The sequence below is a fragment of the Streptomyces sp. NPDC051963 genome (assembly GCF_044593495.1).
Taxonomy (GTDB): domain Bacteria; phylum Actinomycetota; class Actinomycetes; order Streptomycetales; family Streptomycetaceae; genus Streptomyces.
The window spans coordinates 871,055-923,960 of record NZ_JBIUCC010000004.1 but is presented as its reverse complement, the minus strand read 5'-3'; the positions used below and the strand labels follow the sequence as shown (position 1 = coordinate 923,960).

Genomic DNA, 52,906 nt, shown 5'->3' with positions numbered 1-52,906 from the left:
TTCTGCCAAGGGCATGGCTGGTTGGCTACGTTCGGGAGGGATAACCGCTGAAAGCATCTAAGCGGGAAGCCTGCTTCGAGATGAGTGTTCCCACCTCTATAAGAGGGTAAGGCTCCCAGTAGACGACTGGGTTGATAGGCCAGATGTGGAAGCCGGGTAACCGGTGGAGCTGACTGGTACTAATAAGCCGAGGGCTTGTCCTCAGTTGCTCGCGTCCACTGTGTTAGTTCTGAGGCAACGACCGTGTTTTTTCCGGTCGAACTTCATAGTGTTTCGGTGGTCATAGCGTGAGGGAAACGCCCGGTTACATTTCGAACCCGGAAGCTAAGCCTTACAGCGCCGATGGTACTGCAGGGGGGACCCTGTGGGAGAGTAGGACACCGCCGAACAATCATTGAAAGGGTTGGACCCAGAACTTCGGTTCTGGGTCCAACCCTTTTTTGTTTCGCTTTACTTGAAGTTCACGTTGCGCAACAAACATCCGCAGCATGGGTACTGCTGCAATGCTCCGGGCGGCCGGCGTCGGCGTCGGTGACGAGGTCGTCGTCCCGGCGTTCGGGAACGCGGAGGTCGCCGAGGCCGTGGCGTTGGCCGGTGCGCTTCCGGTGTTCGCCGACATAGACCCGGTGACGTACTGCGTTGACGCGTCCGCTGCCGCGGCGGCCATAACTCCGCGGACGGCGGCCCTGGTTGTCGTACACCGCTTCGGTCGGCCCGCGGACATCCCGCGGCTGCACGAGCTCGGTCAGCGGCATGGGCTGCTGGTGCTGGAGCAGAGGGAGTCCGAGGTGCCGTACGACGAGATTGCTCAGCGCAGGCAGCGTGCCTCCTATCTCGATGCGAAGTTGACGGGTGTGCTGACGCCCGATGGCGGTGACGGGCACACCTATCAGCAGTACGTCGTGCGGGTGCCGGGGAACGGGCGGCCGGACCGGGACGCGTTCGCTCGGGCGTTGCGGGCCAGGGGAGTCGAGTGCCGGGTGCCGGTGAAGACCCCCGTGCATCGGCTGCCGGAGTTCCGTCGGTGTGTGTCCCTGCCGGAGACCGAGCGGGCCGCTGACGAAACGCTGGCGCTGCCCGTGGATGCGTTGTTGACGAAGCGGGACATGCAGCGAATAGTGTCCGCTTGCAACGCCCTCGGGGGACTGCTTCAGCCCGCCTTCTAAAGGGAAGAGCGGGGTTGGGAGCACAGGTCTGTTCGGGGTATGATCTATTCCGTCGCTGCGAGGGAAACCTCGAAATTGCGACAGGCCCCTATAGCTCAGTCGGTAGAGCGTCTCCATGGTAAGGAGAAGGTCAACGGTTCGATTCCGTTTGGGGGCTCCATCGAAAAGGCCCCCCGCCCAACGGCGGGGGGCCTTTCTCGTTTTCTAGTCCTTGTGGAGTCCCGGGACTCGCATGGCAAGGATCGCCATGTCGTCGGACGGGGCGTCGGATGCGAAGCGTTCCACTGCGCGCATGATGCGGGCCGCCACGGCGCCGGCCGTGAGGCCTGTGCAGGTCGTGAGGACGTCGGTGAGGCCGTCGTCGCCCAGCATGCGGGTTCCTTCGCGGCGTTCGGTGACGCCGTCCGTGACGCACAGGAGGACGTCGCCGGGGTCCAGGGTGACCGTCTGCTCGTAGAGCTCGAGATCCTCCATGACACCGAGGAGCGGCTGGGGTTCGGCGGCCGGTTCGACCGTGCCGTCCTGGCGCAGGCGGAGGGGGAGCGGGTGGCCGGCGCAGACCACCTTCAACTCCGCGCTGCCGTCGTCCTGCGGGCGCATCTCGCCGTACAGGAGCGTCAGGAAGCGGCTGCGGGCGCCCTCGTCGAGGATGGCGGAGTTCAGGCGCTCCAGGACCGCCGGGCCGCTGAGGCCCTCGCGGGCGAGCAGGCGGAGGGCGTGCCGGGCCAGGCCTGTGACGGCCGCCGCGTTCGGGCCCGTACCGCAGACGTCGCCGATGGCGAAGCCGTAGGCGCCGTCGCTGATGGGGAAGACGTCGTAGAAGTCACCGCCGACCTCGTTGCCCTCGCCGGCGGCGCGGTAGATGACCTCGACCTCGACGCCCTCGATCTCGGGGAGCTCGGGCGGCAGGAGGCTGCGCTGGAGGGCCTGGCTGATGGCCGTGCGCTCGGAGTAGAGGCGGGCGTTGTCCAGGGCCAGGGCTGCTCGGCGGGACAAGTCCTCGGCCAGCTCCAGGATTTCCTGGCGGAAGTGTTCGTCCGTCGGCTTGCCGAGCGTCAGCATGCCGATGACGCGGTTGCGGGCCACGAGGGGCAGGACGACTGTCTCGCCGCCGACGGCGGACGCCGTGGCCAGCGTCGGGCCGATGCCCGAGCTGACGCGCGGGATGGGCTCGCCGAGGCCCAGGCTGCGCATGGACGTGCGCAGCGCCGCCTGGTGGGCGGCCTCCGCAGGGGCCGACCAGACGCGGGCACCGGGCGTGGGGACCGGGTCAGGCGGGGCGATCTTCGACAGCAACGACTTGATGCCGTCGATGAGTTCCTCGTCCTCGTGCAGGACGTACGACAGGTACGGCTCCGAGGCCTGGTCGGCGATCGTGTAGACCGCGCACCAGGTCGCCAGGGTCGGGACGGTCATCTGGGCCATGAGGGCGAGCGTCTGGTCGCGGTCGAGGGTGCCGGCGAGGAGATCGGAGGCCTCGACCAGGAAGCTCAGCGAGCCTCGGCGCAGGCGCTCCAGTTCACCCAGGCGGGCCGACTCGACGGCCAACGCGATGCGGTCCGCGGCGAACTGGAGGCGCAGCGCCTCCTCGTTCGAGTATCTTCCGGGGCCCTCGGCGGCGACGCCCAGGGAGCCGGTGAGGCGGCCCTCGACCTTCAGCGGGACCGTGACGACCGAGCGCATGCCCGTGCCGCTGAGCAGGGGTACGGCGCCCGGTACGGCCGTCAGGTCGTCGTGGACCGCAGGCATCCGGGCCGAGCCGTAGCGGCCGGGGCCCGCCTCGACGGGGACGCGGGCGAAGCGCTGGCGGGCGGAGGGCAGGCCCGTGGAGGCGCGGACCTCCAACTCCGTTTCGTCGTCGGTCGCCAGGAGCAGGAAGGCGCTGTCGGCGTCGAGCATGTCGCGGGCGCGCTCGACCGTGCGCTGGAGGAGGCCGTCGAGATCGTCCGGGGCCGGGGAGCCGATGAACACCTCGAAGGGGTCGGCGCTCCCGCCGTCGGCGGAGCTGCCGGAGTCGGACGAGGAGAGCCGCAACGGCGTCTGGAGGACGGCGCGTTCATGGTCTCGTACGAGAAGGCAGACCGTGGACGGCTCGCCGCCCGTGTCGCGGACCCTGAGGTGGGAGGCGTACACCGGGGTCACGCGGCCGTTGGCGCCGCGGATGCCGTAACTGCCTTCCCAGCGCGAGAGTTGGAGCGCCTCCGCGATGCCGGTGCTGGTGCCCGGGGTGTGCGGCCAGGCCGCGAGGTCGGTCAGGGGCTTGCCGGTGACCTGTTCGCCGGCGTACCCGAAGAGGTCCTCGGCGTCCTCGTTCCAGGAGGCGATACAGCCCGTGCGGTCGATCTGGACGACGGCGACGCGGACCCGGCCGTCGGCGAGCGGCAGGAGGTCGGCGGGGAGGGAGGGGCCTGCCGCGCGGGTGCCGACCGCGCGCTCGGGGAGGGCGAGTTGGAACCAGACCTGCTTGTGCGTGGGCGTGTACTCGACGCCCCAGCGGCCGGCCAGCGCCGCGCACAGCTGGAGGCCGCGGCCGCCCTCGCGGTCGGGGCTGCCCATGTTGACGGCCGAGCCCTGGAGCGGGATCTCGCGTTCGGGGTAGCGGTCGGCGACCTCGATCCGGACGCCGTCGTCACTGCGCAGGCACAGGACGTCCGCGGAGGTGCCCGCATGCACGACGGCGTTGGTCACCAGTTCGCTCGTGAGAACCACAGCATCGTCGACGATGTCGGCGAAGCCCCAGCCCTGGAGCGTGTCGCGGACGAAGGCGCGGGCGGTCGCGACGGATCGCCCGACGGGCTCGAAGCTGGCGGCCGCGCGCGCGGTGATCACAGAACTCCTCGACCGGTTGTCGACGTGCAGGGCTCCGTGGCCGACCGGCTCGTGCCGCGTTTGCGACGGCAGGCCGCCCGTCGGCCTTGGGTCCGGGGGATGTCCCCCGGGGATCAGTCCGGTGGTCATGCTGCGGCCGCCCCTCCGATGCCCGCTCGTTCTCGTGCCACCGCCCAGGCCGGACGGACCGGCGAGGCTGGACAGCCGCATGCAAGGTTACTTACCTTCGCCGTCCATGCGGATGCCGGTCTGCAGTGTTTCCGTCCCGAGGGTGTGCGGACGGTGTGCGAAGCTGCCGAACTGTTATGGCCGGGTTCAGCGAGGGTGAAACACTGGGCAAGCTTCTTGTGAAGGTCCGGGCAGGCAGAGTGAGATCCCCTTCGGGCGGGCAGCAGCCCGGGGTGTGGCCTGGCAGATCCGACGGAAATGCGCAGTAGTAACTGGTACGCCGAGCAGTCGTACCGGAACACAGCAGTAACGGTCGACCCCTGCGGGAGGGACAAGTGGAGTCTGGCGCAGCGACGCGGGGCACTAAGACGCGCGCGAAAGGCGGACAGTCCCTGACCAAACAGCGCAAACCGCGTGGTGGGACCACCGCGGTGGACACGGCCACGCTGGACAGACTGCTGGCGGCGCTCGTGTCGATGCGGGACGGGAACTTCCGCAAGCGGCTCACGGTGTCCGGCGATGGCGTGGTGTCGGAGATTGCTGCGGTTTTCAACGAGGTGGCCGACCGCAATCTCCATCTGACGGGTGAGTTGTCGCGGGTGCGGCGCATGGTGGGGCGTGAGGGAAAACTCACGGAACGGCTGGAATCAGGCGCCTGTCAGGGCTCCTGGGCGGCCGCCATCGATGCCTCGAACGCCCTGGTCGACGATCTCGTACGACCGGTCTCCGAGGTCGGCCGGGTGCTGTCCGCGGTGGCCGAGGGTGATCTGTCGCCGCGCATGGAGCTGCGGACGCAGGCGCCTGACGGCACCACCGGGCAACCCCTGCGCGGGGAGTTCCTCAAGGTCGGGCGGACCGTCAACAATCTGGTCGACCAGCTGTCGACCTTCACGGACGAGGTCACCCGGGTCGCCAGCGAGGTCGGGACCGAGGGCAAGCTGGGTGGACAGGCCCAGGTGCGCGGTATGTCGGGTTCGTGGAAGGATCTCACGGACTCCGTCAACACCATGGCGTACCGGCTGACGGCCCAGGTGCGGGACATCGCGCTGGTGACGACCGCGGTCGCGAAGGGCGACTTGTCCCGGAAGGTCACGGTTCATGTGGCCGGCGAGATGCTGGAGCTGAAGAACACCGTCAACACGATGGTGGACCAGCTGTCGTCCTTCTCCTCCGAGGTGACGCGAGTCGCCCGTGAGGTGGGTACCGAGGGCGAGCTCGGCGGGCAGGCGCAGGTGCCGGGTGTGGCCGGGGTGTGGAAGGACCTCACCGATTCGGTGAACCTCATGGCCGGCAACCTGACGGCACAGGTGCGCGGTATCGCACAGGTGACGACGGCGGTGGCCAATGGTGACCTGTCGCAGAAGGTGACGGTGTCGGCGCGCGGTGAGGTTGCGCAGCTGGCCGACACGATCAACCAGATGACCGAGACGCTGCGTGTCTTCGCGGACGAGGTCACCCGCGTGGCCAACGAGGTCGGTGGCGAGGGGCGCCTCGGCGGTCAGGCGAATGTGCCGGGGGCCGCAGGGACGTGGAAGGACCTGACGGACTCCGTCAACACGGTCTTCCGGAACCTCACGACTCAGGTGCGGGACATCGCCGCCGTGACGACGGCCGTGGCCAGCGGTGACCTGTCGCAGAAGGTCACCGTCGACGTGGCCGGCGAGATGCTGGAGCTGAAGAACACCGTCAACGGCATGGTGGACCAGCTGTCGTCCTTCGGTTCCGAGGTCACCCGCGTGGCCCGCGAGGTCGGTGTCGAGGGTGAGCTCGGCGGACAGGCGCAGGTGCCCGGGGCGGCGGGGACGTGGAAGGACCTGACGGACTCCGTCAACACCGCGTTCCAGAACCTCACCGGACAGGTGAGGAACATCGCCCAGGTGACCACGGCGGTGGCCAACGGCGACCTGTCGCAGAAGGTCACCGTGGACGTCTCCGGCGAGATGCTCCAGCTGAAGAACACCGTGAACACGATGGTGGACCAGCTGTCGTCCTTCGCCGAGCAGGTGACCCGGATGGCCCGGGACGTGGGCACGGAGGGCCGCCTCGGCGGGCAGGCCGTCGTACCGGGTGTGTCCGGTACGTGGAAGGAGCTCACCGACTCCGTCAACTTCATGGGTGGCAACCTGACGTCGCAGGTGCGGCAGATCGCCCAGGTCACGACGGCGGTGGCCCGCGGTGACCTCTCCCAGAAGATCGACGTCGACGCGCGCGGCGAGATCCTGGAGCTGAAGAACACCATCAACACGATGGTCGACCAGCTCTCCGCCTTCGCCGACCAGGTGACCCGGGTCGCCCGCGAGGTGGGCACGGAGGGCCGCCTCGGCGGTCAGGCGCAGGTGCCCGGCGTCGCCGGTGTGTGGCGCGACCTGACCGATTCCGTGAACGGCATGGCGGGCAACCTCACCGCGCAGGTGCGGAACATCGCACAGGTCGCGACCGCGGTGGCCCGTGGTGACCTCTCTCAGAAGATCACCGTGGACGCGCGCGGCGAGATCCTGGAGCTGAAGAACACCCTGAACACGATGGTGGACCAGCTGTCGTCGTTCGCCGAGGAGGTCACCCGCGTCGCCCGCGAGGTGGGCACGGAGGGCCAGCTCGGCGGTCAGGCCGAGGTGCAGGGGGTCTCCGGCACCTGGAAGGACCTCACCCAGTCCGTGAACTTCATGGCGAACAACCTGACCATTCAGGTGCGCCAGATCGCCGAGGTCACGACCGCGGTCGCCAAGGGCGACCTGTCCAAGAAGATCACCGTCGACGCGAAGGGCGAGATCCTCGAACTCGTCACCACCGTCAACACGATGGTCGACCAGCTGTCGGCCTTCGCCGAGCAGGTGACCCGGGTGGCCCGCGAGGTGGGCACCGAGGGCATCCTGGGCGGCCAGGCGCATGTACCGGGCGTCACCGGCATCTGGAAGGACCTCAGCGGCAACGTCAACCTGATGGCCAAGAACCTGACCATGCAGGTGCGGAACATCTCCCAGGTCGCGGCGGCCGTCGCCAACGGCGACCTGACCCGGACGGTGACGATCGAGGCGCGCGGCGAGGTCGCGCAGCTCGCGGACACCTTCAACACCATGGTGAAGACACTGAGTTCGTTCGCCGACCAGGTCACCAAGGTGGCCCGAGAGGTGGGCACGGACGGCATCCTGGGCGGGCAGGCGCACGTACCGGGCGTGGCGGGTACGTGGAAGGACCTCACCGAGTCCGTGAACCAGATGGCGTCCAACCTGACCGGTCAGGTGCGCAACATCGCCATGGTCACGACCGCCATCGCCAAGGGTGACCTGACGAAGAAGATCGACATCGACGCTCGCGGTGAGATTCTCGAGCTCAAGACGACGATCAACACCATGGTCGACCAGCTGTCGTCGTTCGCCGAGGAGGTCACCCGAGTCGCCCGCGAGGTGGGCACGGAAGGCCAGCTCGGCGGCCAGGCACGCGTGCGTGACGTCGACGGCACCTGGCGCGACCTGACCGAGTCCGTGAACGAGATGGCCGGGAACCTCACCCGGCAGGTGCGCGCCATCGCGCGCGTGGCGACCGCCGTGACCCGCGGCGACCTGAACCTGAAGATCGACGTGGACGCCTCCGGCGAGATCCAGGAACTCCAGGACTACATCAACAAGATGATCGCCAACCTGCGCGACACCACGATCGCCAACAAGGAGCAGGACTGGCTCAAGGGCAACCTCGCCCGTATCTCCGCCCTGATGCAGGGCCGTCGCGACCTGGACGACGTGGCCTCGCTGATCATGAGCGAGCTGACGCCGGTGGTCTCCGCGCAGCACGGCGCGTTCTTCCTCGCGCTGCCGCTCGTCGACGGCAAGGACACGAGCGGCGACCACGAGGACGCGTACGAACTGCGCATGCTCGGGTCGTACGGCTACTCCATGGGCTCCATGCCGACGTCGTTCCGGCCGGGCGAGGCGCTGATCGGGACGGCCGCCGAGGAGCGGCGCACGATCCTCGTGGAGAACGCGCCCAGCGGCTATCTGAAGATCTCCTCCGGGCTCGGAGAGGCGCCGCCCGCGCAAGTGATCGTCCTTCCGGTGCTGTTCGAGGGCCAGGTCCTCGGCGTCATCGAGTTGGCGTCCTTCACGCCCTTCACGCAGATCCAGAAGGACTTCCTCAACCAGATCGCCGAGATGATCGCGACCAGCGTCAACACCATCTCGGTCAACACCAAGACCGAGGTGCTGCTGAGGCAGTCGCAGGAGCTGACCGAGCAACTCCGGGAGCGGTCGGAGGAGTTGGAGAACCGGCAGAAGGCCCTCCAGGCGTCCAACGCCGAACTGGAGGAGAAGGCCGAACTGCTGGCCCAGCAGAACCGCGACATCGAGGTCAAGAACACCGAGATCGAGGAGGCTCGGCAGGTCCTGGAGGAGCGCGCCGAGCAGCTCGCCGTCTCCATGCGCTACAAGAGCGAGTTCCTCGCCAACATGTCGCACGAGCTGCGTACGCCGCTCAACTCGCTGCTGATTCTCGCCAAGTTGCTCGCCGACAACGCGGACGCCAACCTCACCCCGAAGCAGGTCGAGTTCGCCGAGACCATCCACGGAGCAGGCTCCGACCTGCTCCAGCTGATCAACGACATCCTCGACCTGTCGAAGGTCGAGGCGGGCAAGATGGACGTCTCGCCGACGCGCATCGCGCTCGTCCAGCTCGTCGACTACGTGGAGGCCACCTTCCGCCCGCTGACCGCGGAGAAGGGCCTCGACCTGTCCGTGCGAGTGTCTCCCGAACTGCCCGCCACGCTGCACACCGACGAGCAGCGGCTGCTCCAGGTGCTGCGCAACCTGCTGTCCAACGCGGTGAAGTTCACCGACTCCGGGTCCGTCGAGCTGGTCATCCGGCCGGCAGGCGCGGACGTCCCGCTGGCGATTCGGGAGCAGCTCCTGGAGACGGGCTCGCTGCGTGACGCGGACGCGGATCTGATCGCTTTCTCGGTGACCGACACAGGCATCGGTATCGCGGCCAGCAAGATGCGGGTGATCTTCGAGGCGTTCAAGCAGGCGGACGGCACGACCAGCCGCAAGTACGGCGGTACGGGCCTGGGCCTGTCGATCTCGCGGGAGATCGCTCAGCTGCTCGGCGGTGAGATCCACGCGCAGAGCGAGCCGGGGCGCGGCTCGACGTTCACGCTGTATCTGCCGCTGCACCCGAGCGAACTGCCGCCCCAGGGGTACCAGCAGGGGCTGCCCGCACTGGAGGCCGGCGACCTGGTGGCGTCCGCTGCCCGGGCCGCGGCCGAGTTGTCGGAGCTGTCCGAGGTGGAGATCGAGACGCCGGCCGAGGTGAAGTCGTACCGCGATGCGCAGAACGGCCCGGCCGCCCTCTTCCGGCGCCGGCGCAGGGCGACTCCCATCGCGGCCGAACAGCTGGGCAGGGCGACGCCTGAGCGCTGGCCCGCGACCGACCAGGAAGCGGCGCCGCGGTCGCAGCGGGGCATCCGGTTCGGCGGGCAGAAGGTGCTGATCGTCGACGACGACATCCGCAACGTCTTCGCGCTCACCAGCGTCCTGGAGCAGCACGGCCTGTCCGTGCTGTACGCCGAGAACGGCCGTGAGGGCATCGAGGTCCTGGAACAGCACGACGATGTGGCGGTCGTCCTGATGGACATCATGATGCCCGAGATGGACGGGTACGCGACGACGACGGCGATCCGCAGGATGCCGCAGTTCGCCGGGCTGCCGATCATCGCGCTCACCGCGAAGGCGATGAAGGGCGACCGGGAGAAGGCGATCGAGTCGGGCGCTTCCGACTATGTGACGAAGCCGGTCGACCCTGATCACCTGCTGGCGGTGATGGATCAGTGGATGAGGGAGGAGTGACGAGAACCGTCGGGGCGCGAGGCGAAGCGGCGGGGATGTGGTGGGAACCTTCGGTGTTCACCCGGAGTTGCTGACTCAGTGTGGCCGGAGCCGTGTAGAAGTACGGGATACGGGGAACCTTCTGGTCTCCTGCTGCGTTTCTGCTACGTGCACAGTGACATCGCGGTGACAGGGTGTGGCGACAGGCGGGGTGCGGCTACCATGACCGGCACAAGGACGGGCGGCGCAAGGGAGTCGTCCCCTGGGGCGACGTACATCGGCGTCACCCCAAGTCCTGAGGACAGGGGAGGCCCCAAGCCGGGGCGAGGAGGGCGGGCCATGGTGCAGAAGGCCAAGATCCTCCTGGTCGATGACCGGCCGGAGAATCTGCTGGCGTTGGAGGCCATCCTCTCCGCGCTCGATCAGACGCTGGTGCGGGCATCGTCCGGGGAAGAAGCGCTCAAAGCACTGCTGACGGACGACTTCGCGGTCATCCTGCTGGATGTCCAGATGCCGGGCATGGACGGCTTCGAAACCGCCGCGCACATCAAGCGGAGAGAGCGGACCCGGGACATCCCGATCATCTTCCTCACCGCCATCAACCACGGTCCGCACCACACCTTCCGCGGCTATGCGGCGGGCGCGGTGGACTACATCTCCAAGCCCTTCGACCCGTGGGTGCTGCGCGCGAAGGTCTCCGTTTTCGTCGAGCTGTACATGAAGAACTGCCAGCTCCGGGAGCAGGCGGCCCTGCTGCGGCTCCAGTTGGAGGGCGGCGGAGGCAAGACCGCGGTCGGCGAGGCGAAGGAACCCGCCGGGCTGCTCGCCGAACTGTCGGCGCGGCTCGCGGCCGTCGAGGAGCAGGCCGAGGCGCTGTCCAAGCAGCTCGACGATGAGTCAGCGGACGCGGCCGCGGTGGCCACGGCCGCCCATCTGGAGCGCAAACTCACCGGCCTGCGCCGCGCGCTGGACGCGCTGGAGCCGGGCACGGGGAGCACTCCTTCTGTGCCGTCGCAGAACTGAACCCCGCGACGTCCGCCGTTGTGCGGGCGTGCACGCGGGGTTTGAGCGCGCGTCAATTTCCCGCCCCCACAAGGGCGACACGAACGGGTGAAGCACTGGGCACACGTGTCCGTTGTCGTCTCCACCGGTAACCTCACACCCATGGCCCCACGTCCCTCTGCCGCCAAGAAGCCTGCGAAGAAGGCGGCCGTTCCCGCGAAGGGACCGGCCAAGAAGGCCGTTGCCAAAAAGGCTCCGGCCAAGAAGGCGCCCGCCAGGAAGGCCGCGGCGAAGAAGCCCGCGCCCAAGCCGGCGCCGAACCCCACCGGGGGCATCGTGTGGCTCGTGCGGGCGATCTGGCTCGGTACCGCACATGCCGTCGGAGCGGTCTTCCGCGGCATAGGTCAGGGAGCGAAGAACCTCGACCCGGCACACCGCAAGGACGGCATCGCGCTGCTGCTCCTCGGCCTCGCCCTGATCGTCGCCGCCGGCACGTGGTCGAATCTGCGCGGTCCCGTCGGCGATCTCGTCGAAATACTGGTCACCGGTGCCTTCGGCCGCCTCGACCTGCTCGTGCCGCTGCTGCTCGCGATCATCGCCGTGCGCTTCATCCGCCACCCCGAGCAGCCCGAGGCCAACGGCCGCATCGTGATCGGTCTGTCCGCGCTCCTCATCGGCGTGCTCGGCCAGGTCCACGTCGCCTGTGGCTCGCCCGCCCGCAGCGACGGCATGCAGGCCATAAGGGACGCGGGCGGCCTCATCGGCTGGGGCGCGGCGACCCCGCTGACGTACACCATGGGCGAGGTGCTCGCCGTACCGCTGCTCGTGCTGCTCACGATCTTCGGGTTGCTGGTCGTCACGGCGACTCCGGTCAACGCGATTCCGCAGCGACTGCGGCTGCTCGGCAGGAAGCTCGGCCTCGTCCACGACCCGGCCGACGACGACTTCACCGAGGACGACGAGCAGTACGAGGACCAGTGGCGGGACGCGCTGCCCGCGCGCTCGCGCCGGCGCACTCCGAAGCCCGAGGCGTACGACCCCGAGCACGCGGAGCAGGAGGCCCTCTCGCGGCGTCGCAGCCGTCCGAGGCGCTCCGCGGTGCCGCAGCCCGACATGGACCGGCAGATGGACGCCGTGGACGTCGCCGCGGCCGCCGCCGCCGCGCTCGACGGTGCCGTGATGCACGGGATGCCGCCGTCCCCGATCGTCGCCGACCTCACCCAGGGCGTGACTGTGGGGGACCGCGAGGAGGCCACCCCGACACCCACTCCGACGCCGGCGCCCGTCCCGGCCGCGCGTCCGAAGCAGGAGAAGCTCAAGGGGGACGTACTGGATCTCACGAAGCCCCCTGAGGAGATCCGAGACCTGCCGCCGCGCGCCGAGCAGCTCCAGCTGTCCGGCGACATCACCTACTCCCTGCCGTCGCTCGACCTGCTCACCCGCGGGGGCCCCGGCAAGGCTCGCAGCGCCGCCAACGACGCCGTCGTCGCCTCGCTCACCACCGTCTTCTCCGAGTTCAAGGTCGACGCCGCCGTCACCGGCTTCACGCGCGGGCCGACGGTCACGCGCTACGAGGTCGAGCTCGGCCCCGCCGTGAAGGTCGAGCGGATCACCGCGCTGACGAAGAACATCGCGTACGCCGTCGCCAGCCCGGACGTGCGGATCATCAGCCCGATCCCCGGCAAGTCGGCGGTCGGCATCGAGATCCCGAACACCGACCGCGAGATGGTCAATCTGGGCGATGTGCTGCGGCTCGCCGCGGCCGCCGAGGACGACCATCCGATGCTGGTGGCGCTCGGCAAGGACGTCGAGGGCGGCTATGTCATGGCCAACCTGGCGAAGATGCCGCACGTCCTCGTCGCCGGAGCCACCGGTTCCGGTAAGTCGTCGTGCATCAACTGCCTGATCACGTCGATCATGGTCCGTGCGACTCCCGAGGACGTGCGCATGGTCCTCGTCGACCCCAAGCGCGTCGAGCTGACCGCCTACGAGGGCATTCCGCACCTGATCACGCCGATCATCACCAACCCGAAGCGGGCCGCGGAGGCGCTCCAGTGGGTCGTACGGGAAATGGACCTTCGGTACGACGACCTGGCGGCGTACGGCTACCGGCACATCGACGACTTCAACGAGGCCATCAGGAACGGCAAGGTCAAGCTGCCCGAGGGCAGTGAGCGCGAGCTCCAGCCGTACCCCTATCTGCTGGTGATCGTCGACGAGCTCGCCGACCTGATGATGGTCGCGCCGCGGGACGTCGAGGACGCGATCGTGCGGATCACGCAGCTCGCGCGCGCGGCCGGCATCCACCTGGTGCTGGCGACGCAGCGGCCCTCGGTGGATGTCGTCACCGGTCTGATCAAGGCGAACGTGCCGTCGCGGCTCGCGTTCGCGACGTCGTCCCTGGCGGACTCCCGGGTCATCCTCGACCAGCCCGGCGCCGAGAAACTGATCGGCAAGGGCGACGGGCTGTTCCTGCCGATGGGGGCGAACAAGCCGACCCGTATGCAGGGCGCTTTCGTGACCGAGGAAGAGGTCGCGGTCGTCGTCCAGCACTGCAAGGACCAGATGGCGCCGGTCTTCCGGGACGACGTCACCGTGGGCACCAAGAAGAAGAAGGAGATCGACGAGGACATCGGCGACGACCTGGACCTGCTGTGCCAGGCCGCCGAGCTGGTCGTCTCGACGCAGTTCGGGTCCACCTCGATGCTTCAGCGCAAACTCCGCGTCGGCTTCGCCAAGGCGGGGCGGCTGATGGACCTCATGGAGTCCCGAGGCGTCGTCGGCCCCAGCGAGGGGTCGAAGGCTCGTGACGTTCTTGTGAAACCTGACGAGCTGGATGGCGTGCTTGCCGTGATCCGTGGGGAGTCTGACGGGTAGGAAAGGTGCACAGTGGTCGCCATGCGGGCGGATGTGCGGCCGTGGGTGTTCGATCGTGACCCACCCGTAAGGGATCATTGAGCAACCGTTTCCCGGCGGCATACGTCAAGTTGAGGGAAGCGAAAAGCTGCTGCCCCACCATCGGCATGTCGGGCCATACCGATGGCGTACAAATTCCCACCGCCCGGTTGCCCCACCCTTTCGCCCCCCTAGACTGAACCTGCAGCACAGGCGGCTAAAACGCTCGAAAGGCGCCCCCGTGTCCATCGGCAACTCCCCTGAAGACGAGCGTCCGTTCGAAGACGACCGTGAGGAAGCCCGCCCTTCTGTCGGTCGTGCCCTCCAACAGGCGCGTATCGCGGCCGGACTGACCGTCGACGACGTCACCAACGCCACCCGGGTCCGCCTGCCCATCGTGCACGCCATCGAGGCGGACGACTTCGGCCCGTGCGGCGGGGACGTCTACGCCCGTGGTCATATCCGGACCCTGGCCAAGGCCGTCGGCATCGATCCGGCTCCGCTGCTCGCTCAGTACGACGGTGATCACGGCGGGCGGCCCGCTCCGACCCCGGCGGCCCCGCTCTTCGAGGCGGAACGCATCCGCCCCGAGCGGCGCGGGCCCAACTGGACCGCGGCCATGGTCGCCGCGATCGTCGCCGTGGTCGGCTTCGTCGGGTTCACCGCGTTCAAGGGCGGTGACGAGGGCGGTGACAAGACCCAGGTCGCCGAAGGGTCCACGCCCTCGACCAGCAAGACCGCCTCGCCCACGCCGACCAAGCCGACCGACCCGCAGCCCGACCCGTCGGACAGTGCCATCGCGGCCGCGCCCCAGGACAAGGTGACCGTGCAGGTCAGCGCCGCCGACGGCCGCAGCTGGATCTCGGCCAAGGACCACAACGGCCGGCTCCTCTTCGACGGCCTCCTCAAGCAGGGTGAGTCGAAGACCTTCCAGGACAGCGAGAAGATCAACCTCGTCCTCGGTGACGCCGGCGCGATCCAGCTGTACGTCAACGGCAAGAAGATCGACGACGACTGGCAGCCGGGTGCGGTCGAGCGGCTGACGTACACGAAGGGCGATCCGCAGGTCGGATGAGCGGTACCTCTTTCAACGGTCCGTCTCTTTAAGGGCATGCGGGCACGGGGTTGGCCAAGATCGGCCAACCCCGTCGACGTGGGGTGTCAGTGGGACGAAGTAGTCTTGAGCCCATGCCTGAACGCCGTACCGTCGCACTCGTCACCCTTGGCTGCGCCCGTAACGAGGTGGACTCGGAGGAGCTCGCAGGCCGCTTGGAGGCGGACGGCTGGGATCTCGTCGAGGACGCTGAGGACGCGGACGTCGCCGTCGTCAACACGTGTGGCTTCGTCGAAGCCGCCAAGAAGGACTCCGTCGACGCCCTCCTCGAGGCCAACGACCTCAAGGGACATGGCAGAACCCAGGCCGTCGTGGCGGTGGGCTGCATGGCCGAGCGGTACGGCAAGGAACTGGCCGAAGCGCTGCCCGAGGCCGACGGCGTGCTCGGCTTCGACGACTACTCGGACATCTCCGACCGACTCCGGACCATCCTGAGCGGTGGCATCCACGCCGCCCACACCCCGCGCGACCGGCGCAAGCTGCTGCCCATCAGCCCGGCCGCGCGGCAGGAGTCGGCCACCGAGGTCGCGCTTCCCGGGCACGGATCACCTGAGGACCTCCCTGACGGTGTCGCCCCCGAGTCCGGTCCCCGGGCGCCGCTGCGCCGCCGACTCGACGGCTCGCCCGTCGCCTCCGTGAAGCTCGCCTCCGGCTGCGACCGGCGCTGCTCCTTCTGCGCCATCCCGTCCTTCCGCGGCTCCTTCATCTCCCGCCGGCCGAGCGACGTGCTGAACGAGACGCGGTGGCTGGCCGAGCAGGGCGTCAAGGAGATCATGCTGGTCTCCGAGAACAACACCTCGTACGGCAAGGACCTCGGCGACATCCGCCTGCTGGACTCCCTGCTGCCCGAGCTCGCCGAGGTCGACGGCATCGAGCGTGTGCGCGTCAGCTATCTCCAGCCCGCCGAGATGCGCCCCGGGCTCATCGATGTCCTGACCTCGACGCCGAAGATCGCGCCCTACTTCGACCTGTCCTTCCAGCACTCCGCCCCGGACGTGCTGCGCGCGATGCGCCGCTTCGGCGACACCGACCGCTTCCTGGAGCTGCTCGACACCATCAGGGGCAAGGCCCCGCAGGCCGGCGTGCGCTCCAACTTCATCGTGGGCTTCCCCGGTGAGACCGAGGCCGACCTGGCCGAGCTGGAGCGGTTCCTGAACGGCGCGCGGCTCGATGCCATCGGCGTCTTCGGCTACTCCGACGAGGAGGGCACCGAGGCGGCGACGTACGACCAGAAGCTGGACGAGGACGTCGTCGCCCAGCGACTGGCACATATCTCCCGGCTGGCCGAGGAACTCGTCTCGCAGCGTGCGGAGGAGCGCGTGGGCGAGAGCGTGCAGGTGCTCGTCGAATCGGTCGACGGCGAAGAGGGTGCGTACGGCCGTGGGGCGCACCAGGCTCCGGAGACGGACGGCCAGGTGCTGCTCACGAGCAGCGAAGGGCTAGTCGTCGGTCGTATGGTCGAGGCGAAGGTGGTCGGTACGGAAGGTGTCGACCTGGTGGCCGAGCCGTTGCAGGGCTCGCTCGGGTACGGAGAGGAGGCGACCAGATGACCGGAGTCCCGGCATCCGCCGCGGGCGGCTCCGCCAAGGCGAAAGGGCCGGCGGTCTCCGGTGCGTCCGGTTCCCCCTCCATGTCTGCCATGTCCGCCTCCGGTACATCGGGCGGCGGACCGGGCGGTGCGAAGTCGCAGCGTGGCGCAAAGCTGACCGCAGCGGCCGTCAACCAGGCCAGTGTGTGGAACATCGCCAACCTCCTGACGATGCTCCGGCTGGTCCTCGTCCCCGGCTTCGTCGCACTGATGCTGGCCGACGGCGGCTACGACCCGGCCTGGCGCTCGTTCGCCTGGGCGGCGTTCGCCATCGCCATGATCACCGACCTGTTCGACGGTCATCTGGCCCGCACGTACAACCTCGTCACCGACTTCGGCAAGATCGCCGACCCCATCGCCGACAAGGCGATCATGGGCGCGGCGCTGATCTGTCTGTCCTCCCTCGGCGATCTGCCCTGGTGGGTGACGATCGTCATCCTCGGCAGGGAACTCGGCATCACCCTGCTGCGTTTCATCGTCATCCGGTACGGCGTCATTCCGGCGAGCCGCGGCGGCAAGCTGAAGACCCTCACGCAGGGCGTGGCGGTCGGGATGTACGTCCTGGCGCTCACGGGGTGGCTCGCGACCCTGCGCTGGTGGGTGATGGCGGCGGCGGTCGTTCTGACCGTGGTGACCGGCCTTGACTATGTGAGACAAGCCATTGTGCTGCGCAGGCAGGGAATCGCCGAGCGCAAAGCCGCGTCGGAGGAGGCGGAGGCGTGAATTCCGCAGCCGCCGACCTGGTGCGACTACTCACGGTGAGAGGCGAGACGCTCGCCGTCGCCGAGTCCTTGACCGGTGGGCTGGTTGCGGCGGAAATCACAGCGGTGCCGGGAGCGTCCAAGATCTTCCGGGGTTCGGTGACCGCCTATGCCACCGAGTTGAAGCATGAACTGCTGGGTGTCGACGCCACCCTGCTGGCGCAGCGGGGAGCGGTGGATCCGCAGGTAGCAGCCCAGATGGCGACGGGTGTACGCAAGGCGCTGGGTGCCGACTGGGGCCTTGCGACCACGGGTGTCGCCGGTCCGGAACCCCAGGACGGGCAGCCCGTCGGCACGGTTTTCATCGCCGTCGACGGTCCGTTCGCGGCGGATTTTCCGACCGTCGATGGCGGGAAAGTGGCCTCGCTGCGGTTGAACGGCGACCGGGCGGACATTCGTATGGAGAGTGTACGGAGCGTACTCGCACTGCTCTTCCAGGAGCTTGCGAGCGAACAGACCGGGAATGAGCGGGCACAGGATACGGAACAGAACGGGGGGTTTTGATGTTTGCAGCCCTGAGTGAACACGACATCGCTCCCCGCACGGCCGCGGCGCAAGGCGGTACGGTGGGGCGTGAAGGATGCGGCTACGCGGTCCGAGGAGGGAGCCACCGATGATTCTGCTCCGTCGCCTGCTGGGTGACGTGCTGCGTCGGCAGCGCCAACGCCAGGGCCGTACTCTGCGCGAAGTCTCCTCGTCCGCCCGAGTCTCACTCGGCTATCTCTCCGAGGTGGAGCGGGGGCAGAAGGAGGCTTCCTCTGAGCTGCTCTCCGCCATCTGCGACGCGCTGGACGTACGGATGTCCGAACTCATGCGTGAAGTGAGCGACGAGCTCGCACTCGCCGAGCTGGCCCGGTCCGCTGCGGCCACGTCGAGCGAGCACGTACCCACGCCGGTGCGTCCGATGCTGGGTTCCGTATCGGTGGCCGGTGTGCCACCGGAACGGGTGACCATCAAGGCGCCCTCCGAGGCCGTGGACGTGGTCGCCGCGTGAGTCCCACGCGCGTGCGCGTTTGAGCTGACGAAGTGTGTGAGGCCCCGGTCGGGGCTTCTCCGGGAGATCCGGAGAAGCGCTGCCGGGGTTTTCTCGTTGCTTGCGCGTCCCTTTTGGTCCGTTTGCCGGTATGGGATGTGGCGGTCATGGTGGAGGGATGTGACGGGGCGAACCAGGGAGGTTCGGATGTACGTCGTCAAGAGCCCGCTGTCCGACGCGGATCTGAAGACCGTGTCCGAGGCGCTGCAGGGCGCCCTCGTCGACTTGGTGGACCTCGCCCTCGTGGCCAAGCAGATCCACTGGAACGTGGTCGGGCAGCGCTTCCGCTCCGTCCACCTTCAGCTCGACGAGGTCGTGGCCACCGCGCGGACGCACTCCGACACCGTCGCGGAGCGTGCCTCGGCGCTGGGTGTCTCACCTGACGGGCGCGCGGCGACCGTGGCGGTCGGCAGCGGTATCGGCCCGGTGCGGGAAGGCTGGGTCACGGACGGGGATGCGGTGGCCACGCTGGTCGATGCCCTGGGTGCGGTGATCACCCGCATGCGGGAGCGGATCGAGGCGACCGCCGAGCCGGACCCGGTCAGCCAGGACATCTGCATCGGGATCACCGCGGACCTGGAGAAGCACCACTGGATGTTCCAGGCCGCCAACGGGTGACCCGGCCGTGCCTGCGCGATGCCCCAGACCGCAAACCCGAGACGTGGCCGTGCCCACTGCGCGTGACGGTATTGGCCTGCGCTGCATCCGTGTGCCGTGGGTGCGCCCTTCCGGCGGGTGATGCGGCCTTCTAGCTTCGGGCCGGAGGTGGTGGTGCCATGACGGGGTCGATAGTGCGCTGGGGGGCGCCGCTCGGGCTCGGGGCGCTGTGGTGGTGGGCCGTACTGCGGCTCGCGCTGTCGCCCGATGCCGGGGTGCTGGAGGGTGCTGTCGCCGCCGGGGGATGGGGGCTGAGTCTGCTGCCGGTGCACTGTGTGCCGAAGGTGCGGGCGGCCGGCGCCCTGGAGGCCGGGCGGTGGCGTGAGGTCTGGCGGTCGGGCGTCGCTACCAGGGCATCGCGACCCCGCCGTTCGGGCGCAGGATCTGACCCGTTGTGAAGGCCGACGCGTCCGACGCCAGGTGCAGGACGGCGTGGGCGACGTCCTCCGGCTCGCCGACCCGGCCCAGCGGCGATCTCCGGGCCATCAGCGACTCGGTGTGCGTCTGAGCCTCGCTGTCATGGCGGTCCGTCATGGGGGTGCGGATCCAGCCCGGTGCGACGGCGTTGACGCGTATGCCGTGTCTGCCGATCTCGGCCGCCAGGGTCTTCGTCAGCTGGACCACGGCCGCCTTGGCCGCGCCGTAGCAGAGCAGGCCGGGGCCGCCGGTGTCGACGGCTCCTGACGCCATGGTGATGATGCTGCCCCTGATCTGCTGGGCGAGCATCAGTCGGGCGGCCTCCTGGCAGGCGTACAGCACGCCTTTGAAGTTGACGTCCAGTACGCGGTCGAGGTCCTCGTCCCTGGTGTCCAGGACGGGGCTGTTGTGCATGATTCCGGCGACCGCGGCCATGACGTGCAGCTGTGTGCAGGACTGGACGGCCTGCCTGAGCTGTGTGCGGTCGGTGACGTCGAGGGGGTGCGTGTGGGCCAGGCCGCCCGCGTCCTTGATCAGGGTCGCCGTCTCATGCAGGCCCTGTGCGTCGCGGTCCGCGCAGTGCACGGTGGCTCCCGCCTCCGCGAGCAGGACCGCCGAAGCCCGGCCGATGCCACTCGCGGCGCCGGTGACGAATGCGGTGCGGCCGGTGAGGTCGTACGCCTTGACGGGCATGAAAGGACGGTACGAGGGATTCTGACGGGTCGTCAATTAGTTGGACGGGAGTGGGTTCCGTCGCGTGGGGGGCGTCGGTATGGGGCCGGCTCAGTCGTACGGGGTCGGGTTCCGTTTCCTGCGAGAGGCGCCGGGGGTAGGGGCGGGGCCCGTCTGGCAGGTCGGGCACCAGTACGTGGGGCGGTCGCGGGAGCCGTCGCCCTGGTCGGCCAAGCGGATCGGCGTCTGACAGCGGAGGCAGGGGCGGGGTGCGCGGCCGTACACGAACAGGTCCTGGCCGCGGCGGCCCGTCGTCGTGCGGGCGGGGCGCTCGCGGTTGGCCTCCAGGAGCTTCTTGGCGAGGGCGGGGAGCTGAGCGGCGCGTTCGGCGGGGAGGGCGCCGATGGGGAGCCAGGGGGTGGCGCCGAGCAGGAAGCAGAGCTCGCTCTTGTAGACGTTTCCGACACCGGCCAGATTGCGCTGGTCGAGCAGGGCTTCGCCGAGGGGACGGGCGGGGTCGGCGAGGAGATTGACCAGGGCGCGGTCGGGGTCCCAGTCCGGGCCCAGGAGGTCGGGGCCGAGGTGGCCGACGGCGCGGTGCTCGTCGGTCGTGCGCAGGAGTTCCAGGACGGGGAGGCGGTAGCCGACGGCTGTGTGGTCGGCTGCGCCGAGGATGGCACGGATCTGGTGGGTGGGGCCGCCGGACCAGCGCCGGCCTGCGGCGAACACCTTCCAGGCGCCGTCCATCCGTAGGTGCGAGTGGAGCGTCAGGCCGCCCTCGATACGGGCGAGGAGGTGCTTGCCGCGAGGAGTGACGTCCAGGACGGTGCGGCCGGTGAGGTCGACGGTGGCGTACTTCGGCACGCGGAGGTCGCTCCGGGTCAGCACCTGGCCCGCGAGCGCGCCGTGCAGGCGCCTTGCGGCTTGCCAGACGGTGTCTCCTTCGGGCATGGGGGTTCGTTCTCCTTCGGGTGGTGGGTGCCGCCGTGTCTTCCGGTGCTGTGCCCTGTTGCCGTGCTCCGGTGGCATGCACCTGCGCGTGGGTCACGCCCGCAGTCTCAGGCCCCTGGGAGTTGCGATGAAACCGGATCCTTCCAGGAGGCCGCCGATGGGGGAGGTCAGGGCGGAGGTGCCGTTGACGCGCTCCACCGTGACCGTGCCGAGGGAACCCGCGCGGGCGGTTGTGGCGAGCGCTTCCGCTGCCTCGCGCAGGCGTGGGTCGTCCGCGGCCGTGCCGTCCGGGGTGGAGGGCCAGGCCAGGAGTGTCTTGCCGCCGCGCTCCATGTAGAGCGTCAGCTCGCCGTCGACGAGGACCACGAGGGAGCCCGCCTTGCGCCCGGGCTTGTGCCCGGCGCCGGTCGGGGGTTCGGGCCAGGGGAGCGCGGCGCCGTACGCGTTCGCGGGGTCGGCGGCGGCGAGGACGACGGCTCGGGAGTCGGGGGTGGGGCGGGTGCGGTGGGGGGCGAAGCCCGGGCCGGAGTAGTACGGGGGGCTGGTACGGGGCGGGGGGAAGTCGCGCGGGGAGGTGTACTCGTCGCGGGAGCGGGGGGAGTTGGGGCGGGTGGTGGGAGTGCTGGGGGCGGTGGGGGTGTGGGGCGTGCTGAAGCCGTCTTCGAAGCTGTCGTCTACACCTGGGGTGCCGAAGTCGCTGCCCGGTGTGGAGCCGGCGCTCGACTCGAAGCCGCCTGCTGTGGGGCCGTCGGTCCACTCGAAGGCACCCGGTGGGAACCCGTCGGAGGCGTCGAAGGGCTGGTGGGTGCCGTCGCTGTACGGCTGCGGTGGCAGGGCCTCGCCCCGCTCGCGGGCGGACGCCACCGCACGGAGGCGGTCGACCGCGCCGTCCATGGCGAACTGGGCGGCGCCGAGGCCCTCCACCACGTAGCCGCGCCTTGCCTGGCCGCTGTCCTCGAAGGCGGACAGGATGCGGTACGTCGCCGAGAAGCCGCCCTCGACGCCTTCTGCGGAGACGGCTCCCCGCGTCACCACGCCATGCCGGTCGAGGAGGGTGCGGGCGAGCGCGTGGGCGCGAACGGTGGTGTCGGGTTCGCGATCCGGTAGCAGGGACCAGCGGCCGGCGACGGTCGGCGGGCCGGTGCGCGAGGCGGGGCGGGCGGCGGCGGTCAACGAGCCGTAGCGTCCGCGTGGGATCGTGCGCTTGGCGCGGTGGGCCGTGGAGCCTGCGGTGCGGCCCGAGCCCAGGAGGGAACGCATGGGTGTGAGGGTGTCGTTCGTCAGACGGCCCGACCAGGCCAGGTCCCAGACGGCATCGGCCAGTTGGGGGTCTGTGGCGTCAGGGTGGGTGGTGGCCCGGATCTGGTCGGCGATCTGGCGGAAGAACAGGCCGTAGCCCCCGGAGAGGGTGTCCAGGACGGACTGGTGGAGCGCGGACAGTTCCAGGGGGTGCGGGGGTGGCAGGAGCAGTGGGGCCGCGTCCGCCAGATACAGGGAGACCCAGCCGTCCTTGCCGGGGAGCGCGCCCGCGCCGGCCCACACGATCTCTCCGGCGGCGGTGAGTTCGTCGAGCATGGCGGGTGTGTAGTTCGCGACGCGGGACGGCAGGACGAGCTTCTCCAGCGCCGATGCCGGTACGGACGCGCCCTGCAACTGCTCCACGGCACGCACCAGACCGTCGATGCCGCGCAGCCCGTGGCCCTTGCCGATGTGCTGCCACTGGGGCAGGAACTGGGCCAGCGCGGGCGGAGTCACCGGCTCCAACTCCTGCCGCAGCGCGGCCAGCGAACGGCGCCGGAGTCGGCGCAGCACCGTCGCGTCGCACCACTCCTGACCGATGCCCGCGGGGTGGAACTCGCCTTGTACGACACGGCCGTTCGCCGCCAGTCGCTGCAACGCGCCCTCGGTGACCGCCACGCCCAGACCGAAGCGGGCGGCCGCGGTGGCCGACGTGAACGGGCCGTGCGTACGGGCGTACCGCGCGAGGAGGTCGCCCAGCGGGTCCTTGACCGGCTCGGTGAACGCCTCGGGGACACCGACCGGCAGCGCTGTGCCCAACGCGTCCCGCAGGCGGCCCGCGTCCTCGATCGCCGCCCAGTGGTCGGCGCCGGCGATCCGGACGCGGATGGCGCGGCGGGCGCCGGCCAGCTCCTGGGCCCACTGCGGTTCGGCGCCCCGCTCGGCCAACTCGGCGTCGGTGAGCGGGCCGAGCAGGCGCAGCAGATCGGCGATGCTCTCGGCGTCCTTGGCGCGGCGGTCCTCGGTGAGCCACTGGAGTTCCTTCTCCAGCTCGGTCAGGACCTCGGCGTCGAGCAGCTCGCGCAGCTCCGCCTGGCCGAGCAGTTCGGCCAGCAGGCGCGAGTCCAGCGACAGGGCGGCGGCCCGGCGCTCGGCGAGGGGCGAGTCTCCCTCGTAGAGGAACTGGGCGACATACCCGAAGAGGAGGGAGCGGGCGAACGGGGAGGGCTCCGGGGTGGTGACCTCGACAAGGCGGACCTTGCGGGACTCCAGATCGCCCATCAGCTCGACGAGTCCGGGGACGTCGAAGACGTCCTGGAGGCATTCACGGACCGCTTCCAGGACGATCGGGAACGAGCCGAACTCGCTGGCCACCTGGAGCAGTTGGGCGGCGCGCTGGCGTTGCTGCCACAGGGGGGTGCGCTTGCCGGGGTTGCGGCGCGGCAGGAGCAGCGCGCGGGCGGCGCACTCGCGGAAACGGGCCGCGAACAGCGCCGAGCCGCCCACCTGGTCGGTGACGACCTGGTCGACCTCGCCCTTGTCGAAGACCACGTCCGCCGCGCCGACCGGGGCCTGCTCGGCGTCGTATTCGGTGCCCGCCTTCATAGGTGTCTGGTCCAGCAGATCCAGCCCCATGAGGTCGGCGTCGGGCAGGCGCAGCACGATGCCGTCGTCGGCGTGCATGACCTGCGCGTCCATGCCGTACCGCTCGGAGAGCTTGGCGCCGAGCGCCAGGGCCCAGGGGGCGTGGACCTGGGCGCCGAAGGGGGAGTGGACGACGACCCGCCAGTCGCCGAGCTCGTCGCGGAACCGCTCCACGACGATCGTGCGGTCGTCCGGGATGTGGCCGCAGGCTTCGCGCTGTTCGTCCAGGTAGGACAGGACGTTGTCCGCGGCCCAGGCGTCCAGGCCCGCGGCGAGCAGGCGGAGGCGGGCGTCGTCCTTGGGCAGGGAGCCGACCTCGCGGAGGAACGCGCCGACCGCACGGCCCAGTTCGAGCGGGCGGCCCAGCTGGTCGCCCTTCCAGAAGGGGAGCCGGCCCGGTACGCCCGGCGCGGGGGAGACCAGGACGCGGTCGCGGGTGATGTCCTCGATGCGCCAGGAGCTGGTGCCGAGGGTGAAGACGTCCCCGACGCGGGATTCGTAGACCATCTCCTCGTCGAGCTCGCCGACCCGGCCGCCGCCCTTCTTCGGGTCGGCTCCGGCGAGGAACACCCCGAAGAGGCCCCGGTCGGGAATCGTGCCTCCGGAGGTGACGGCGAGGCGCTGTGCGCCGGGGCGGCCGGTGATCGTGCCGGCGACGCGGTCCCACACCACGCGCGGGCGCAGCTCGGCGAACGCGTCGGACGGATAGCGGCCCGCGAGCATGTCGAGCACGGCTGTGAACGCCGACTCCGGCAGCGAGGCGAAGGGCGCGGCCCGGCGGACCATGGCGAGGAGGTCGTCGAGCTGCCAGGTGTCCATCGCCGTCATTGCGACGAGCTGTTGGGCGAGGACGTCCAGGGGGTTGGCCGGCACCCTCAGGGACTCGATCGAGCCGGTGCGCATGCGCTCGGTGACCACGGCCGCCTGGACCAGGTCGCCGCGGTACTTCGGGAAGACCACGCCGGTGGAGACGGCGCCGACCTGGTGTCCCGCGCGGCCCACTCGTTGGAGGCCGGAGGCCACGGAGGGGGGTGATTCGACCTGGACGACGAGGTCCACCGCGCCCATGTCGATGCCCAGTTCGAGGCTGGATGTGGCGACCACCGCGGGGAGGCGGCCCGCCTTGAGGTCCTCCTCGACCTGGGCGCGCTGTTCCTTGGAGACCGAGCCGTGGTGGGCGCGCGCGATGACGGGCGGGGCGCCCTGGGCGGCCCCCGAGCCGCCCATGAGCTCGGCCGGGGCGTGGTGCTCGTCCAGAGGCTCGCCGGTGGCCCGCTCGTAGGCGATCTCATTGAGCCGGTTGCACAGTCGCTCCGCGAGGCGGCGGGAGTTGGCGAACACGATCGTCGAGCGGTGGGCCTGGACGAGGTCGGTGATCCGCTCCTCCACATGCGGCCAGATCGAGGGGCGCTCCGCCCCTTCGCTGCCGTCGGCCACCGGGGAGCCGCCCAGTTCGCCCAGGTCCTCGACCGGGACGACGACCGAGAGGTCGAACTCCTTGCCGGACTTGGGCTGGACGATCTCCACCTTGCGGCGCGGGGAGAGATAGCGGGCGATCTCGTCGACCGGGCGGACGGTGGCGGACAGGCCGATACGGCGGGCGGGCTTCGGGAGCAGTTCGTCGAGCCGCTCCAGGGTGAGCGCGAGGTGGGCGCCGCGCTTGGTGCCGGCCACCGCGTGCACCTCGTCCAGGATCACCGTCTCGATGCCGGTCAGTGCGTCGCGCGTGGCTGACGTCAGCATCAGGAACAGGGACTCCGGGGTGGTGATCAGGATGTCCGGGGGGCGGGTGGACAGGGCACGGCGCTCGGCGGGCGGGGTGTCGCCGGAGCGGATGCCGACCTTGACCTCGGGCTCGGGCAGGCCCAGGCGCACGGATTCCTGGCGGATGCCGGTGAGCGGGCTGCGGAGGTTGCGCTCGACGTCGACCGCGAGGGCCTTCAGCGGGGACACATAGAGGACGCGGCAGCGCTTCTTGGGGTCGGCCGGCGGGGGTGTCGCGGCGAGCTGGTCGAGGGCCGCCAGGAACGCGGCCAGGGTTTTGCCGGAGCCGGTGGGGGCCACCACCAGCACGTCCGAGCCCTCCCCGATGGCCTGCCACGCGCCCGCCTGGGCCGCGGTGGGCGCGGAGAAGGCCCCCGTGAACCAGCCGCGGGTCGCGGGGGAGAAGCCGTCGAGGGCTCGATGTGCGGAGCTGACCATGCGTCCATCCTGCACCCGCCCACTGACAATGGCTCTGACCTGCGGCGACATAACCGGCAGCGGTGTGGGCGGGATCGCGGTGAGAATGGGGGCATGGTGGGTTCGGACGAGCGGGCGCGGCACTGGCAGTACGCGGATCTGCCCGGTGTCGATCTGCTGCGGGCCCGGTACATCCACAAGACCTTCGTCCGGCATACGCACGAGAACTTCGTCATCGCAGCCATAGCCGAGGGAGTGGAGGTGTTCCACCACCGCGGCGCCGACGAGTACGCGGGCCCCGGCGCGCTCGCGCTGGTCAACCCGGACACCGCGCACACGGGCCGCGCGGGCGTGCCCGAGGGATGGCGGTACGGCGCCGTCTACCCCTCGCCGGAGGTCGTGGCGGAGATCGCCGCGGAGACCACGGCGATCCGCGGTACCCCCGGTTTCGTCAGTCCGGTGGTCGACGATCCGTACACCGTGAGCCTGGTGCATCAAGTGCTCCGAGCCGCCGACGAGGGCAACGCGCTGGCCGCCGACACCTTGCTGAGGGTCGTGGTGACCCGGCTGCTCAGGCTGAACGGCGGGCCGCTGCCGCGGCGGGACATACGGACGGCGGGTGCGCGGATCGCGGCACGCGCGCGTGCGGTGCTGGAGGAGCGGATGGCCGAACCGCCGACGCTGGAGCGTTTGGCGGCCGAGTTCGGGACCAGCCCCTTCGCCTTGCTCCGGGCCTTCCGGGACGCCTACGGAATGCCGCCGCACACCTGGCTGACCGACGCGCGCGTGCGGCAGGCTCGGCGGCTGCTGGACGCGGGTTCGACGCCCGCCGAGGCGGCTGTGACAGTGGGGTTCACCGACCAGCCCCACCTGAACCGCCACTTCACCCGGATCGTGGGGGTGCCGCCGGGGGCGTACCGGCGTGAGCGCAAGAACGTACAAGACGCAGGGCAGCCGCTCCTCCTACCGTCCGAGGCGTGGCAGAACAGACAGCTCTCCCGGACACACGCGCCGGAGAAGGAGACCGGGCCGACGCGGCCGTCGTCCGGGACGCGCTCGGAGTCGGGGTCGCCGTAGGACTGTCCGGGTTCGCCTTCGGGGTGACCTCGGCCGGCAGCGGGCTCACGCTCCTGCAGACCTGTGCGCTCAGCCTGCTGGTGTTCACCGGCGCCTCCCAGTTCGCGCTGGTGGGGGCGCTCGCGGCCGGCGGCAACCCGCTCACGGCGGCCGCCGGTGCCTTCTTCCTGGGTGTGCGCAACGCCTTCTACGGACTGCGGCTGTCGCAGTTGCTGGCCCTCCCGCGCGCGGTGCGGCCGTTCGCCGCCCAGTGGGTCATCGACGAGACCGCGGCCGTGGCGCTGGCGCAGCCGACGCGACGCAGTGTCCGCATCGGCTTCACCGTCACCGGGCTCAGCCTGTACGTGCTGTGGAACCTCACCACGCTGCTCGGCGCGCTGGGCGCCGAGGCCATCGGCGACACGGACGCGTGGGGCCTCGACGCGGCCGGTCCCGCCGTCTTCCTGGCGCTGCTCGCGCCGATGCTGACGTCCGCCACCGAGCGGGCCGTCACCGCTCTTGCCGTCCTGTTGGGACTCGGACTCCTGCCCGTGCTGCCGGCCGGAGTGCCGGTCCTGGCGGCCGCGCTCGCGGCACCCTTGGTGCTCTTCCTGGAGGGCCGGCGCAAGGGCGCCGTACGCGACGACTCGGAAGAGGAAGCCCGTTGAACATCTGGATCGCGATCGGTGCGACCGCCGTCGGCTGCTACGCCGTCAAACTCGCCGGACTGCTCGTGCCCGCGGGTGCCCTCGAGAGGCCGCTCGTCAGGCGCCTCGCCGCCCTGCTGCCCGTCGCCCTCCTCGCCGCCCTCACGGCCCAGCAGACCTTCGCCGACGGCCGTGCCCTGGTGCTGGACGCCAGGGCCGCCGGTCTCGTCGCCGCCGTCGTCGCACTAGTGCTGCGCGCTCCCTTCCTGCTGGTCGTCGCGGCGGCCGTGGTGGTGACCGCGGGAGTGCGCGCCCTGGGCGGCTGAGGCGGGCCCCGGGGTCAGCCGATGGTCCGGCCGTACGCCTTGAGTGTGCGCAGCGCCTCGATCGTCACCATGGGGCGTGCCTCCAGGGCTGTGCCCGGCGCCCACCGGCGCCAGGTGATGGGCCAGCCGCCGTCCTCCTGCTGTCGGCTCGCCAGGTGGTCCAGGGAGCGTTCCATCTCGTCGTCCGTGAACCACGCGCGCGAGAGAGAGCTCGGGGTCTTGGCGTAGTCGTAGGGGAAGTGGTGCTCGCCGGTGGCGTAGCCGGGCGCGACCGGGAACGCGTCGAGGCGCTCCGGGTCCAGTGCCGCGAGCCGGTGCTCACGTACCAGGCGGCCGAGGCGGTCGGCGGCCGCCTCCGCGCGCGGGCGGTCGGGTGCGGAGTCCAGGAAGGCCACGGCCGCCTCGATCTCGTACGGGTGGGACTGCTTCAGGGACTCGACCGTGTGCCAGCAGAAGTCCGTGGCCCGGAACAGCCAGGCGTGCCACACCTCGTTGCGGTGCAGCAGGCCGACCACCGGCCCGGTGGCGAGGAGATCGCTGGGCGGGTCGTCGGCGATCTGCACGAAGGGATCGGAGGGGTAGTCGCGCTGGCTGGGAAGGACCGCCGGCAGCGCGCCGTCCGCAGTGGAGACAGAGGTCAGATAGCGGCACACGCGCTCCACCCGCTGCCCGCCGCAGCGCCCGACGGAGTCCAGCACGCGCAGGGCGTGCCCCGTGTGCAGGGGCTGGCTGACGGGGCCGCGCAGGTCGGGTTCCAGAGCGTGGCCGTATCCGCCGTCCTCGTTGCGGTAGGCGTCCAGTGCGGTCTCCACCGGGTCGGAGCTGCCGTGCAGGAAGTGGTGGGCGAAGAGGCGCTGTTCCAGCACGCGCGCGGTGAGCCAGACGAAGCGCTCGGCGCGCAGGAGCGGGGAGTGCGCCGGGGGCGTCGGGGGGAGTGGGGAAGCTCCGGATTCGGCCATGCGACAGACCGTAGGACGGAAAGCGGTCTCGGCAAGGGCTCCCGGCCGAGGCCCACTCTCAGGGGCGGGATACTGGTGTCATGCGGTTGACGGTCTTCTGGCAGCGGATGGCTGACCACTTCGGTCAGGGATACGCCGATACGTTCGCGCGTGACCACGTGATGGCGGAGCTCGGCGGGCGCACGGTGCACGGGGCGTTGGACGCCGGCTGGGACGCCAAGGACGTGTGGCGTGTGGTGTGCGCGGTCATGAACGTGCCACAAGAGAAGCGCTGACAGGTCACGAAGATCGCAGGACGGCCCCGATTGTCGGTGCCGTGGGTGAGACTTGCACCGTGGCACGCACTGACGAGACCGGCCAGGTGACCCCGCAGGCATCCCCGCTCGGCACGACGCCGCCCACCCGGCCCCCGGCCGACGGCGCCGCCGGGTCGGGCTCCCGCATGCCGCGCTGGCTGCCGCGCGCCATGGTGCTCGCGCTCGCTCTCATCGCCGTGTTCCAGCTGGGCAGTTGGGCCTTCCACGAACTCACCGGCCTGCTGATCAACATCCTGATCGCGTTCTTCCTGGCCCTGGCCATAGAACCCGCGGTGAGCTGGATGGCCTCGCGCGGTATGCGCCGCGGGCTGGCCACGTTCTTCGTCTTCCTCGCCGTAGTGATTCTGGCCGCGGGTTTCGTCACGCTGCTCGGCTCGATGCTCGCGGGTCAGATCATCAAGATCGTCGAGGGATTCCCGGACTATCTCGACTCCGTCATCAACTGGATCAACGCACACTTCCACACCGATCTGAAACGGGTGGACATCCAGGAGGGCCTGCTCCGCTCCGACTGGCTGCGCAACTACGTGCAGAACAGCGCCACCGGTGTCCTGGACGTGTCCACCCAGGTGCTCGGAGGCCTGTTCCAACTGCTGACGATCGCGCTGTTCTCCTTCTACTTCGCCGCGGACGGCCCCCGGCTGCGGCGCGCGATCTGCTCGGTGCTGCCGCCCGTCCGACAGGCCGAGGTGCTGCGCGCGTGGGAGATCGCCGTCAACAAGACCGGCGGCTACATCTATTCGCGCGGCCTGATGGCGCTCGTCTCCGGAATCGCGCACTACATCCTGCTCCAGATACTGGACGTCCCGTACGCGCCCGTGCTCGCCGTGTGGGTGGGTCTGGTCTCCCAGTTCATCCCCACCATCGGTACCTATCTCGCCGGCGCCCTGCCGATGCTGATCGCCTTCACCGTCGATCCCTGGTACGCGCTGTGGGTGCTGATCTTCGTCGTGATCTACCAGCAGTTCGAGAACTACATGCTCCAGCCCAAGCTGACCTCGAAGACCGTCGACATCCATCCCGCGGTCGCTTTCGGCTCGGTCGTCGCCGGCACCGCCCTCCTCGGTGCCGTCGGTGCGCTGATCGCCATCCCGGCGATCGCCACGCTCCAGGCGTTCCTCGGGGCCTATGTGAAGCGGTACGACGTCACGGACGATCCCCGTGTCTACGGGCGCAGGGCGGGAGAACAGGGGCCCGGCCTGCTCAAGCGGGCGCGTGGGCTGTGGGCGCGAAGGCACCGCACGGAGCGCTGAACCCGGGGCGTTGTCGGACCTCGAACGTAGGCTCGGAGGTGTCGAGTGGTGCGCTTGACACGAAAATCGAACATCCATTCTTATTGGAGCTCCGGTGAGACTCTCGAAGGAGACTTCCACCGGGTTTGGACGGAGATGTGCCCGAGTTATCCACAGGCCGGACGGGCGTCGGGGCGCATTGTCAGTGGCAGGCGTTAGCGTCTTTGACGTGAAGCGATCGACTCAAGCAAACCGGGTGGAACCCATGGCAGGTACCGACCGCGAGAAGGCACTGGACGCCGCGCTCGCACAGATTGAACGGCAATTCGGCAAGGGCGCGGTGATGCGCCTGGGCGAGCGGCCGAACGAGCCCATCGAGGTCATCCCCACCGGGTCGACCGCGCTCGACGTCGCCCTCGGCGTCGGCGGCCTGCCGCGCGGCCGCGTGGTGGAGGTGTACGGACCGGAGTCCTCCGGTAAGACCACGCTGACCCTGCACGCGGTGGCGAACGCTCAGAAGGCGGGCGGCCAGGTCGCCTTCGTGGACGCGGAGCACGCCCTCGACCCCGAGTACGCGAAGAAGCTCGGCGTCGACATCGACAACCTGATCCTCTCTCAGCCGGACAACGGCGAGCAGGCGCTGGAGATCGTGGACATGCTGGTCCGCTCCGGCGCCCTCGACCTGATCGTTATCGACTCCGTCGCCGCGCTCGTCCCGCGCGCGGAGATCGAGGGCGAGATGGGCGACAGCCACGTCGGTCTCCAGGCCCGCCTGATGAGCCAGGCGCTGCGGAAGATCACCAGCGCGCTCAACCAGTCGAAGACCACCGCGATCTTCATCAACCAGCTCCGCGAGAAGATCGGCGTGATGTTCGGCTCGCCGGAGACCACGACCGGTGGCCGGGCGCTGAAGTTCTACGCCTCGGTGCGGCTCGACATCCGTCGCATCGAGACCCTGAAGGACGGCACCGACGCGGTCGGCAACCGCACTCGCGTCAAGGTCGTCAAGAACAAGGTCGCGCCGCCCTTCAAGCAGGCCGAGTTCGACATCCTCTACGGCCAGGGCATCAGCCGCGAGGGCGGTCTGATCGACATGGGCGTGGAGAACGGCTTCGTCCGCAAGGCCGGCGCCTGGTACACGTACGAGGGCGACCAGCTCGGCCAGGGCAAGGAGAACGCGCGCAACTTCCTGAAGGACAACCCCGACCTGGCCAACGAGATCGAGAAGAAGATCAAGGAGAAGCTGGGCGTCGGCGTGCGACCGGAGGAGCCGCCGGCCGTACCGGGCGCGGACGCCGCGGTCTCCGCCACCACCGACGACGCCGCGAAGCCGGTAACGGCAGCGGCGGCAGCCAAGGCCGCCAAGACCAAGGCCGTCACCGCCAAGAGCTGACGCCGTGACACGACGAACCGACTGGGCCGAGTACGCATATCCGGACGCCCCGCGTGAGTGGGGGAGCGCGGGCGACGGAGGCTCTGCCGGGAGAGACGACCGCGTGGACCGCGACGCGGGCGTGCCGTACGACCATACGGCGCCGTACGGCACGGACGGGGAGCCCGGCGCCGAGTCGGGCGGCGGAGAGTGGCCGGACGGTGGTGCGGTGCGCGGCGCCGGTTCGGCGGGCGGTGCGCGCCGCCGTGGCCGGGCTCGGGACGGGGGCGGCGGGGGCCGTGACGCGGGCGGTGGGCGCGGGCGCCGTCGGCATGGCCGCGCGGAGCCGTCCGGTGAGGGCGAAGGCGCCTCCTCCTCGTCGAGGGCCGAGCGGGAGGAACCTTCAGGGGACCCGGTGGAGCGGGCTCGGGCGATCTGTCTGCGCCTGCTCACCGGGACCCCGCGCACGCGGAAGCAACTCGCTGAAGCCTTGCGCAAGCGCGAGATTCCCGACGATGCCGCCGAGGAGGTGCTGTCGCGGTTCGAGGAGGTCGGGCTGATCAACGACAGCGCGTTCGCGGAGGCCTGGGTGGAGTCCCGGCACCACGGCCGTGGGCTGGCCCGGCGCGCCCTCGCCCAGGAACTGCGCACCAAGGGCGTCGACTCCACGCTGATCGACGAGGCCGTGGCACAGCTCGACTCCGAACAGGAAGAGGCGACCGCACGCGAACTCGTCGACCGCAAGCTGCGATCGACCCGAGGGCTCGACCGCGACAAGCGACTTCGGCGCCTCGCGGGCATGCTCGCCCGCAAGGGCTACCCCGAGGGCATGGCCCTGAGGGTGGTCCGGAGGGCCCTCGAAGAGGAGGGCGAGGACACGGAGTTCCTCGGCGACGAGGGGTTCTGAAGGGGAGAGGCTCTTCTAGGGGGACGACTCCTGGATCGTCCGGCCTGGACACGGTGGGCCCGGACATGGTGGGCCCGGACACGGTGGACGCGCGGGGGCGCCCATCGCGTCCGGAGCTGCACATCGTGGGCGCTTTGGTGGCCGCCCTGCGAGCAGACCTGGTCCACCTGGACCACCTGGCCCGGACAGGGGACCCGCCCCAGCCCCCTACGACGTCACCGGAAGCCCTGCCGCCTTCCACGCCTGGAACCCGCCGGTCAGATCGGTGGCCCGCAGCAGACCCAGCCGGTGCAGTGACGCGACCGCCAGGCTGGAGGCGTAGCCCTCGTTGCACACCACGACCACACGCAGGTCGTGGCTGGTGGCCTCCGGTGCACGGTGGCTGCCCTGGGGATCGAGGCGCCACTCCAGTTCGTTGCGTTCGACGACCAGGGCACCCGGAATGAGACCGTCCCGCTCGCGCAGGGCCGCGTAGCGGATGTCCACCAGCAGCGCCTCGCCGGCCTGGACGGCGTCGTATGCAGCCTGTGGCTCGACGCGCTCGTAGTCCTCGCGGACCTGCTCCAGCAACTCGTCGATGCCGACCGGCCGTTGGCCCGTACCGCTGCCGCCGCTCACTGCCAGTCCTCCGGGCGCTCCACCTGCTCCAGGCGCAGGATCGGCCCGCTGCGGCTGTAGCGGCGGATCTGCGGCAGGGGCGGGTAGTAGGCGTGGACGGAGATCGCGTGCCGGTCCGAGGACTCGTTGAGCACCTCGTGGACGTGGTGACGACTGAAGGAGCGGCCCTGGCCGGCGGACAGCCGGCGCTCCCGGTCCACGTCCTCGCTGAGCTCCAGGGTCTTCCAGCCGTCGGTGGGCAGCCGGGCGGCGAGCGAGTGCTCCTTGAGCTCGCCGGCCGCGGTGAGGAACGCGCCGACCGAGTCGGCGTGGTCGTGCCAGCCGGTGCCCGTGCCGGGTGGCCAGCCGATCAGCCAGGCCTCACTGCCGCCGGGCCCGTCGAGACGCACCCAGGTGCGGCCTTCGGGGTCGAGGGGAAGCGAGGCGATCAATTCGACGTCGGCCGCGGTACGCCGTACGAAATCGAGAAGATCCGCTTGCGTGGGCGCGGCGGAGACAGGGTGCGAGACAGAGGGAGAGGGGGAGACAGACACGTGAACCGTCCTGATGAGTGTTCGCGGGGAGCGCGCGGCTGCACTGCGATGGCGCGCGCGGGTGAGGAGAGATGCGAATTCAGCAGGACCGCGTACACATGCAGCCCGCATAGCGGACGAGGTCCATATGGACCCTCCGCCACAGGTGCACACACGTGTCGATCACGTTGCGGAGTACACCACGCCAGTGCCGACCGGTCAACTCACAGTCACTATGTGGACGGTACGACGGCAGGGACCGCTCAGCGCGACCCCGCCGTTGCCTTCGCCTCCGCCCCCGCCTCCACGGGCCCGCCCAGCGTCGCCTCGGCGGCCGTGTACAGGTCGGCGGGGCGCACCCCGTTCAGTGCGGTGACCAGGTGTCCGTCCGGTCGCACCAGCAGGACCGTGTGGGCGGCCGCGCCGGGGTAGCTCTCGGTGACGAGCAGTTCGGCCGGGTGCGGCAGTGCCGTGACGGCCGCCGCGAGGCGGGGCATGATTCCGGCGCTCACCCAGTGCCGGCGCTCCCACACCCCGGTGCCCGGCGCGACCAGCACGACGAGCAGCGCGCCGCGGCCGAGCCGGTCCCGCAGCCGTACGAAGGTGCCGTCCTCCGCGGTGACCCGGACGTCCGTGATCTGCGCACCGGGCGGGGTGTCCACCAAGGCCTCGCCCTCAAGGGGCGGGGGCGCGAGCGGCGAGCGGTCGTACGCTCCCGCGGCACCCAGCGCGCCCTGTCCCAGGTGGCCGTCGGAGAGCAGCGCGTCATGCCCGCGGGCCGAGCCGGGGACGTACGAGCGCAGTGCTCCGCCGCCGCGCAGCAGTGGCAGTGCCTGGTCGGCGGCGCGCAGCCGGGCGGCGACGATTCCGCGCCGCTCGGCCTGGTAGCTGTCGAGCAGGGCCTCGTGCGGTCCGTGGTGCCAGGCCAGCGCCAGCTTCCAGGCGAGGTTGTCGGCGTCCCTCAACCCCTCGTCCAGCCCCTGTGTGCCGAGCGCGCCCAGCAGGTGGGCGGCGTCCCCGGCGAGGAAGACACGGCGCGCGCGCCACCGTCGGGCCAGACGGTGGTGGACGGTGTGGACTCCGGTGTCCAGCAGTTCGTACGGCGGTGTCGAACCGCCCGTCCAGCCCGCGAGCGTCTCCCGGACGCGGGCCACCAGCACCTCCGGCGTGACCAGGTCCTTGCCGGGCGGCAGCAGCCAGTCCAGCCGCCAGATGCCCTCCGGCAGCGGGCGTCCGGTCACCTCCCCGCCCGAGGGGCCCGACGTCCGCCACGGCGGCATCCGATGGAGCAACGCCTCATCGGGCCACGGAAGTTCCACACGCAGCGCGGCGACGGCGTGTCGCTCCACCGCCGTACGACCGGGGAAGCGGATGTCCTGGAGTTTGCGCACGGTCGAGCGCGGGCCGTCGCAGCCGACCAGGTAACTGCCGCGCCACCATGTGCCCTTGGGGCCGCGGGTGTGAGCGGTGACGCCGGAGCGTTCCTGCTCGATGGTGTCGAGCCGACTGTCCGTCGCGATGTTGACCAGCCGTTCGCCGGCGAGAGCCGCACGCAGGGCGCCGGTCAGCACGTGTTGTGCGATGTGCAGCGGAGCGGACTGCTCGGTCTCCTCGAAGGTGACCGCACGCATCACCTGCTTGCGGCGCATCGACCGCCATCCGGCCCAGCGGCGGCCGGCCTCGGCCGCCGAGAAGCCGGTGAGGCGCTCCACGAGGGCGGCGGTGTCCTCGCGCAGCACGATGGTGCGCGCGGGGCGTGGTTCGTCCTTGCCCGGGCCCTCGTCGAGGACCACGGACGGCACCTCCTGGCGCGCCAGCGCAAGGGCGAGCGTGAGCCCGACCGGCCCCGCCCCGACGATGATCACCGGGTCCACGGCGCGGCGCCCCCTGCCCGCAGCGGTGTCCTCAGGGACATGTGTGAACAGGAAGTTGGAGCAGGGTGCACGATCACAGAACGTATGCAACCTATTGCCGGTGCTTGCGTCAAGTGACGGAGGCAGTGGCGATCATGCCACTGCCTCCGTGCTGCTCATGCCACTTGACTGTTGATCAGATCGAGTCGCCCGCGCCCGACCCGAAGGAGCCGCCGACCTCGGCAGCGTTGAGCTCGTCCACATCGTCCTTGCCGAGGACCGCACCCGTGCTCCGCTTGCTGCGCCGCAGCCTGCGCTCCAGCCAGCCGGCGAAGCTCGTCAGGATGAAGTTCAGGATGATGTAGATGACGCCCACCACGATGAAGCTCGCGATGACGTTGGCGTAGACCGCCGCCAGCGTGCCGCGCGAGTTGAGCAGCTCGGTGAAGCCGATCATCACGCCACCGAGGGCGGTGTCCTTCACGATGACGACCAGCTGGCTGACGATGGCCGGCAGCATCACGGTGACGGCCTGCGGAAGCAGGATGGTGGACATCGTCTGGCCCTTGCGCAGACCGATCGCCTGGGCCGCCTCCGTCTGCCCCTTGGGCAGGGCGAGGATGCCCGCGCGGACGATCTCGGCGAGGACCGAGGCGTTGTAGAGCACCAAGCCCGTGACAACGGCGTACAGAGGACGGTCATCGGTGCTGACGTCCGTGGAGGCGGAGTAGAACTGGTTGGCGAACAGCATCAGCAGCAGGACCGGGATCGCCCGGAAGAACTCGACCACCACACCGGCCGGGATCCGCACCCATCGGTGGTCGGACATCCGGGCGATGCCGAGGACCGCGCCCAGCGGCAGCGCGATGACCATGGCGAGCGCAGCGGCCTTGAGGGTGTTCGCGAGTCCGGGCAGCAGATACGTCGTCCAGGCCTCGGACTGGGTGAACGGCTCCCACAGGGCCCACTTCAGCTGGCCCTTGTCGTCCATCGTCTGGTAGATCCACCACACGAGCAGGACGAGCAGGGCGAAGAAGACCACCGAGAAGATGATGTTGCGCCGCTTGGCCCGGGGGCCGGGGGCGTCGTAGAGGACCGAGGTCATCGCTTCACCGCCAGTCGCTTGCTCAGCCAGCCGAGGAGGAGGCCGGTGGGCAGGGTCAGAACCACGAACCCGAAGGCGAACACCACGCCGATGAGCAGTGTCTGAGCCTCGTTCTCGATCATTTCCTTCATCAGATACGCGGCCTCCGCCACGCCGATCGCGGCCGCCACGGTCGTGTTCTTGGTGAGCGCGATCAGTACGTTGGCCAGCGGGCCGATGACTGAACGGAACGCCTGCGGCAGCACGATCAGCCAGAGCACCTGGGTGAAGCTCAGCCCGATGGCACGGGCCGCCTCGGCCTGTCCGACGGGCACCGTGTTGATGCCCGAGCGGATCGCCTCGCAGACGAAGGCCGCGGTGTAGGCGATGAAGCCGAGGATCGCCAGCCGGAAGCTCAGGGCGTCGAAGTCGTCCGCGGCGCCCAGCGTCATGCCGAAGACGTCGGCGAGACCGAGCGAGGTGAAGACGATGATGACGGTCAGGGGGATGTTCCGGACGATGTTCACGTACGCGGTGCCGAACCCGCGCATCAGCGGGACGGGACTGACCCGCATGCCGGCCAGCACAGTGCCCCAGATCAGCGAGCCGACGGCGGAGAGGGCGGTGAGTTTCACCGTCATCCAGAACGCCCCGAGGACGTCGTAACCTTCAAGAAAGTCGAACACTGTCTCCCGCGCTTCCGGGTGTAGAGATGCCCGGGTGCGCCGCCCCGCCGGGCGGCGCACCTGTCAGGCGCTGCTTCAGCTGACGATGTTGCCGATCTTCGGGGCGGGCTCGTTCTTGTAGTTCGCCGGGCCGAAGTTGTCCTTGACCGCCTTGTCCCAGGCGCCGTCGCTGACCATCTTCTCGAGGGCGGTGTTGATCTTGTTGACGGTCTCGGTGTCGCCCTTCTTGACGCCGATGCCGTAGTTCTCGTTGCTGAGCTTCAGGCCGGCCAGCTTGAACTGGCCCTTGTACTGCTCCTGCGCCGCGAAGCCGGCGAGGATCGAGTCATCGGTGGTCACCGCGTCCACGGCGCCGCTCTGCAGACCCGCGATGCACTCCGAGTAGGTGCCGTACTCCCTCAGCTGGGCCTTGGGCGCGATCTCGTCGTGGATGTTCTGCGCCGAGGTCGAGCCGGTCACCGAGCAGAGCTTGTTGCCGTTGAGGTCGGTGGCCTCGCTGATGTCCGAGTCGGTCTTGGTCAGCAGGTCCTGGTGGGCCAGCAGGTAGGGGCCGGCGAAGTCGACCTTCTGCTTGCGCTCGTCGGTGATCGAGTAGGTGGCGGCGATGAACTTCACGTCACCGCGGGCCAGCGCGCTCTCACGGTCGGCGCTCTTGGTCTCGACGAACTCGATCTGGTCGGGCTCGTAGCCGAGTTCCTTCGCCACGTACGTGGCGACATCGACGTCGAAGCCGGAGAAGTCGCCGCTGGGCTCCTTCAGACCGAGACCCGGCTGGTCGTACTTGATGCCGATCTTGATCGAGCCACCGCCGGAGGTGGAGCCCGACCCGGCGTCACTGTCGCCGTCGTCGCCCCCACAGGCCGTCGCGGTCAGGGAGAGGACGAACGCAGCCGCGGCCGCTGCGGTGACCTTGCGGAGCTTCATGGTGAACATCCTTTTGTGTGATGAGGAGAATGCCGTTGGTGCGGGTGCCGCAGCTTGTCTACGGGGCCGCCACGGTGGAGGTTCAGTGGTGAAGGATCTTCGACAGGAAGTCCTTCGCGCGGTCGCTGCGCGGATTGCTGAAGAACTGGTCCGGCACAGCTTCTTCGACGATCTTGCCGTCGGCCATGAACACGACCCGGTTGGCGGCCGAACGGGCGAAACCCATCTCATGGGTGACGACGATCATGGTCATGCCGTCGCGGGCGAGCTGCTGCATGACTTCGAGAACCTCGTTGATCATCTCCGGGTCGAGAGCCGACGTCGGCTCGTCGAAGAGCATGACCTTGGGGTCCATGGCCAGGGCGCGTGCGATGGCGACACGCTGCTGCTGGCCGCCGGACAGCTGTGCGGGGTACTTGTCCGCCTGGTTCGCCACCCCGACCCGGTCGAGCAGCGTGCGGGCCTTCTCCTCGGCCTTCTTCTTGTCGGCCTTGCGGACCTTGATCTGGCCCAGCATCACGTTCTCGAGCACCGTCTTGTGCGCGAAGAGGTTGAAGGACTGGAAGACCATGCCGACGTCCGCGCGCAGCCGGGCCAGCTCCTTGCCCTCCGCGGGCAGCGGCTTGCCGTCGATGGCGATCGCGCCCGAGTCGATCGTCTCGAGGCGGTTGATGGCGCGGCACAGGGTCGACTTCCCGGACCCGGAGGGTCCGATGACCACGACGACTTCACCGCGGGCGATCGTCAGGTCGATGTCCTGGAGTACGTGCAACGGGCCGAAATGCTTGTTGACGCTCTTCAGGACGACCAGGTCGCCGGTCGCGGCCACGTCTTCCTTGGCCACCGATACTTTGGTCATCGCTCTCAGGCTCCGTCCTCCTCGGTTTCGGAGGACAGTAGTAACCCTACGCGACCTGCGTCTCTACATCTGAGGGGAATCTGAGCATCACGATCCGATAGCAATCGGACACGTGTCGTAGCACTTGTGACCTGGGCGCGTATCGGCCGGGTAACGGAAGCCTCGCGCAACCGGAAGCCCCTTGACGCCGTCCTCATCCATCAGCGTGACTGCAACGTGCACGCGCGCGCGTGCTCGCGTTTACGTACACACCGACACCGTACGGCCGATGAACTGGAGGGAGCCGGGATGAGACTGCTCCTCGTCGAGGACGACAATCACGTCGCCGCCGCCCTGTCCGCGGTCCTGGCCAGGCACGGCTTCGACGTGACGCACGCCCGCAGCGGTGAGGAGGCCCTCCAGGCGCTGGTCCCCGAGGGCGACGGTTTCGGTGTCGTGCTGCTCGACCTGGGCCTGCCGGACCAGGACGGCTACGAGGTGTGCGGCAAGATCCGCAAGCGGACCAGCATCCCGGTGATCATGGTCACCGCGCGCTCCGACGTGCGCTCCCGCATCCACGGCCTCAACCTCGGCGCCGACGACTACGTGGTGAAGCCGTACGACACCGGAGAACTGCTCGCCCGTATCCACGCCGTCAGCCGGCGTACCGTCCACGACGACGCCGCGGCCGGCGGGGAGGGCGTGCTGAGGCTGGGCTCCGTGCACATCGAACTGCCCACCCGCCAGGTCAGCGTCGACGGGTCGGTCGTCCAACTGACCCGCAAGGAGTTCGACCTGCTCGCCCTGTTGGCCCAACGCCCGGGGGTGGTCTTCCGACGTGAGCAGATCATCAGCGAGGTGTGGCGCACCAGTTGGGAGGGGACCGGGCGCACCCTGGAGGTGCATGTCGCGTCCCTGCGCGCCAAGCTGCGGATGCCGGCCCTGATCGAGACCGTGCGCGGCGTCGGCTACCGGCTCGTCGCCCCCACCTCGTAGCGGGCAAGGGTGCGCACTCGACTCCTCCCGCTGCTCATCGTCCTGATGGCGGCCGTGCTGCTCGCCCTCGGCTTCCCGCTCGCCGTCAGCGTGGCCGGGGCCCAGCAGCAGAACGTGGTCGTCGACCGGATCGACGACACGGCACGCTTCGCCGCCCTGGCCCAGTTCGTCACCGACACGCCCACCGGACCGACCGGCAGCACGTCCACCGACGAACGCCGGGAGGTGCTCAAGCGTGAGCTCCTGAGCTACTACGAGGTCTACGGCATCCGTGCCGGTGTCTTCTACCGCAACGGCACCCCCATGGCTAGTGCCCCGGCCAGTTGGGACCACCCCGAAACGGGTGAGGTGGGTGATGCGTTCGGTGAGGCGCTGCTCAGCCGGCGCAGTCACGACCCGAGGCAGGTGTGGCCCTGGCAGCGCAACCGGCTGGTCGTCGCGTCCCCGGTGATCCGGGACGGCGATGTCGTCGCGGTCGTCGTCACCGACTCGCCCACCGGGCAGATGCGTTCGCGGATCCTGAACGGCTGGCTGATCATCGCCGCGGGTGAGAGCGCCGCGATGCTGCTGGCCGTCGGCGCGGCCCTGCGGCTGACCGGCTGGGTGCTCCGGCCCGTACGGGTGCTGGACGCCACCACGCACGACATCGCCACGGGACGGCTGAAGTCCCGGGTCGCGGCGGCCGGCGGTCCACCGGAACTCCGCAGGCTCGCCCGGTCGTTCAACGAGATGGCGGACAACGTCGAGGGAGTCCTGGAGCAGCAGCGCGCCTTCGTCGCCGACGCCTCGCACCAGCTGCGCAATCCGCTCGCGGCGCTGCTGCTGCGCATCGAACTGCTTGCGTTCGAACTGCCCGAGGGCAATCAGGAGATCGCCTCCGTCCAGGCCGAGGGCAAGCGCCTGGCCCAGGTCCTGGACGACCTGCTCGACCTCGCGCTGGCCGAGCACGCCGAGGCGGACCTCAGGCTCACCGACATCGGCGAGCTGACCGCCGAGCGCGTCGCGGCCTGGTCGCCGGCCGCGCAGGCCAAGGGCGTACGGCTGGTGGGGGACTGCCCGCCCACCACCGCCTGGGTCGACCCGGTCACCCTGTCCAGCGCCCTGGACGCGGTGATCGACAACGCGGTGAAGTTCACGCCGAAGGACGAGCGGGTGGAGGTGACGGTCGCGGCCAACGGCGACACCGCCACCGTCGTGGTCACCGACAACGGCCCCGGCCTCACCGACGAGGAACTCGCCCGCGTCGGCGACCGCTTCTGGCGCAGCGGCCGCCACCAGAACATCAAGGGCTCCGGCCTCGGCCTGTCCATCACCCGGGCCCTGCTGACGGCGGCCGGCGGCTCGATCTCGTACGGCCATCACGACCCGCAGGGACTGACGGTGACGGTGACGGTGCCGAGGTCGGAGCCGGTGTCCTGAGCGGGTCCGGCGATGTTCGGTGCGGTTCGGCGGCGCCGGTTTCCCGCGACCTGATCGTCCGGGCAGGACCTGGTCGGCCCTACGGCTTCACGGACCGGTAGTAGCGCCGGGCGCCCTCGTGCAGTGCCAGCGGGTCGGTGTAGATCGCGGTGCGTACGTCGACCAGCTGGGCCGAGTGGACGTGGGTGCCGATGCCGTCACGGCTGTTGATCACGGTGCGGGTCAGCCAGTCGGTGAGCCGGGGGTCCATGTCCTCGCGGGTGATCAGCAGGTTGGACACCGCCATGGTCGGCACGGTGTCGCCGTTCTGGATGCTGGGGTAGGCCGATTCCGGCATGTTGGTGGCGCGGTAGTAGCGGGTGGCGCCACCCAGGGCGTGCACCTTGGCGACGAGAGCGGCGTCGATCGGCACGAACCGGTAGGCCAGGGAGCCGGCGAGTTTCAGCAGGCCCTCCGTCGGCAGGCCGCCCGACCAGAAGAACGCGTCGATCTCGCCCTTCTTGAGCCGGGCGGGCCCGGTGTCGATGCCGTCGGACAGCGGAGTGATGCCCTTCACCGGGTTGATGCCGGCCGCCTCCAGCACCCGGTTGGCGATCAGCCGCACACCCGAGTGGGTGGGCCCTATGGCCACCCGCTTGCCCCGCAGGTCCGCCACGGAGTCGATGCCCGAGTCCGGCGCGACGACAAGCTGTACGTAGTCGTCGTACAGGCGGGCCACACCGCGCAGCCGGTCCGAGCCCGACCTGCCGGCCAGCTCGTACGTTTCCACGGCGTCGGCCGCGGCGATCGTGTAGTCCGCCTTCCCGGTCGCCACGCGCGCGACGTTCTCCTGCGAGCCGTCGCTGGTCAGCAGCCGTACGTCCAGGTTCGGCATGTCGTTGTCCAGCTCGGAGCGCAGCAGCTCGCCGTACTTCTGGTAGACGCCCGCCGGTGTACCGGTGCTGAACGTGATCGTCCCGCGGGGCGGCGACTCGCCCAGCGGCAGCAGCCACCACAGCAGCAGCCCGAAGGCGACGAAGCCGGCAGCCGCACCCTGTAGGGCCCGGCGCCTGCCGATGTGGGGGAAGACCTTGGACATACGGGCGATCCTGCCAGCACGCACGCGGTGCTGGCCAGGGCCGGGGTCACAGCCGGCCGGGGTCGGGGGCGGCCGAGGCACAGGGACTGTCAGTGGTGGTCGCTAGGGTTTGGTGCATGAGTCCTTCGCCCGCCGACCTGGTCCGTTCCTTCCACCACGCCGTCGGGCTGGACACCCGCAGAACCCCGACCGAGGTCTCTCCCGAACTGGCCGCCCACCGGCGCGAGCTGCTGGCGGAGGAGGTCGCCGAGGTCGCCGAGGTCTCGGTCACCGGCCCGCTCGACCGGCTTGCACACGAGCTGGCGGACGTGGTCTACGTGGCGTACGGCACGGCACTCGTCCACGGGATCGACCTCGACGCGGTGATCGCCGAGGTCCACCGCTCCAACATGAGCAAGCTGGGCCCCGACGGCCGCGTCGCCCGCAGAGCGGACGGCAAGGTCCTCAAGGGCGAGCACTACGAGGCGCCGGATGTCTCGGCAGTGCTGCGCCGCCAGGGCTGGAACCCCGGCGGCGCGTGATCGGCGGGCGGGGAGCGGGTGACGCGCTCTGTCGGGCCGAGGTTGACCACGACCGGGACGATCACCGACGTTCAGGGCCGAACTGCCGCCCGGCGAGCTCCCGTTGACGGCGGACCGTCAGTCGCCCACCACCGCCCGTTCCGCTTCCTCCTCGCGAGCCTCCCGGGCCTCGCTGCGGGTGCCCGGACGCCGCCTCGCCCAGAAGGCGGCCAGGGGCTCGGTGTAGCGCGCGGTGAGCGGCCCGACGACGACCAGGATGAGGACGTACGCCGTTGCCAGCGGTCCCAGGGACGGCTCGATTCCGGCCGTCACCGCCAGCCCCGCGATGACGATGGAGAACTCGCCGCGCGCCACCAGCGCACCGCCCGTACGCCAGCGTCCCTTGACCGGGATCCCGGCGCGGCGGGCCGCCCAGTAGCCGGTGGCGATCTTCGTCGCGGCGGTGACGGCGGCCAGTGCGAGGGCCGGCAGCAGGACCGGCGGGATGCTGGCCGGGTCCGTGTGCAGCCCGAAGAACACGAAGAACACCGCGGCGAACAGGTCCCTGAGCGGGCTCAGCAGTGTGTGCGCCCCCTCCGCGACCTCGCCGGACAGCGCTATGCCGACCAGGAACGCGCCCACCGCTGCCGACACCTGCAACTGCTGGGCCACACCGGCGACCAGGATGGTCAGGCCGAGCACCACGAGGAGCAGTTTCTCCGGGTCGTCGCTGGAGACGAACCGGGAGATCACCCGGCCGTAGCGCAACGCCACGAACAGCACGAGCCCCGCGACACCGAGCGCGATCGCCAGCGTGACACTGCCGGCCGCGAGACCGACGCCGGCCACCACCGCGGTGACGATGGGCAGATAGACGGCCATCGCCAGGTCCTCCAGGACCAGCACGCTGAGGATGACCGGGGTCTCGCGGTTGCCGATCCGGCCCAGGTCGCCCAGCACCTTGGCGATCACACCCGAGGACGAGATCCAGGTGACGCCGGCCAGCACCACGGCGGCCACCGGGCCCCAGCCCAGCAGCAGCGCTGCGGCGGCGCCGGGCAGCGCGTTGAGGGCGAAGTCGACCAGGCCGGACGGGTAGTGGGCCTTGAGGTTGGAGACCAGATCGCTCGCCGAGTACTCCAGGCCCAGCATGAGCAGCAGCAGAATGACGCCGATCTCGGCGCCGATGGCGACGAACTCCTCGCTCGCGCCGAGCGGCAGCAGACCGCCCTCGCCGAAGGCCAGCCCCGCCAGCAGATACAGCGGTATGGGGGAGAAGCTCAGCCGCGCGGCCATCCGGCCGAGCAGGCCGAGGCCGAGAATGATGGAACCGAACTCGATCAGCAGGACCGCGGAGGAGTGCACCCGTTCACTCCCGACCGAGTATCGCCGCGGCCGCGTCGACGCCCTCGCGGGTGCCGATGACGATCAGGACGTCGCCGCCCGCGAGCCGGAAGTCCGGCGTCGGGGACGGGATCGCCTCCGCGCGGCGCAGTACCGCCACCACGGAGGCGCCGGTGTCGGTCCGCATCCGGGTGTCGCCGAGCACCCGGCCGTTCCAGCGCGAGGCGGCGGCCACCTCGACGCGCTCGGCGACCAGACCGAGGTCGGTCGTGTAGAGCAGGCTCGCGCTGTGGTGGGACGGCTTCAGCGCGTCGATCAGCGAACCCGCCTCCGGGCCGGTCAGTCGCAGCGACTGGGCGCAGGAGTCGGGGTCGTCGGCGCGGTACACGCTCACCGTGCGGGCGCCGTCGCGGTGGGCGACCACCGACAGATGGCGGTTCTCTCGCGTCATCAGGTCGTACTGGACCCCGATGCCCGGCAACGGAGTCGCCCTGAGGCGTGGAGCGGACACGTTTCTTCTCTCCTCTTGCGGGGGCGGATGTGCGGCTCGTCACGTGGACGGGCTCAATGGCCGCGCCTGTGAGCCGGATTGCTGTTCGAGGATCTTGGTCGACTTCGGGGCGGCGTCGCCATGCTGTCACCCCCGCATACGGTGGCGACATGGGTGTTGTGACGGATATACGCGGCCGGAGGCGAGCGGCGAGGCTGGTGCCGGCGCAGAAGCGCCGACGGATCGGAAGGGGCGGAGCCGGGAACGTGTCGTTGTTCTGGCGGATCTTCTCGCTCAACTCCGCCGGTCTGATCGTGGCCGCCGCGCTGCTGCTGGGCCCGGTCACCGTGTCGACCCCCGTCCTGCCCGCCGAGGCGCTCGTCGTGGTCGCCGGACTGGCCGTGCTGCTGGCCGTCAGCGCAGTGGTCCTGCGCGTCGGACTGGCGCCGCTGGAGCGGCTGGGCCGGTCGATGGCCACCGCCGATCTGCTGCGGCCGGGCGCCCGTGCGGCCGTCGCCGGTCCGGCGGAGGCAGCCGAGCTGATCAGGACGTACAACACGATGCTCGACCGGCTGGAGACCGAGCGTGCCTCCAGTGCGGCTCGCGCGCTGTCTGCGCAGGAGCGGGAGCGGCACCGCATCGCCCGTGAGCTGCACGACGAGGTCGGCCAGACCCTGACCGCCGTCCTCCTCCAGCTCAAGCGCGTCGCCGACCGCGCCCCCGAGGAGCTGCGCGAGGAGGTCGGCCAGGCCCAGGAGGCCACCCGCGCCGGCCTGGACGAGATCCGCCGCATAGCGCGTCGGCTGCGCCCGGGCGTCCTGGAGGAGCTGGGCCTGGCCAGCGCACTGCGCTCGCTGGCGACGGAGTTCACCGCGCACGGCCTTTCGGTCCGCCACCACGTACCCGGCGATCTGCCCGCGCTGCCCGAGGAGGCGGAGCTCGTCGTCTACCGGGTCGCCCAGGAAGCCCTCACCAACACCGCCCGGCACGCCGGTGCCGCCCGCGCCGAGATCCGGTTCCGGCGGATCGCCGACGGGGTCGAACTCGTCGTGAGCGACAACGGCAAGGGCTTCGGTACGGCGGCGGAGGGCGCCGGGATCGGGGGCATGCGCGAGCGTGCGCTGCTGATCGGCGCGGCGCTCGCCGTGCGGCCGGGGCCGGAGGGCCGGGGGACGGACGTACGACTGTGCATACCGACCATTTCATCTATACCGGCTATACCGGCTATACCGGCTATACCGGCCGGAGGTCGCTGATGTCCGCACCCACCCGCGTTCTGCTCGCCGACGACCACACCCTCGTACGACGTGGAGTGCGGCTCATTCTGGACGGTGAGCCCGATCTCACGGTGGTCGCCGAGGCCGGGGACGGCGCCGAGGCGGTCGCGCTGGCCCGTGACACCGAGGTGGATCTGGCCGTCCTGGACATCGCCATGCCCCGGATGACCGGCCTCCAGGCGGCCCGTGAACTCATCCGCCGCCTACCGGGACTGCGGATCCTCGTCCTCACGATGTACGACAACGAGCAGTACTTCTTCGAGGCCCTCAAGGCCGGGGCGTCGGGCTATGTCCTGAAGTCCGTCGCCGACCGGGACCTGGTCGAGGCGTGCCGGGCGGCGATGCGCGACGAGCCGTTCGTCTACCCGGGAGCGGAACGGGCCCTCGTCCGCTCCTACCTGGACCGGCTGCACCGGGGCGACGACCTGCCCGCACGGGCCGTCACCGACCGCGAGGAGGAGATCCTCAAGCTGGTGGCCGAGGGACACACCTCCAAGGAGATAGGCGAACTCCTCTTCATCAGCGCGAAGACGGTCGAACGGCATCGCGCCAACCTGCTGCACAAGCTGGGCATGCGCGACCGCCTGGAGCTGACCCGGTATGCGATACGGGCGGGGCTCATCGAGCCCTGAGCCGACTCCGGTTGTGCCGACGCCGGTTGCGCCGACGCCGCGCGTTCACCGGCCGGGTGGGGTCGGCTCGGACGCCGGACGCGCCGTACTGCCGGACGGTGAGCCGAGCAGTGTCAGCGGGGCGAAGGTGTGGTGCTGCCACAGGAGGCGTGAGGTCTCTTCCGGGTAGCGGGTGACTTGTGGCTGGGCGTCGTAGACCTGCGTCAGGCGTTGTTCCGAGTCGTATGCGGGCCAGCCCGGTTCGCCGTCGACTGCGAACCGCGTCCACGCGGCACGCATGCGTGTGGACAGTGCCTCCGCCTCGGGGGACGGGACGTCGCCGATCAGGGTGGCCGGCTGGCCGCGGTCCAGGTTGCCGAAGACGAGCGGTACGTCGAGGCCGTGGCAGGCGCCGATGATGCCGCCCAGGCCAGGGGCGGGCCAGGTCAGCTCGTAGACGTGCACCCGGCCGCCGGCATCGTGGTGCGCCTGGGCGAGGTGCAGGCTCGGCATGCGGAACACCCAGTCCGAATTCACCATTTCGTGCAGCTCGTCGGGGCCCGCGGTGGGAAAGCCGTCGCGGTAGCGGCGCACGCCGTCCGGGCCCGGGGCCAGGAGCCGCAGGGCCTGTTCCGCCTGCTGGTCCGTCACCTGGCCGAGCAGACCGTCGAGCAGGCTCAGCAGGCGCTGCTCGTCACGCGTGTGCCCGACGAGGAGGTCGATGCCGCGGCCGGCGCCGTCGGCCAGCGCCTGCCAGGGCGTGACAGGCAGGGCATCCCCGTCGACGACGGGCGCGAACGTGATCGACCGGTACCCGACCGGGCCCCACCGGTCGACCGACCCGGGCAGCCGGGCGGTGACCGCGTCGCCGGCGGCGGCCAGCAACTGCGGGTCTGCCGTGGAGAGTTCGGCTGCCGTGGGCCGCAGGCCCAGCTCGGACGCGCATTCGGCGGCGATGTCGGCGGCGAGTTCCGGCGTGAAGAACGTGCCCTGCACGCTCTGTGCGACGGCCCTCCGGAAGAGCCCGGCGGCGCTCGGCATCGCCAGCAGCGCGGCGACGGATCCGCCGCCCGCCGACTGGCCGAAGACGGTGACCCGGTCGGGATCGCCGCCGAAGGCCCCGATCGTGTCGCGCACCCACTCCAGAGCCGCCACCTGGTCGAGCAGACCCCGGTTGGCGGGCGCCCCCTCGATCTGCGCGAACCCCTCCGCCGCGACTCGGTAGTTGAAGGTCACCACGACGACATCGCCGTCCCTGGCGAGACGGCCACCGTCGTACTCCGGGCGACCGGACGCGCCGATCATGTAGGCGCCGCCGTGGATCCACACCATCACCGCACGCCCCGCGCCCGGGTCGGGTTCGGGCGTCCAGACGTTGACCGTCAGCCAGTCGTCGCCCTGCGCGTCCCCCGCCGCGCCCATGCCCTGCGGGGGCGGCGGCCCGAAATCCAGGGCGGGCCGCACACCGTCCCAGCCCTGCACGGGGCGCGGCGCTGCGAAACGGAGTGTGCCGACGGGCGGTTCGGCGAACGGGATGCCGCGGAAGACCGCCACACCGTCCTCCCGGCTGCCGCGCAGCGTCCCTGCGGTCGTGTGGACGAGTACGGGCTGGAGCTCGGACGAAGCTGAGGCCATGACCGGATCATCCCGTCGGGGTGCGCCGTGTGCCATTCATTTATCGGCTCATGGTCCACGTCGCCACATCATGAGTGTCCCCACGGATCCGGCCGTCCGTGGTGAGCGGAGGGCTGTCGATGTGAGGCAGGTAGTAGCGCAGGAAGAGCTCGCCGGTGAGTTCGCGGCGGCTGCGCACGCCCGCCTTGTCGAAGACCGCCTTCCTCGTGGCCCTGCCGGGTCTGACCCTGCGGGGCCGGCCGGACGGGGAGTCGTCGGCGGATGCGGTGGAGGAAGTCGAGCAGGTCGGGTGAGCAAGATCCGAACGATCGGAAGGGTCACCGCTGTCCGATACGGCGCAGCAGCGCGGCCACCGCGGGGAGTGGTTCTCCGCGTGGGTGGATCACTCTCAGCGTCCAGGTCGGTGCGCGCGCGGCAAAGGGCCGTACGGGCAGTTCGGGGAGCCGGGCGGCCAGCGACGGGGGCATGATGCACACGCCGAGACCGTGGCGGACCAGGTCGCCGGCCGCCAGCAGGTCGTTCACCTCGAAGGTGACGTTGCGTTCCAGCGCGGCCGCGCGGAAGGCCCTGTCGACGGCTTGCCGGACCGCCCAGCCGGGCGAGAAGTCCACCAGCGGCAGCCGAGCCGTCTCGGCCAGGGACACCGGGCCCTCGGGCGGCAGCAGGTCCGTTTCCGGCGCGGTCACCAGGACCATCTCCTCCCGCGACAGCAGCCGGGTCGCCAGACCGCGGGGCAGCGGGGCGTCCAGGGCGGCCACGGCCAGGTCGACGGTGCCGTCGCGCAGGGCACGCGGGATGTCCTCGGCCGGGGCCTGACGCAGCCGTACCACCACGTTCGGGTGTTCCCGGTGGAAGTCCGCGAGGGCGCCGGGAAGGCCGCCGTACAGACCCTGCATCACACCGATCGTGATCTCTCCGCGCAGCTCTCCGCGGGCGAGGTCGACGGCGGCCCTGGCCTCCTCGGCGGCGCGCAGGGCGGCGCGGGCGGCCGGCAGGAACGCCTGCCCGGCCGGGGTCAGTGACACCCGGTGGGTGGTGCGGTGGAACAGGGCCGCGCCCAGTTCGCGCTCCAGGGCACGCACCGTCCCGGAGACCGCGGACTGCACGACGTGCAGCCGCCGGGCCGCGGCGCTGAACCCGCCCTCTTCGGCGACCGCGACGACGACCTCCATCTGACGAAGATCCATGACCCTTCCCTGGCTGTCGCCGGCTATCCGCTCGCTATCTCTCATTCAGATAACCGTCATCTTGGATCATCTCCGCAGAATGGGAAACAGGGACTCCGACCCCGTGTTGTCACCCATAGGCGGTGAACGAAGGGCCGGCCGGCCCGCCACCGCCGACGGAAACCACCGTCAAGGATCGGAGTGCTCTGATGTCGCCGATATCGGCCACGGGCCCGCGTGCAGACCGCGTATCCGCCGCGAAGGACCAGGTCGCCGAGCCGCCGCATGCCGCTCGCCGGTACGGCGCCGGATTCTGGACGGTCGCCGCGGTGTTCGTGACGGCCATGGCGTTCTCGACCGTCCCCACACCGCTGTATCCCCTCTACCAGGCGCAGGACGGGTTCTCCACGTTCACGGTGACGGTCGTGTTCGCCGTGTACGCCGTCGGGGTGCTGACCAGTCTGCTGCTCGCCGGACACCTGTCGGACTGGCTGGGCCGCAAGAAGGTCATGGTGTCGGCGCTGGCACTGGAACTGCTCGCCGCCGCGCTGTTCCTGGCCACCCCCTCGCTCCCGGTGCTGATCGTCGCCCGGCTCGTCACCGGTCTCGGCGTCGGCATGCTGACGGCGACCGCCACCGCGTACCTCCAGGAACTGCACAGCGCTCACCGGCCCGGCTCCTCGACACGGCGCTTCGAGATCGTGTCGACCGTCGCCAACATCGGCGGCCTCGGCCTCGGCCCCATCGTCGCGGGAGTACTGGCCCAGTACCTGGGTGCGCCGCTTCGGCTGCCGTACGTGGTCTTCGTCGTCCTGCTGCTGACGGGCGTGGCCGCGGTGGTGCTGACGCCCGAGACGGTCCGTAAGCCCGAAGTCCGGCCGGCCTACCGTCCCCAGCGGGTCGGTTCGACCCACGGTGTCCGCGGCTATCTCGAAGCGGGCGCGGCGGGATTCACATCCATGGCCGTGTTCGGCCTGTTCACCTCGGTGGTCCCCGGATTCGTCGGCGGCACGCTGCACCACCCGTCCCGGGCACTGGCGGGCCTGATCGTGTTCGCGGTGTTCGGAGCGGCCGCGGTCGCCCAGACGGGCACCGGCAGCCTCGGCGCCCGGACCCGCTGGTACGTCGGACTCCTCGCCCAGGCCGTGGGCATGGCCCTCCTGGCGATCGGCATGCACCTCGCCAGCCTGCCCGTGTTCCTGCTCGCCGGGATCATCGCCGGCGCCGGCGCCGGGGTGCTCTTCAAGTCCGCCGTCGGTCATGTGGCCGCCGCAGCCGCCCCGGCCCGCCGCGGCGAAGCCCTCGCCGGACTGTTCCTCGTCTCCTACCTCGGCCTGGCCCTACTCCCCGTCGGCCTCGGCATCGCCAGCCGCTCCATGAACGTCACCGACGCGACGACATGGTTCACAGCCGTCGTACTCGTACTGCTCTCCACGGTCGCCACCCGAACCCACCGCCACGGACCTGGCGCCTCTGCAAGCGCAGGCAGTGCCCGTCCTCGCCGTGACGCCCGATCTCAGGAAGCCCGCGGAGAGCGCGGGCGAGCCCGGGGACGGCTGCGTCGAGCGGCGCGTCAGGACTCGGCGCTCCGGTGGCTCGCCGACTGGCCGCCGAGTCCCAATCGGACCTCAACCAAGAGGTGAGGGCTTCGGTCATGCCGCTGTCGGACTGCGCCTCACGGCCGTTGCGGACGGATCGGATCCGGTCGAGGACCTCCTCGTGGAACTCGCGGGCCACCGCCGCCGCATGTGCCGGATCACGCCCGGAGCGTGGCGAGCAGCGGGTTGTGCGCGATGTCGGCGAGGGTGACGAAGAAGTGGTGCAGTGCGGCGGCGGTCGCCTGGCCGGCGTTGCGGGTGCATCGTCGAGAAACGCGCCCTCAAGTGGCAGAACTGACCGGCTGACCCCACCTGCCCCGCCGATGCGACGCCGCGCCACCGACAGCGGCGTCGCATCGGCGGCCTCGACCGCGGCACGGGGCGCTTACGGCGCGCCCTTACCCTTGACCCATGACCAGCAGCAGCGACCGGAGCCCGGCAGTGGATGTGCGACCGTCGAAGACGTACGAAGTGCGCACCTACGGGTGCCAGATGAACGTCCACGACTCCGAGCGATTGTCCGGGCTGCTCGAAGAGGCTGGTTATATGCGCGCGCCGGAGGGTTCCGACGGCGACGCGGACGTCGTCGTCTTCAACACCTGCGCCGTGCGGGAGAACGCCGACAACCGGCTGTACGGCAACCTCGGCCGCCTCGCGCCGAGGAAGGCGAGCCGGCCGGGCATGCAGATCGCGGTCGGCGGCTGTCTCGCGCAGAAGGACCGCGACACCATCGTGAAGAAGGCGCCCTGGGTGGACGTCGTCTTCGGCACGCACAACATCGGCAAGCTGCCGGTCCTCCTGGAGCGCGCCCGCGTGCAGGAGGAGGCGCAGGTCGAGATCGCCGAGTCGCTGGAGGCGTTCCCGTCGACGCTGCCGACGCGGCGCGAGAGCGCGTACGCGGCCTGGGTGTCGATCTCCGTGGGCTGCAACAACACCTGCACGTTCTGCATCGTCCCGGCCCTGCGCGGCAAGGAGAAGGACCGCCGTCCCGGCGACATCCTCGCCGAGGTCGAGGCCCTGGTCGCCGAGGGCGTCTCGGAGATCACGCTGCTCGGCCAGAACGTCAACGCGTACGGCTCCGACATCGGCGACCGCGAGGCGTTCAGCAAGCTGCTGCGGGCCTGCGGCTCGATCGACGGCCTGGAGCGCGTCCGCTTCACCTCCCCGCACCCGCGCGACTTCACCGATGACGTCATCGCCGCCATGGCCGAGACACCGAACGTGATGCCGCAGCTCCACATGCCCATGCAGTCCGGCTCGGACACGGTCCTGAAGGCGATGCGCCGCTCCTACCGGCAGGAGCGCTACCTCGGGATCATCGAGAAGGTCCGCGC

Annotated in this window: 44 protein-coding genes, 1 tRNA gene and 2 rRNA genes (1 of these 47 only partly in view); 29 read left to right on the top strand and 18 right to left on the bottom strand. The window is 70.2% G+C overall.

What is annotated here, in order from left to right; translation table 11 throughout:
* The 4 genes from ACIHFB_RS20725 to ACIHFB_RS20710 all read left to right on the top strand — a co-directional run.
* Positions 1 to 203, top strand: a 23S ribosomal RNA gene (locus ACIHFB_RS20725); the annotation flags it as partial.
* A gap of 69 nt (positions 204 to 272) precedes the next feature.
* Positions 273 to 389 (top strand): 5S ribosomal RNA (rrf, locus tag ACIHFB_RS20720).
* 114 nt (positions 390 to 503) lie between these two features.
* A complete protein-coding gene (locus ACIHFB_RS20715) occupies positions 504 to 1,166 on the top strand; it encodes a DegT/DnrJ/EryC1/StrS family aminotransferase (protein ID WP_400127565.1) in 663 nt (220 codons plus the stop codon).
* 84 nt (positions 1,167 to 1,250) lie between these two features.
* A tRNA-Thr gene (locus ACIHFB_RS20710) sits at positions 1,251 to 1,326 on the top strand.
* 44 nt (positions 1,327 to 1,370) lie between these two features.
* On the opposite strand, the gene ACIHFB_RS20705 is transcribed toward ACIHFB_RS20710, so the two are convergent.
* Positions 1,371 to 4,124, bottom strand: coding sequence for a SpoIIE family protein phosphatase (locus tag ACIHFB_RS20705; RefSeq protein ID WP_365285170.1), 2,754 nt, complete (start codon positions 4,122 to 4,124; stop codon positions 1,371 to 1,373).
* A 374-nt stretch (positions 4,125 to 4,498) separates the two neighbouring features.
* Between ACIHFB_RS20705 and ACIHFB_RS20700 the strand changes: the two genes are divergently transcribed.
* The 10 genes from ACIHFB_RS20700 (at position 4,499) to ACIHFB_RS20655 (ending at position 19,421) form a co-directional block, all read left to right on the top strand.
* Complete coding sequence (locus tag ACIHFB_RS20700; protein WP_365285172.1) at positions 4,499 to 9,994, top strand: HAMP domain-containing protein; 5,496 nt, start codon at positions 4,499 to 4,501, stop codon at positions 9,992 to 9,994.
* A gap of 318 nt (positions 9,995 to 10,312) precedes the next feature.
* Complete coding sequence (locus ACIHFB_RS20695) at positions 10,313 to 10,996, top strand: response regulator (RefSeq protein ID WP_365285174.1); 684 nt, start codon at positions 10,313 to 10,315, stop codon at positions 10,994 to 10,996.
* A gap of 141 nt (positions 10,997 to 11,137) precedes the next feature.
* Positions 11,138 to 13,852 (top strand): DNA translocase FtsK, encoded by a 2,715-nt coding sequence (locus tag ACIHFB_RS20690; RefSeq protein WP_365285176.1) that lies wholly within the window; start codon positions 11,138 to 11,140, stop codon positions 13,850 to 13,852.
* Positions 13,853 to 14,111: 259 nt separating this feature from the next.
* The gene (locus ACIHFB_RS20685) at positions 14,112 to 14,945 is read left to right on the top strand and encodes a RodZ domain-containing protein (RefSeq protein WP_365285178.1); all 834 of its coding nucleotides are present in this window, start codon (positions 14,112 to 14,114) and stop codon (positions 14,943 to 14,945) included.
* 113 nt (positions 14,946 to 15,058) lie between these two features.
* Positions 15,059 to 16,534 carry a 30S ribosomal protein S12 methylthiotransferase RimO gene (rimO, locus tag ACIHFB_RS20680; RefSeq protein ID WP_400127549.1) on the top strand — a complete coding sequence of 492 codons (1,476 nt, stop codon included), beginning with the start codon at positions 15,059 to 15,061 and terminating at the stop codon, positions 16,532 to 16,534.
* A complete protein-coding gene (gene pgsA / locus ACIHFB_RS20675; protein ID WP_400127548.1) occupies positions 16,531 to 17,295 on the top strand; it encodes a CDP-diacylglycerol--glycerol-3-phosphate 3-phosphatidyltransferase in 765 nt (254 codons plus the stop codon). Before rimO ends, pgsA begins: the two co-directional genes overlap by 4 nt.
* Entirely contained in the window at positions 17,292 to 17,837 is a 546-nt protein-coding gene (locus ACIHFB_RS20670; RefSeq protein ID WP_400127547.1) for a CinA family protein, read from the top strand. Before pgsA ends, ACIHFB_RS20670 begins: the two co-directional genes overlap by 4 nt.
* 109 nt (positions 17,838 to 17,946) lie before the next feature.
* A complete protein-coding gene (locus ACIHFB_RS20665) occupies positions 17,947 to 18,327 on the top strand; it encodes a helix-turn-helix transcriptional regulator (RefSeq protein ID WP_365285186.1) in 381 nt (126 codons plus the stop codon).
* A gap of 186 nt (positions 18,328 to 18,513) precedes the next feature.
* On the top strand, positions 18,514 to 18,984 hold the full coding sequence (locus tag ACIHFB_RS20660) for a DNA starvation/stationary phase protection protein (protein WP_365285188.1): 471 nt from the start codon (positions 18,514 to 18,516) through the stop codon (positions 18,982 to 18,984).
* Positions 18,985 to 19,142: 158 nt separating this feature from the next.
* Complete coding sequence (locus ACIHFB_RS20655) at positions 19,143 to 19,421, top strand: hypothetical protein (protein ID WP_365285190.1); 279 nt, start codon at positions 19,143 to 19,145, stop codon at positions 19,419 to 19,421.
* On the opposite strand, the gene ACIHFB_RS20650 is transcribed toward ACIHFB_RS20655, so the two are convergent.
* From ACIHFB_RS20650 to ACIHFB_RS20640, 3 genes are all read right to left on the bottom strand, one after another.
* Positions 19,369 to 20,133, bottom strand: coding sequence for an SDR family NAD(P)-dependent oxidoreductase (locus ACIHFB_RS20650; RefSeq protein ID WP_365285192.1), 765 nt, complete (start codon positions 20,131 to 20,133; stop codon positions 19,369 to 19,371). The genes ACIHFB_RS20655 and ACIHFB_RS20650 overlap by 53 nt on opposite strands.
* Before the next feature lie 90 nt (positions 20,134 to 20,223).
* Positions 20,224 to 21,063 (bottom strand): DNA-formamidopyrimidine glycosylase family protein, encoded by an 840-nt coding sequence (locus tag ACIHFB_RS20645; protein WP_365285194.1) that lies wholly within the window; start codon positions 21,061 to 21,063, stop codon positions 20,224 to 20,226.
* A gap of 93 nt (positions 21,064 to 21,156) precedes the next feature.
* Complete coding sequence (locus ACIHFB_RS20640) at positions 21,157 to 26,148, bottom strand: ATP-dependent helicase (protein WP_365285196.1); 4,992 nt, start codon at positions 26,146 to 26,148, stop codon at positions 21,157 to 21,159.
* Positions 26,149 to 26,241: 93 nt separating this feature from the next.
* On the opposite strand from ACIHFB_RS20640, the gene ACIHFB_RS20635 reads away from it, so the two are divergent.
* From ACIHFB_RS20635 to ACIHFB_RS20625, 3 genes are read left to right on the top strand one after another with little or no spacing between them, the layout of a single operon-like run.
* Positions 26,242 to 27,204 (top strand): AraC family transcriptional regulator, encoded by a 963-nt coding sequence (locus ACIHFB_RS20635; RefSeq protein ID WP_365285198.1) that lies wholly within the window; start codon positions 26,242 to 26,244, stop codon positions 27,202 to 27,204.
* Positions 27,105 to 27,851 (top strand): AzlC family ABC transporter permease, encoded by a 747-nt coding sequence (locus ACIHFB_RS20630; protein WP_365285200.1) that lies wholly within the window; start codon positions 27,105 to 27,107, stop codon positions 27,849 to 27,851. The genes ACIHFB_RS20635 and ACIHFB_RS20630 overlap by 100 nt, the downstream gene beginning before the upstream one ends.
* The gene (locus tag ACIHFB_RS20625) at positions 27,848 to 28,156 is read left to right on the top strand and encodes an AzlD domain-containing protein (protein WP_365285202.1); all 309 of its coding nucleotides are present in this window, start codon (positions 27,848 to 27,850) and stop codon (positions 28,154 to 28,156) included. The genes ACIHFB_RS20630 and ACIHFB_RS20625 overlap by 4 nt, the downstream gene beginning before the upstream one ends.
* Before the next feature lie 14 nt (positions 28,157 to 28,170).
* On the opposite strand, the gene ACIHFB_RS20620 is transcribed toward ACIHFB_RS20625, so the two are convergent.
* Complete coding sequence (locus ACIHFB_RS20620) at positions 28,171 to 29,115, bottom strand: hypothetical protein (protein WP_400127546.1); 945 nt, start codon at positions 29,113 to 29,115, stop codon at positions 28,171 to 28,173.
* Positions 29,116 to 29,195: 80 nt separating this feature from the next.
* Here ACIHFB_RS20620 and ACIHFB_RS20615 point away from each other — a divergent pair, with 80 nt between their 5' ends.
* The 4 genes from ACIHFB_RS20615 (at position 29,196) to recX (ending at position 32,943) form a co-directional block, all read left to right on the top strand.
* Positions 29,196 to 29,390 (top strand): DUF3046 domain-containing protein, encoded by a 195-nt coding sequence (locus ACIHFB_RS20615; RefSeq protein WP_365285206.1) that lies wholly within the window; start codon positions 29,196 to 29,198, stop codon positions 29,388 to 29,390.
* Positions 29,391 to 29,449: 59 nt separating this feature from the next.
* Positions 29,450 to 30,685 carry an AI-2E family transporter gene (locus tag ACIHFB_RS20610; protein ID WP_365285208.1) on the top strand — a complete coding sequence of 412 codons (1,236 nt, stop codon included), beginning with the start codon at positions 29,450 to 29,452 and terminating at the stop codon, positions 30,683 to 30,685.
* Positions 30,686 to 30,929: 244 nt separating this feature from the next.
* Positions 30,930 to 32,057, top strand: coding sequence for a recombinase RecA (gene recA / locus ACIHFB_RS20605; protein ID WP_365285210.1), 1,128 nt, complete (start codon positions 30,930 to 30,932; stop codon positions 32,055 to 32,057).
* A gap of 4 nt (positions 32,058 to 32,061) precedes the next feature.
* Positions 32,062 to 32,943: a recombination regulator RecX gene (recX, locus tag ACIHFB_RS20600; protein WP_400127545.1), complete on the top strand. Its 882-nt coding sequence runs from the start codon at positions 32,062 to 32,064 to the stop codon at positions 32,941 to 32,943.
* A gap of 207 nt (positions 32,944 to 33,150) precedes the next feature.
* Here the strand turns inward: recX and ACIHFB_RS20595 are convergent, their stop codons facing one another.
* From ACIHFB_RS20595 to ACIHFB_RS20560, 8 genes are all read right to left on the bottom strand, one after another.
* Entirely contained in the window at positions 33,151 to 33,561 is a 411-nt protein-coding gene (locus tag ACIHFB_RS20595) for a rhodanese-like domain-containing protein (protein ID WP_365285214.1), read from the bottom strand.
* Entirely contained in the window at positions 33,558 to 34,094 is a 537-nt protein-coding gene (locus tag ACIHFB_RS20590; RefSeq protein ID WP_365285216.1) for a cysteine dioxygenase, read from the bottom strand. Before ACIHFB_RS20590 ends, ACIHFB_RS20595 begins: the two co-directional genes overlap by 4 nt.
* A 79-nt stretch (positions 34,095 to 34,173) precedes the next feature.
* Positions 34,174 to 34,245: a putative leader peptide gene (locus tag ACIHFB_RS20585; RefSeq protein WP_328288302.1), complete on the bottom strand. Its 72-nt coding sequence runs from the start codon at positions 34,243 to 34,245 to the stop codon at positions 34,174 to 34,176.
* A gap of 91 nt (positions 34,246 to 34,336) precedes the next feature.
* A complete protein-coding gene (locus ACIHFB_RS20580) occupies positions 34,337 to 35,947 on the bottom strand; it encodes an FAD-dependent monooxygenase (protein ID WP_400127544.1) in 1,611 nt (536 codons plus the stop codon).
* A 175-nt stretch (positions 35,948 to 36,122) separates the two neighbouring features.
* Positions 36,123 to 37,031, bottom strand: coding sequence for an amino acid ABC transporter permease (locus ACIHFB_RS20575; RefSeq protein ID WP_365285220.1), 909 nt, complete (start codon positions 37,029 to 37,031; stop codon positions 36,123 to 36,125).
* Positions 37,028 to 37,696 (bottom strand): amino acid ABC transporter permease, encoded by a 669-nt coding sequence (locus ACIHFB_RS20570; protein ID WP_365285222.1) that lies wholly within the window; start codon positions 37,694 to 37,696, stop codon positions 37,028 to 37,030. The genes ACIHFB_RS20575 and ACIHFB_RS20570 overlap by 4 nt, the downstream gene beginning before the upstream one ends.
* Positions 37,697 to 37,771: 75 nt before the next feature.
* Positions 37,772 to 38,620, bottom strand: a complete 849-nt coding sequence (locus tag ACIHFB_RS20565) for a glutamate ABC transporter substrate-binding protein (RefSeq protein WP_365285224.1) — start codon at positions 38,618 to 38,620, stop codon at positions 37,772 to 37,774.
* Between the two features lie 82 nt (positions 38,621 to 38,702).
* On the bottom strand, positions 38,703 to 39,479 hold the full coding sequence (locus ACIHFB_RS20560; RefSeq protein WP_365285226.1) for an amino acid ABC transporter ATP-binding protein: 777 nt from the start codon (positions 39,477 to 39,479) through the stop codon (positions 38,703 to 38,705).
* Between the two features lie 288 nt (positions 39,480 to 39,767).
* Here ACIHFB_RS20560 and ACIHFB_RS20555 point away from each other — a divergent pair, with 288 nt between their 5' ends.
* Together ACIHFB_RS20555 and ACIHFB_RS20550 are read left to right on the top strand one after the other, a co-directional pair.
* Positions 39,768 to 40,454, top strand: coding sequence for a response regulator transcription factor (locus tag ACIHFB_RS20555; protein ID WP_365285228.1), 687 nt, complete (start codon positions 39,768 to 39,770; stop codon positions 40,452 to 40,454).
* Between the two features lie 9 nt (positions 40,455 to 40,463).
* Positions 40,464 to 41,873, top strand: a complete 1,410-nt coding sequence (locus tag ACIHFB_RS20550) for a HAMP domain-containing sensor histidine kinase (RefSeq protein ID WP_365285230.1) — start codon at positions 40,464 to 40,466, stop codon at positions 41,871 to 41,873.
* A gap of 79 nt (positions 41,874 to 41,952) precedes the next feature.
* Here the strand turns inward: ACIHFB_RS20550 and ACIHFB_RS20545 are convergent, their stop codons facing one another.
* Entirely contained in the window at positions 41,953 to 42,951 is a 999-nt protein-coding gene (locus tag ACIHFB_RS20545; protein WP_365285232.1) for a TAXI family TRAP transporter solute-binding subunit, read from the bottom strand.
* 116 nt (positions 42,952 to 43,067) lie between these two features.
* Here ACIHFB_RS20545 and ACIHFB_RS20540 point away from each other — a divergent pair, with 116 nt between their 5' ends.
* Positions 43,068 to 43,472 carry a MazG nucleotide pyrophosphohydrolase domain-containing protein gene (locus ACIHFB_RS20540; protein ID WP_365285234.1) on the top strand — a complete coding sequence of 135 codons (405 nt, stop codon included), beginning with the start codon at positions 43,068 to 43,070 and terminating at the stop codon, positions 43,470 to 43,472.
* 117 nt (positions 43,473 to 43,589) lie between these two features.
* On the opposite strand, the gene ACIHFB_RS20535 is transcribed toward ACIHFB_RS20540, so the two are convergent.
* Positions 43,590 to 44,816, bottom strand: a complete 1,227-nt coding sequence (locus ACIHFB_RS20535) for a cation:proton antiporter (protein WP_365285236.1) — start codon at positions 44,814 to 44,816, stop codon at positions 43,590 to 43,592.
* Between the two features lie 4 nt (positions 44,817 to 44,820).
* On the bottom strand, positions 44,821 to 45,306 hold the full coding sequence (locus ACIHFB_RS20530) for a TrkA C-terminal domain-containing protein (protein ID WP_365285238.1): 486 nt from the start codon (positions 45,304 to 45,306) through the stop codon (positions 44,821 to 44,823).
* A gap of 245 nt (positions 45,307 to 45,551) precedes the next feature.
* On the opposite strand from ACIHFB_RS20530, the gene ACIHFB_RS20525 reads away from it, so the two are divergent.
* Together ACIHFB_RS20525 and ACIHFB_RS20520 are read left to right on the top strand one after the other, a co-directional pair.
* Entirely contained in the window at positions 45,552 to 46,541 is a 990-nt protein-coding gene (locus ACIHFB_RS20525) for a sensor histidine kinase (protein ID WP_400127543.1), read from the top strand.
* Positions 46,541 to 47,194: a response regulator transcription factor gene (locus ACIHFB_RS20520; RefSeq protein ID WP_365285242.1), complete on the top strand. Its 654-nt coding sequence runs from the start codon at positions 46,541 to 46,543 to the stop codon at positions 47,192 to 47,194. Before ACIHFB_RS20525 ends, ACIHFB_RS20520 begins: the two co-directional genes overlap by 1 nt.
* Before the next feature lie 45 nt (positions 47,195 to 47,239).
* On the opposite strand, the gene ACIHFB_RS20515 is transcribed toward ACIHFB_RS20520, so the two are convergent.
* Positions 47,240 to 48,808 (bottom strand): carboxylesterase/lipase family protein, encoded by a 1,569-nt coding sequence (locus ACIHFB_RS20515; RefSeq protein ID WP_400127542.1) that lies wholly within the window; start codon positions 48,806 to 48,808, stop codon positions 47,240 to 47,242.
* 155 nt (positions 48,809 to 48,963) lie between these two features.
* Here ACIHFB_RS20515 and ACIHFB_RS20510 point away from each other — a divergent pair, with 155 nt between their 5' ends.
* Complete coding sequence (locus tag ACIHFB_RS20510) at positions 48,964 to 49,101, top strand: hypothetical protein (RefSeq protein ID WP_365285246.1); 138 nt, start codon at positions 48,964 to 48,966, stop codon at positions 49,099 to 49,101.
* A 24-nt stretch (positions 49,102 to 49,125) separates the two neighbouring features.
* Here ACIHFB_RS20510 and ACIHFB_RS20505 read toward each other — a convergent pair whose 3' ends face one another.
* A complete protein-coding gene (locus ACIHFB_RS20505; RefSeq protein WP_400127541.1) occupies positions 49,126 to 49,995 on the bottom strand; it encodes a LysR family transcriptional regulator in 870 nt (289 codons plus the stop codon).
* A 188-nt stretch (positions 49,996 to 50,183) separates the two neighbouring features.
* Here ACIHFB_RS20505 and ACIHFB_RS20500 point away from each other — a divergent pair, with 188 nt between their 5' ends.
* On the top strand, positions 50,184 to 51,617 hold the full coding sequence (locus ACIHFB_RS20500; protein ID WP_400127540.1) for an MFS transporter: 1,434 nt from the start codon (positions 50,184 to 50,186) through the stop codon (positions 51,615 to 51,617).
* A gap of 366 nt (positions 51,618 to 51,983) precedes the next feature.
* Positions 51,984 to 52,906, top strand: partial view of a tRNA (N6-isopentenyl adenosine(37)-C2)-methylthiotransferase MiaB gene (gene miaB, locus ACIHFB_RS20495; protein WP_400127539.1) — the 5' portion only. 607 nt of this gene lie beyond the right edge of the window; the window shows 923 of its 1,530 coding nt (coding positions 1-923); it begins with the start codon at positions 51,984 to 51,986; its stop codon lies beyond the right edge, outside the window.

Coding starts and splice junctions, on each gene's coding strand:
- ACIHFB_RS20715 (WP_400127565.1), top strand. CDS start 504: ATGCTCCGGGCGGCCGGCGTCGGCGTCGGTGACGAGGTCGTCGTCCCG.
- ACIHFB_RS20705 (WP_365285170.1), bottom strand. CDS start 4,124: ATGACCACCGGACTGATCCCCGGGGGACATCCCCCGGACCCAAGGCCG.
- ACIHFB_RS20695 (WP_365285174.1), top strand. CDS start 10,313: ATGGTGCAGAAGGCCAAGATCCTCCTGGTCGATGACCGGCCGGAGAAT.
- ACIHFB_RS20690 (WP_365285176.1), top strand. CDS start 11,138: ATGGCCCCACGTCCCTCTGCCGCCAAGAAGCCTGCGAAGAAGGCGGCC.
- rimO (WP_400127549.1), top strand. CDS start 15,059: ATGCCTGAACGCCGTACCGTCGCACTCGTCACCCTTGGCTGCGCCCGT.
- pgsA (WP_400127548.1), top strand. CDS start 16,531: ATGACCGGAGTCCCGGCATCCGCCGCGGGCGGCTCCGCCAAGGCGAAA.
- ACIHFB_RS20665 (WP_365285186.1), top strand. CDS start 17,947: ATGATTCTGCTCCGTCGCCTGCTGGGTGACGTGCTGCGTCGGCAGCGC.
- ACIHFB_RS20660 (WP_365285188.1), top strand. CDS start 18,514: ATGTACGTCGTCAAGAGCCCGCTGTCCGACGCGGATCTGAAGACCGTG.
- ACIHFB_RS20655 (WP_365285190.1), top strand. CDS start 19,143: ATGACGGGGTCGATAGTGCGCTGGGGGGCGCCGCTCGGGCTCGGGGCG.
- ACIHFB_RS20650 (WP_365285192.1), bottom strand. CDS start 20,133: ATGCCCGTCAAGGCGTACGACCTCACCGGCCGCACCGCATTCGTCACC.
- ACIHFB_RS20645 (WP_365285194.1), bottom strand. CDS start 21,063: ATGCCCGAAGGAGACACCGTCTGGCAAGCCGCAAGGCGCCTGCACGGC.
- ACIHFB_RS20640 (WP_365285196.1), bottom strand. CDS start 26,148: ATGGTCAGCTCCGCACATCGAGCCCTCGACGGCTTCTCCCCCGCGACC.
- ACIHFB_RS20635 (WP_365285198.1), top strand. CDS start 26,242: ATGGTGGGTTCGGACGAGCGGGCGCGGCACTGGCAGTACGCGGATCTG.
- ACIHFB_RS20620 (WP_400127546.1), bottom strand. CDS start 29,115: ATGGCCGAATCCGGAGCTTCCCCACTCCCCCCGACGCCCCCGGCGCAC.
- ACIHFB_RS20615 (WP_365285206.1), top strand. CDS start 29,196: ATGCGGTTGACGGTCTTCTGGCAGCGGATGGCTGACCACTTCGGTCAG.
- recA (WP_365285210.1), top strand. CDS start 30,930: ATGGCAGGTACCGACCGCGAGAAGGCACTGGACGCCGCGCTCGCACAG.
- ACIHFB_RS20575 (WP_365285220.1), bottom strand. CDS start 37,031: ATGACCTCGGTCCTCTACGACGCCCCCGGCCCCCGGGCCAAGCGGCGC.
- ACIHFB_RS20565 (WP_365285224.1), bottom strand. CDS start 38,620: ATGAAGCTCCGCAAGGTCACCGCAGCGGCCGCGGCTGCGTTCGTCCTC.
- ACIHFB_RS20560 (WP_365285226.1), bottom strand. CDS start 39,479: ATGACCAAAGTATCGGTGGCCAAGGAAGACGTGGCCGCGACCGGCGAC.
- ACIHFB_RS20555 (WP_365285228.1), top strand. CDS start 39,768: ATGAGACTGCTCCTCGTCGAGGACGACAATCACGTCGCCGCCGCCCTG.
- ACIHFB_RS20545 (WP_365285232.1), bottom strand. CDS start 42,951: ATGTCCAAGGTCTTCCCCCACATCGGCAGGCGCCGGGCCCTACAGGGT.
- ACIHFB_RS20540 (WP_365285234.1), top strand. CDS start 43,068: ATGAGTCCTTCGCCCGCCGACCTGGTCCGTTCCTTCCACCACGCCGTC.
- ACIHFB_RS20520 (WP_365285242.1), top strand. CDS start 46,541: ATGTCCGCACCCACCCGCGTTCTGCTCGCCGACGACCACACCCTCGTA.
- ACIHFB_RS20515 (WP_400127542.1), bottom strand. CDS start 48,808: ATGGCCTCAGCTTCGTCCGAGCTCCAGCCCGTACTCGTCCACACGACC.
- ACIHFB_RS20505 (WP_400127541.1), bottom strand. CDS start 49,995: ATGGATCTTCGTCAGATGGAGGTCGTCGTCGCGGTCGCCGAAGAGGGC.
- ACIHFB_RS20500 (WP_400127540.1), top strand. CDS start 50,184: ATGTCGCCGATATCGGCCACGGGCCCGCGTGCAGACCGCGTATCCGCC.